Annotated in this window: 50 protein-coding genes (1 of these 50 running past the window's edge); 29 read left to right on the top strand and 21 right to left on the bottom strand. The window is 47.9% G+C overall.

Annotated features, from left to right (window positions below; genetic code table 11):
* From ABD846_RS00250 to ABD846_RS00225, 6 genes are all read left to right on the top strand, one after another.
* On the top strand, window positions 1-1,413 hold the 3' portion of the coding sequence (locus ABD846_RS00250; RefSeq protein WP_344821488.1) for a hypothetical protein. It extends 216 nt beyond the left edge of the window; the window shows 1,413 of its 1,629 coding nt (coding positions 217-1,629); its start codon lies beyond the left edge, outside the window; the stop codon is at window positions 1,411-1,413.
* Window positions 1,403-2,365: a glycosyltransferase family 2 protein gene (locus tag ABD846_RS00245; protein WP_344821486.1), complete on the top strand. Its 963-nt coding sequence runs from the start codon at window positions 1,403-1,405 to the stop codon at window positions 2,363-2,365. Before ABD846_RS00250 ends, ABD846_RS00245 begins: the two co-directional genes overlap by 11 nt.
* 10 nt (window positions 2,366-2,375) lie before the next feature.
* On the top strand, window positions 2,376-3,470 hold the full coding sequence (locus ABD846_RS00240; protein ID WP_344821484.1) for a glycosyltransferase family 4 protein: 1,095 nt from the start codon (window positions 2,376-2,378) through the stop codon (window positions 3,468-3,470).
* 16 nt (window positions 3,471-3,486) lie between these two features.
* The gene (locus tag ABD846_RS00235; protein WP_344821482.1) at window positions 3,487-4,779 is read left to right on the top strand and encodes an O-antigen ligase family protein; all 1,293 of its coding nucleotides are present in this window, start codon (window positions 3,487-3,489) and stop codon (window positions 4,777-4,779) included.
* Window positions 4,776-5,861, top strand: coding sequence for a DUF1972 domain-containing protein (locus ABD846_RS00230; protein ID WP_344821480.1), 1,086 nt, complete (start codon window positions 4,776-4,778; stop codon window positions 5,859-5,861). Before ABD846_RS00235 ends, ABD846_RS00230 begins: the two co-directional genes overlap by 4 nt.
* A 178-nt stretch (window positions 5,862-6,039) precedes the next feature.
* Entirely contained in the window at window positions 6,040-6,765 is a 726-nt protein-coding gene (locus ABD846_RS00225) for a sugar transferase (RefSeq protein ID WP_344821478.1), read from the top strand.
* A 1-nt stretch (window position 6,766) separates the two neighbouring features.
* Here the strand turns inward: ABD846_RS00225 and pafA are convergent, their stop codons facing one another.
* The 5 genes from pafA to ABD846_RS00200 all read right to left on the bottom strand — a co-directional run bounded on the left by pafA (window position 6,767) and on the right by ABD846_RS00200 (window position 10,890).
* Entirely contained in the window at window positions 6,767-8,383 is a 1,617-nt protein-coding gene (gene pafA, locus ABD846_RS00220; protein ID WP_344821476.1) for an alkaline phosphatase PafA, read from the bottom strand.
* Window positions 8,380-9,222 (bottom strand): hypothetical protein, encoded by an 843-nt coding sequence (locus ABD846_RS00215; RefSeq protein ID WP_344821474.1) that lies wholly within the window; start codon window positions 9,220-9,222, stop codon window positions 8,380-8,382. The genes pafA and ABD846_RS00215 overlap by 4 nt, the downstream gene beginning before the upstream one ends.
* A 36-nt stretch (window positions 9,223-9,258) precedes the next feature.
* Entirely contained in the window at window positions 9,259-9,483 is a 225-nt protein-coding gene (locus tag ABD846_RS00210) for a putative signal transducing protein (protein WP_344821472.1), read from the bottom strand.
* Between the two features lie 87 nt (window positions 9,484-9,570).
* Window positions 9,571-9,819, bottom strand: coding sequence for a hypothetical protein (locus ABD846_RS00205; RefSeq protein WP_344821470.1), 249 nt, complete (start codon window positions 9,817-9,819; stop codon window positions 9,571-9,573).
* Between the two features lie 45 nt (window positions 9,820-9,864).
* Window positions 9,865-10,890, bottom strand: coding sequence for a PhoH family protein (locus tag ABD846_RS00200; RefSeq protein WP_344821468.1), 1,026 nt, complete (start codon window positions 10,888-10,890; stop codon window positions 9,865-9,867).
* A 133-nt stretch (window positions 10,891-11,023) separates the two neighbouring features.
* Here ABD846_RS00200 and ABD846_RS00195 point away from each other — a divergent pair, with 133 nt between their 5' ends.
* From ABD846_RS00195 to ABD846_RS00160, 8 genes are all read left to right on the top strand, one after another.
* On the top strand, window positions 11,024-11,848 hold the full coding sequence (locus ABD846_RS00195; RefSeq protein WP_344821467.1) for an SDR family oxidoreductase: 825 nt from the start codon (window positions 11,024-11,026) through the stop codon (window positions 11,846-11,848).
* Window positions 11,849-11,867: 19 nt separating this feature from the next.
* The gene (locus tag ABD846_RS00190; protein WP_344821465.1) at window positions 11,868-14,147 is read left to right on the top strand and encodes a T9SS type A sorting domain-containing protein; all 2,280 of its coding nucleotides are present in this window, start codon (window positions 11,868-11,870) and stop codon (window positions 14,145-14,147) included.
* A 150-nt stretch (window positions 14,148-14,297) separates the two neighbouring features.
* On the top strand, window positions 14,298-17,549 hold the full coding sequence (locus tag ABD846_RS00185) for an Ig-like domain-containing protein (RefSeq protein ID WP_344821463.1): 3,252 nt from the start codon (window positions 14,298-14,300) through the stop codon (window positions 17,547-17,549).
* A 94-nt stretch (window positions 17,550-17,643) separates the two neighbouring features.
* A complete protein-coding gene (locus ABD846_RS00180) occupies window positions 17,644-18,573 on the top strand; it encodes a lytic transglycosylase domain-containing protein (RefSeq protein WP_344821461.1) in 930 nt (309 codons plus the stop codon).
* A gap of 16 nt (window positions 18,574-18,589) precedes the next feature.
* Complete coding sequence (locus tag ABD846_RS00175; protein ID WP_344821459.1) at window positions 18,590-19,342, top strand: MBL fold metallo-hydrolase; 753 nt, start codon at window positions 18,590-18,592, stop codon at window positions 19,340-19,342.
* 26 nt (window positions 19,343-19,368) lie between these two features.
* Entirely contained in the window at window positions 19,369-20,619 is a 1,251-nt protein-coding gene (locus ABD846_RS00170; protein WP_344821457.1) for a nucleoside recognition domain-containing protein, read from the top strand.
* An 84-nt stretch (window positions 20,620-20,703) separates the two neighbouring features.
* The gene (gene fsa, locus ABD846_RS00165; RefSeq protein WP_344821455.1) at window positions 20,704-21,354 is read left to right on the top strand and encodes a fructose-6-phosphate aldolase; all 651 of its coding nucleotides are present in this window, start codon (window positions 20,704-20,706) and stop codon (window positions 21,352-21,354) included.
* 69 nt (window positions 21,355-21,423) lie between these two features.
* On the top strand, window positions 21,424-22,053 hold the full coding sequence (locus ABD846_RS00160; protein WP_344821453.1) for a hypothetical protein: 630 nt from the start codon (window positions 21,424-21,426) through the stop codon (window positions 22,051-22,053).
* On the opposite strand, the gene ABD846_RS00155 is transcribed toward ABD846_RS00160, so the two are convergent.
* The gene (locus tag ABD846_RS00155; RefSeq protein WP_344821451.1) at window positions 22,050-22,868 is read right to left on the bottom strand and encodes an energy transducer TonB; all 819 of its coding nucleotides are present in this window, start codon (window positions 22,866-22,868) and stop codon (window positions 22,050-22,052) included. The genes ABD846_RS00160 and ABD846_RS00155 overlap by 4 nt on opposite strands.
* A 194-nt stretch (window positions 22,869-23,062) precedes the next feature.
* Between ABD846_RS00155 and ABD846_RS00150 the strand changes: the two genes are divergently transcribed.
* Window positions 23,063-23,431 carry a glyoxalase superfamily protein gene (locus ABD846_RS00150; RefSeq protein WP_344821449.1) on the top strand — a complete coding sequence of 123 codons (369 nt, stop codon included), beginning with the start codon at window positions 23,063-23,065 and terminating at the stop codon, window positions 23,429-23,431.
* Between the two features lie 9 nt (window positions 23,432-23,440).
* Here ABD846_RS00150 and tsaB read toward each other — a convergent pair whose 3' ends face one another.
* Window positions 23,441-24,109 carry a tRNA (adenosine(37)-N6)-threonylcarbamoyltransferase complex dimerization subunit type 1 TsaB gene (gene tsaB / locus ABD846_RS00145; RefSeq protein WP_344821447.1) on the bottom strand — a complete coding sequence of 223 codons (669 nt, stop codon included), beginning with the start codon at window positions 24,107-24,109 and terminating at the stop codon, window positions 23,441-23,443.
* Window positions 24,110-24,149: 40 nt separating this feature from the next.
* Between tsaB and ABD846_RS00140 the strand changes: the two genes are divergently transcribed.
* The 3 genes from ABD846_RS00140 (at window position 24,150) to ABD846_RS00130 (ending at window position 26,205) form a co-directional block, all read left to right on the top strand.
* Window positions 24,150-24,530 carry a RidA family protein gene (locus tag ABD846_RS00140; RefSeq protein ID WP_344821445.1) on the top strand — a complete coding sequence of 127 codons (381 nt, stop codon included), beginning with the start codon at window positions 24,150-24,152 and terminating at the stop codon, window positions 24,528-24,530.
* 98 nt (window positions 24,531-24,628) lie between these two features.
* A complete protein-coding gene (eno, locus tag ABD846_RS00135; RefSeq protein WP_344821443.1) occupies window positions 24,629-25,918 on the top strand; it encodes a phosphopyruvate hydratase in 1,290 nt (429 codons plus the stop codon).
* Window positions 25,918-26,205, top strand: a complete 288-nt coding sequence (locus ABD846_RS00130) for an FtsB family cell division protein (protein ID WP_344821441.1) — start codon at window positions 25,918-25,920, stop codon at window positions 26,203-26,205. Before eno ends, ABD846_RS00130 begins: the two co-directional genes overlap by 1 nt.
* A 64-nt stretch (window positions 26,206-26,269) precedes the next feature.
* Here the strand turns inward: ABD846_RS00130 and ABD846_RS00125 are convergent, their stop codons facing one another.
* Both ABD846_RS00125 and ABD846_RS00120 read right to left on the bottom strand, forming a co-directional pair.
* Entirely contained in the window at window positions 26,270-26,959 is a 690-nt protein-coding gene (locus ABD846_RS00125; RefSeq protein ID WP_344821439.1) for a hypothetical protein, read from the bottom strand.
* An 11-nt stretch (window positions 26,960-26,970) separates the two neighbouring features.
* Window positions 26,971-27,369, bottom strand: coding sequence for a hypothetical protein (locus ABD846_RS00120; protein WP_344821437.1), 399 nt, complete (start codon window positions 27,367-27,369; stop codon window positions 26,971-26,973).
* 212 nt (window positions 27,370-27,581) lie between these two features.
* On the opposite strand from ABD846_RS00120, the gene ABD846_RS00115 reads away from it, so the two are divergent.
* The gene (locus ABD846_RS00115; RefSeq protein WP_344821435.1) at window positions 27,582-29,960 is read left to right on the top strand and encodes a TonB-dependent receptor; all 2,379 of its coding nucleotides are present in this window, start codon (window positions 27,582-27,584) and stop codon (window positions 29,958-29,960) included.
* 26 nt (window positions 29,961-29,986) lie between these two features.
* Here ABD846_RS00115 and ABD846_RS00110 read toward each other — a convergent pair whose 3' ends face one another.
* Window positions 29,987-30,631 carry a DUF1579 domain-containing protein gene (locus ABD846_RS00110; protein ID WP_344821433.1) on the bottom strand — a complete coding sequence of 215 codons (645 nt, stop codon included), beginning with the start codon at window positions 30,629-30,631 and terminating at the stop codon, window positions 29,987-29,989.
* A gap of 76 nt (window positions 30,632-30,707) precedes the next feature.
* Window positions 30,708-32,321 carry a phosphoenolpyruvate carboxykinase (ATP) gene (gene pckA, locus ABD846_RS00105; protein ID WP_344821431.1) on the bottom strand — a complete coding sequence of 538 codons (1,614 nt, stop codon included), beginning with the start codon at window positions 32,319-32,321 and terminating at the stop codon, window positions 30,708-30,710.
* A gap of 373 nt (window positions 32,322-32,694) precedes the next feature.
* Here pckA and ABD846_RS00100 point away from each other — a divergent pair, with 373 nt between their 5' ends.
* The 6 genes from ABD846_RS00100 (at window position 32,695) to ABD846_RS00075 (ending at window position 43,928) form a co-directional block, all read left to right on the top strand.
* Window positions 32,695-34,068 carry a methyltransferase RsmF C-terminal domain-like protein gene (locus tag ABD846_RS00100; RefSeq protein ID WP_344821429.1) on the top strand — a complete coding sequence of 458 codons (1,374 nt, stop codon included), beginning with the start codon at window positions 32,695-32,697 and terminating at the stop codon, window positions 34,066-34,068.
* A gap of 94 nt (window positions 34,069-34,162) precedes the next feature.
* Window positions 34,163-37,546, top strand: coding sequence for a hypothetical protein (locus ABD846_RS00095; RefSeq protein WP_344821427.1), 3,384 nt, complete (start codon window positions 34,163-34,165; stop codon window positions 37,544-37,546).
* A 92-nt stretch (window positions 37,547-37,638) separates the two neighbouring features.
* Window positions 37,639-38,691: a tRNA preQ1(34) S-adenosylmethionine ribosyltransferase-isomerase QueA gene (gene queA / locus ABD846_RS00090; protein WP_344821425.1), complete on the top strand. Its 1,053-nt coding sequence runs from the start codon at window positions 37,639-37,641 to the stop codon at window positions 38,689-38,691.
* A 227-nt stretch (window positions 38,692-38,918) separates the two neighbouring features.
* Window positions 38,919-41,693 carry a hypothetical protein gene (locus ABD846_RS00085; protein WP_344821423.1) on the top strand — a complete coding sequence of 925 codons (2,775 nt, stop codon included), beginning with the start codon at window positions 38,919-38,921 and terminating at the stop codon, window positions 41,691-41,693.
* A 2-nt stretch (window positions 41,694-41,695) separates the two neighbouring features.
* The gene (locus ABD846_RS00080) at window positions 41,696-42,505 is read left to right on the top strand and encodes a DUF5689 domain-containing protein (RefSeq protein ID WP_344821421.1); all 810 of its coding nucleotides are present in this window, start codon (window positions 41,696-41,698) and stop codon (window positions 42,503-42,505) included.
* A 7-nt stretch (window positions 42,506-42,512) separates the two neighbouring features.
* Complete coding sequence (locus ABD846_RS00075; protein WP_344821419.1) at window positions 42,513-43,928, top strand: DUF5689 domain-containing protein; 1,416 nt, start codon at window positions 42,513-42,515, stop codon at window positions 43,926-43,928.
* On the opposite strand, the gene ABD846_RS00070 is transcribed toward ABD846_RS00075, so the two are convergent.
* Window positions 43,929-44,471 carry a CopD family protein gene (locus tag ABD846_RS00070; RefSeq protein ID WP_344821417.1) on the bottom strand — a complete coding sequence of 181 codons (543 nt, stop codon included), beginning with the start codon at window positions 44,469-44,471 and terminating at the stop codon, window positions 43,929-43,931.
* A gap of 19 nt (window positions 44,472-44,490) precedes the next feature.
* On the bottom strand, window positions 44,491-45,525 hold the full coding sequence (gene hemH, locus ABD846_RS00065) for a ferrochelatase (protein ID WP_344821415.1): 1,035 nt from the start codon (window positions 45,523-45,525) through the stop codon (window positions 44,491-44,493).
* 85 nt (window positions 45,526-45,610) lie between these two features.
* Here hemH and ABD846_RS00060 point away from each other — a divergent pair, with 85 nt between their 5' ends.
* The gene (locus tag ABD846_RS00060) at window positions 45,611-46,696 is read left to right on the top strand and encodes a tetratricopeptide repeat protein (RefSeq protein WP_344821413.1); all 1,086 of its coding nucleotides are present in this window, start codon (window positions 45,611-45,613) and stop codon (window positions 46,694-46,696) included.
* Between the two features lie 88 nt (window positions 46,697-46,784).
* Window positions 46,785-48,179 carry a peptidylprolyl isomerase gene (locus ABD846_RS00055; RefSeq protein ID WP_344821411.1) on the top strand — a complete coding sequence of 465 codons (1,395 nt, stop codon included), beginning with the start codon at window positions 46,785-46,787 and terminating at the stop codon, window positions 48,177-48,179.
* 34 nt (window positions 48,180-48,213) lie between these two features.
* Here the strand turns inward: ABD846_RS00055 and ABD846_RS00050 are convergent, their stop codons facing one another.
* Window positions 48,214-48,588: an STAS domain-containing protein gene (locus ABD846_RS00050; RefSeq protein WP_344821409.1), complete on the bottom strand. Its 375-nt coding sequence runs from the start codon at window positions 48,586-48,588 to the stop codon at window positions 48,214-48,216.
* 125 nt (window positions 48,589-48,713) lie between these two features.
* Here ABD846_RS00050 and ABD846_RS00045 point away from each other — a divergent pair, with 125 nt between their 5' ends.
* Window positions 48,714-51,257, top strand: coding sequence for an ATP-dependent Clp protease ATP-binding subunit (locus ABD846_RS00045; RefSeq protein WP_344821407.1), 2,544 nt, complete (start codon window positions 48,714-48,716; stop codon window positions 51,255-51,257).
* A gap of 144 nt (window positions 51,258-51,401) precedes the next feature.
* Window positions 51,402-52,175: an ABC transporter ATP-binding protein gene (locus ABD846_RS00040; RefSeq protein ID WP_344821405.1), complete on the top strand. Its 774-nt coding sequence runs from the start codon at window positions 51,402-51,404 to the stop codon at window positions 52,173-52,175.
* Window positions 52,176-52,238: 63 nt separating this feature from the next.
* On the opposite strand, the gene ABD846_RS00035 is transcribed toward ABD846_RS00040, so the two are convergent.
* From ABD846_RS00035 to ABD846_RS00005, 7 genes are all read right to left on the bottom strand, one after another.
* Window positions 52,239-52,811, bottom strand: a complete 573-nt coding sequence (locus ABD846_RS00035; RefSeq protein WP_344821403.1) for a D-glycero-alpha-D-manno-heptose-1,7-bisphosphate 7-phosphatase — start codon at window positions 52,809-52,811, stop codon at window positions 52,239-52,241.
* An 18-nt stretch (window positions 52,812-52,829) separates the two neighbouring features.
* Window positions 52,830-53,411 carry a D-sedoheptulose-7-phosphate isomerase gene (locus ABD846_RS00030; protein ID WP_344821401.1) on the bottom strand — a complete coding sequence of 194 codons (582 nt, stop codon included), beginning with the start codon at window positions 53,409-53,411 and terminating at the stop codon, window positions 52,830-52,832.
* Between the two features lie 69 nt (window positions 53,412-53,480).
* A complete protein-coding gene (locus ABD846_RS00025) occupies window positions 53,481-53,924 on the bottom strand; it encodes a nucleoside deaminase (protein ID WP_344821399.1) in 444 nt (147 codons plus the stop codon).
* Window positions 53,925-53,928: 4 nt separating this feature from the next.
* A complete protein-coding gene (dtd, locus tag ABD846_RS00020; RefSeq protein WP_344821398.1) occupies window positions 53,929-54,381 on the bottom strand; it encodes a D-aminoacyl-tRNA deacylase in 453 nt (150 codons plus the stop codon).
* Between the two features lie 32 nt (window positions 54,382-54,413).
* Window positions 54,414-55,016 (bottom strand): hypothetical protein, encoded by a 603-nt coding sequence (locus tag ABD846_RS00015; protein ID WP_344821396.1) that lies wholly within the window; start codon window positions 55,014-55,016, stop codon window positions 54,414-54,416.
* An 88-nt stretch (window positions 55,017-55,104) separates the two neighbouring features.
* A complete protein-coding gene (locus ABD846_RS00010) occupies window positions 55,105-56,091 on the bottom strand; it encodes an SDR family oxidoreductase (protein WP_344821394.1) in 987 nt (328 codons plus the stop codon).
* 3 nt (window positions 56,092-56,094) lie between these two features.
* Window positions 56,095-57,384 carry a nucleotide sugar dehydrogenase gene (locus tag ABD846_RS00005; RefSeq protein ID WP_344821392.1) on the bottom strand — a complete coding sequence of 430 codons (1,290 nt, stop codon included), beginning with the start codon at window positions 57,382-57,384 and terminating at the stop codon, window positions 56,095-56,097.
* Between the last annotated feature and the right edge of the window lie 287 nt (window positions 57,385-57,671).

Below are 57,671 nucleotides of genomic sequence, written 5' to 3'. Positions count from 1 at the left end.
ATCTATTGCCTTACCCACTACAATACACTAACGCAAAACTACACGCTCGCCGCCCTTCTGAGCATGCTCTTCTGGATGGTCTCTTTCCTGACGGCCCATCAGCTGATGCTTTCCGTGGAACGGTCGGGAAGTGCCAGAGCAGCCAACACCATCACATTTTTTCTGTTACTGAATGCCGCAGTAAGTCTGGCAGCAATAGGAGCCATTATGCTCGAAACGCATACTATAAACCCTTTTATGTATGCGGGTATGAACTATCACTACCATGTTTCGACAGGCGACCACATATTGGGGATATTCCGGGATGTATCTACCACCAATTCCTGCATCATGCTGCTGGGGTTTGTATTTTTCTTTTTCAGGGGGAAATACGGCTATTCGATACTCAGCCTGCTGATTGTATTGATCACCACCAGTAACATCAACAACATTCTGCTGCTGGTACTATGTGCCGGAATGCTGCTGTTTGCACGCACCCGCCTCACAAGAACCCTCGTATTCTGCTTTCTGAGCATGATCCTGTTTTTCCTCGTGAAAGTCACTCCGAACAACCTGCGCTATACGCTGGAAAAATTTCATGCTACAGCGCTGATCGGAGATCTGCCAACGGAAAATTCAGAACTGGGCATCCAGCATGCAGATGAAGAAGCGGAAAACAATACTACCGCCGCCCGATACGACAGTGAACTTGCGAGGGAAAACAATATCTTCCGGGAAATCACAATTAAGGAAGCCCTTTACCGCGAAAAGAAAAAAATGGAGGATATTTCCGCCGACTCGGAATTTATCCGTCAACAACAGGCTTCGTTCAGGCATAATCTTGTTTTCTCTGAAAAAATATATGGCGACTCGCTGAGATCCTGCACAGACAATCCATCGTTGCAACATAAGCCGGGCAAGTGGATCGCATTTGATCAGACAGCCCGCTACTGGACACAAAACTTCAGTCATTTCCTGATCGGGGCAGGGCCTGGAAATTTTTCTTCTAAAGTCGCATTTAAAGCATCCGGATTCGGAATTTTCGGTAACTACCCATCCCGCTATCAGCGCATCACACCCACATTTAAGGACAACCATCTGAAGGTACTGACCTATTTCTTTATCCAGCCGCCCGATAAACATTCGGTTATGAACACGCCATTCTCGGTATATAACCAGCTTGCCGGGGAATACGGATTAGCCGGTTTGCTCGCGTTCGTCTTTCTGTATGTAGGCTATTTTTTGCGTCGCTATTCCCGGTTGTCCTACGGGAAACTGCTGATACCGGTTGTGTTGTTGATGCTCGCCACGGATTATTGGTTTGAACAACTTTCTGTTGTCGTGATATTTGAATTGCTGCTGTTTATCGACATGAAGAAAAACGAAACAGATTCCTCCACCGTAAAAAAGTTTGCCCCATCTCATGACGCCTGATATCCCCAAAGTCTCGGTAGTGATGCCGGCGTACAATGCTGCCCTGTACATCAGAGAGGCGGTGGACAGTGTACTGAACCAACATTTTACCGATTTTGAACTGATCATCGTGAATGACGGTTCGAAAGACGATACCGAAGCGATCATACGATCTTATGCCGACAGGCGCATTGTGTTGATCAATCAGGAAAACAGCGGTGTGGCAGCAGCGCTGAATACGGGCATCGCACAGGCACGCGGTGCACTGATCGCCCGCGCAGATGCAGATGACATCTGTCTTCCGGACCGACTCGGCGTGCAATACGAATTTCTTACGGCTCATCCGGATTACGTACTTGTGGCATCCGATGTGAGCTATATGGACGAACAGGGCAATTTTGTATTTCAGTTTTACAACACCCATACCGGATACAGCGATACCGAGATCCGCTCGCACTTTTATGAGTATTGTCCTTTTATTCACAGTTCCGTTATGTACCGTACCGATGTGGTACGCAAACTCGGTGGTTATGAAAAAAGAGCAGTTGCATTTGAAGATTACTTTTTATGGTCGCGGCTTATCCGTGAAGGCAAGGTGCAAAACCTGAAACAAAGCCTTATGGATATACGGCTGAATGCGTCTTCCGTCACTGTCGACGACAGGCATTATCCGCCGGTGTTCCGCGCGCTGAAAGCAAAAGCCGTACAGAACGGAACACTCACCGGTGAAGAATGGCAAACGCTGGCAGATAGCTACCGCTCCATTTCAAGGGAAAGAAAGGAATATTCCTATCACCTCTTACTGGCGAAGAAGTACCTTTGGGATAATTACCGTCCTGAGCTTGCCAGAGAAAATATAAGGCGTGTCATTGCAATGAAACCGCTTTCCCTGAACGCTTATGCGCTTTACCTGCTTACGTTCGCCGGTAGAAAAAACATAGAAAAACTATACAACAAAATAAAAAACAGATAGCGTCCGATTTATGAAGGTGTTGTTTATTTCCCGCGCCACGTTATATAAAGTCACAGGCGGCGACACGATACAGGTGATCAAGACTGCCGAAGAATTACGCAAACTTGGCGTGACGGTGGATATTGTGCTGAGCGATCAGAAAAACATAGATTATGCGCAATACGATCTGCTCCATTTTTTCAATATCATCCGGCCTTCGGATATGCTGTATCATATACAACAAAGTAAAAAGCCTTTCGTTGTCTCATCGATATACCTGCTGTATGAAGACTTTGAAAAAAATGCTCAGATCAAAAGTCCGAAAGATGTGGTTATGCGGTTGCTGAACGCATCGCAGAAAGAATACCTGAAGGTAATTGCGCGCAGGATCATCAACCGGGAAACGATCGTTTCGCCGCGGTATCTTGTCTGGGGTCATAAAAAATCGATCCGCTATATCCTGAAACATACCGCCTTGCTTCTGCCTAATTCGGAGAATGAATACAGAAGGTTGAAAAAAGATTTCCCGGAAGCGGGCGGCTATGCCGTAATACCGAATGCTGCCGATCCCGGATTTTTCAATTGCACGCAGGAAGATATTGATCGCAAGGATCCTAAAATGGTCATGTGCGTAGCGCGTATCGAAGGACGCAAAAATCAACTGAACGTGATCCGCGCCCTCAAAGACACAGACTTCCAACTGTATATTGTCGGGAAAGCCGCACCCAACCATCAGAAATACCTGGAGCAATGCAGGCAGGAGGCAGGGCCTAATGTGCACTTTATGGATTTTGTCGATAAAACAACGCTGCGGGATTTGTTCCGCAAAGCGAAAGTGCATATTCTGCCCAGCTGGTTTGAGACCACAGGTCTGTCCACGCTCGAAGCCATGTTCTGCGGATGTAATGTGGTGATCACTAAATATGGCGACACCCTGGACTACTTCAAAAGCAGGAACACCTTCGTATGTGAGCCGGACGATGCCCGGTCTATAAAAGACAGTATCACACAGGCAGCTGCATTTCCCAATAAAATGGAATACTTCGAACAGGAAATAAAAGATTATTGCTGGATGAATACCGGCATCCAGACACTAAATGCCTATAAAAAAACGCTCGGCATTTAAAAGCTAACGAGAACGAATGGACAGATTAAGCAATTACCTACCCGCAGCCGGAGACAGCAGTGAGCAAGCGATGGAAAAAATCCGCGTGATTCTGTGTGCTCTGTTTGCTGCTTTCCTGCCATTCGATATGTTCTACAGCACCTTCATGATCTTTGTCATTGCCGGTGCTTCACTGATCGACATATCTCTGAAAAAGATCCGGCAGATTCCCCCTGCATTTCCCCTGTTTGCGTTTGCAATATTGCTGAGCTTATCGGGGATCTGGTATTCCACGGACGGATGGCGCGCGCATTATCTCACAGAACGGCAGCTTGCATTTGCAATTTTCCCAATACTGCTTCCGCTGGCCATCGGGAAACCGACTGCTGAGAAAGTCAATCTGATTTTTGCGGTTTTTGCAGGCTCTTGTGTGTTTGCCATATCATTCCTGCTGATCAATGCACTTGATCTGATCTACTCTGCACAGTTGCCGCTGCGCTACCTGTTTACCTACAGCTTTTTCAACCACAATTTCAGTGCGCCTATCGGTACGCATGCCACTTATCTTTCCCTGTACGCGTCTATGTCGATGCTGTTCCTTGTTGATAAACTGGCCAGAAGCACCCGAAAAAGGTACCGTCTTTTATACCTCGCATCCGTGATGATACTCACCGTCGGATTGCTGTTTTTACAGTCGCGGAATGGAATTTTATCGCTGGTTTTTACCCTGTTGTTCGTGTTCCCGCTGTTCAGTGTAGCGAACCGGAAAAAATATTATCTCATCACCGTGCTGTCGCTGGCTTTGTTTGCGGCAATTTTAAGCCGCTCGGATTATATACGCGAACGGTTCACAACGGAGCTATCAACGGATCTCAAAACGGGTAAGCAGGTATTTACAGCACGTAACCCGGAACCCAGAAGCTGGCGCTGGGCCTGTGCCTGGAAGATCATCCGCGAAAAGCCGCTGTTCGGACATGGTACCGGCGATGAGATTCCCTTGCTGCTCGTCGAGTACAAAAAACATAACTACCAGGTATCGTTCCGGGAACAGTTCAACAGTCATAACCAATACCTTTCCGTTATGATCAAGCACGGCGTAGCGGGACTCATCGTATTCCTCGCAGCGCTGGCGTATTTTTTCAGACTGGCAGTTTCCCGTAAAAATTTCCTTTATGTGGCGTTCCTTACGCTTACCTGCCTCGGCTTTATCACAGAGGACATCATAGATGCGAACAAAGGAATTTTCTTCTTTGCCTTTTTCAATACATTACTCGGTTATCATATACTGTACATCCGTAAAACACCGGCAGAAACAAGTACCACACCATGAAGATTGCGATATTAGGAACCAGGGGAATACCCAATCATTACGGGGGCTTTGAACAATATGCAGAGCTGTTGTCGGTGTACCTGGTAAAAGAAGGTTTTGAAGTTACAGTGTATAATTCACATGATCATCCATACCGGGAAAGAACGTACAAGGGAGTGCAGATAAAACACATCTACGACCCGGAAAAAAAAATCGGTACGGCAGGACAATTCCTTTATGATCTGGGCTGTATTATGGATATCCGGAAACAAAACTTTGACATTGTGTACCAGCTCGGCTATACGAGCAGCGCGGTATTCAATTTCCTGATCCCCAATCGGGTGACCCTCGTAACAAATATGGACGGGCTGGAATGGAAGCGCAGCAAATACAGCAGCAAGGTGCAGCGATTCCTCAGATATTCGGAAAAACTGGCCGTCAAACACGCCGATCAGCTGATTGCGGACAGCTATGGCATCAAGGCTTACCTGGACGAAAAGTACGGGTGCAATTCCTTTTATTCTGCCTATACTGCAGATATACCCGGTGCGTATTCCGTATCCTACCCGGAGCGGCTGGCACTCGAGCCGGGACAATACAACCTGCTTATCGCACGTATGGAACCTGAGAACAATGTCGAGATGATCATCCGCGCCCATACAGACCTACCCGGTCAGCAGCTGATCCTCGTGGGTGGTACGGGCACTCCCTTTGGCAAAATAATGGTGGAGCGCTATGGCGCTTATCCGAATATCCGCTTTGTCCAGGGGATTTACGACAAAGACGAAATAAACAGCCTGCGGCACTTTTCCAGGCTATACTTCCATGGTCACAGCGTGGGCGGCACCAATCCTTCCCTGCTGGAAGCAATGGCCTGCGGCTGTAATATTCTGGCACACAATAATATCTTCAATAAATCCGTTCTGGAGTCAGACGCGCTGTATTTCTCCGATGAAAAAGAGTTGCAGGCGCTGATCATGGGAGACCATGATGCCTTTTTTGAAAAAAGCAGAAAAAATAATATTGTCAAAATAGAGACCCAATTTTCTGAGGATCACATGTTTTCACTTCTTAAAGAAAAACTAATTGATTGTGTGAGCTGAAGGTTTTGATCAGTTGTTGACAATTATTTTTTATTTTTGCGCCCCATGAGATTGCAGATTTAATCTTAAAATAACGCGTACTTCAACTTGATTTAATACACCCTGAAAACACTAAACATTTTATACCCCGACAGATGCCTGCCACCCAAGATCAGGTACGTCAACAAAAATGTATGAAATGAGCTATACACCCGGTCAAATATTACCCAAACAATCTATCGAATTACAGATAAAAATGACGCATTTCAAAATACATCAAATGGCTAAAAGGGCGTTTGACATTGTATTTTCTCTGCTCGTTATTGTAATCGTTTTCCCGATCGTTTTTCCCATTGTCTTCATCGCCATTAAGCTGGAAGGCAAAGGATCTATATTTTTCATCCAGAAGCGCAACGGGCTGAACAATTCTGTATTCGATTGCATCAAATTCCGTACGATGGTAAAAAATGCGCATGCCGATACCAAAGCTGCCGTTACCAACGACGATCGTATTACACGTGTCGGCAAATTCCTGCGTAACAGCAGTATAGACGAACTACCGCAGTTCATCAATGTGCTCAAAGGCGATATGAGTGTCGTGGGCCCGCGTCCGCACATGATCAGCGACAACGAGAAATTTGAGAAGATTGCCACGAATTACCAGCAACGCCATCTCGTAAAACCGGGTATCACCGGGCTCGCACAGATCAATGGCTACAAGGGCCACGTAAACACCGTACAGGATGTGAAAGCCCGTACGATTATCGATCTGAAATATGTACAGAACCAGAGTTTCTGGCTCGATATCACGATCATATGGGGAACCATCAAACTGATGGTCGGCGACACCATCCTGCATCTGCGTAACGAGCGTAAGGATCGCCGCACCCTGAATGAGCGGGGCCTTTCCGAACCAGAGGAATAGTTTATCGTTCCTGATCCGTTATCTTACCGATTACTTTTCCGGTTGCGGCATCCGGTTGCTGTATATGCAACAGCGCCGCCAGCGTAACCGCGATATCAGTAACAGCAACCGCATCGAATGTTTCCCCTTGCGGTATATGCCAGCCATACCACAGCAAAGGAATATGCCGGTCGTAGGGATTCCAGGTGCCGTGTGTGGTTCCTTTTTTACCATCCGAATACCAACCCGGTTCGTAAACGACCGCCACAGAACCGCTCCGTCCGGGATAATAGCCGTTTAAAAGCAATTCTTTCAGCGCCGCAGGCATCGTTTCCGAAGCGAGATTTTCCATATCTGCTGCATAGGCTATTCCTTCCTGTGACAAGCAGTATTGTTTCACTGCGGTTTTCAGTGCAATACGATCTATGTGCCGCGAAAGGAGCAATGGCTCATTTAAAAAAACCTGGTAATTAAAAACGCCGGAAACGAGTGAATCCGCACCAAACTGTACTTTCAGATACTTATTGAGTGCTGCCGCCAATACCGTTTCCGATAATGTCCCGGCCGGTACCCGCTGATCCTGCAGCCAGAGTGCATTGTGTGCGGCACCATGGTCCGCGCTCAGAAACAGCAGGTAATTGCCTTCACCCAGGTAACTGTCTAAAAAGCGGAGAAAAGATGCAAGTTGCCTGTCGAGCCGCAGGTACATATCTTCGGCTTCAACCGAATTAGGTGCATAGGCATGTCCTACATAGTCCGTTGCAGACAGACTGAGCGCGAGCATATCACAGGATCGTTCGCCGAGATGTTCCTGAGCGATCAGTTCTTTCGCGAACAGAAAACTAAGCTCGTTTCCGCGCGGGCTGCGACGTATCGCCTTATAATCGCCAGGTCCGAAACGATGCGGGAATACCGGTTCCGATTCTCCCTTCAGTGTATATTCGTAAGCATTATTATCACTGATACTGTTACGATAGGACGCAACAGGATACAGCGTATTCCAGGGATATGCGAGCATTGAATCGGCATAGCGCATTCCATTGAAGCGAACAACCCATTCAGGTAATGCTTTACGGTAAAAAGAGCTCGTGATGAAATTTCCGGTACTGTCGTCAAACCAGTATGCTGCGTTTGCGCTGTGGCCGGCCGGCAAAATAGCGCCGCGGTCTTTCAGGGAAATTCCAAAAACGCGTGAACGGAAATTTGTCGCGAGTCGCAATTCATCGCCTATCGTAGTTGCTTTCATCCGGTGCGGACTCATCCTGCCGGCGGCTTCACTTCCGCCAACCGGGCTGACCGATGCATCTTCACAGCAATAAACGGATGTACCTTCTTTTCTGTCCGGCCAGTCGTTTCCTGTAACTCCATGCAAAGCAGGATAAGTACCGGTGTAAATACTGGTGTGCCCCGGAGCGGTGTAAGAGGGAATATAATTGAGGAATGTCTGCTGACAGTTGAACCCTTCCTGCAACAGGCGATTGAATCCGCCGGATCCGTAACGGTCCTGAAACCGGTACAGATAGTCCCAGCGCATCTGGTCCACGACAATTCCTATGACCAGCCTGGGTCTTTTCACACCTGGCTGGGCAGAAGCCAGGAAGGGGAAAAGGCTGAACGCCGCAACCAGATACCGTTTCATCGGCTTTGCTCTTTTACTGTTTCCGGCTGGGTGTGACGACGTTTCACGGGGAAGTTCACACCGAGATTCAGAATCATCTCATAGCAACCGAATGCCTGCCTTGCCTTGCCTTCCGCGACCTGTAATCCTGAATAGCGGGCATACACGAGCTTGTTGCAATATTCCAGGTAAGCATAGCGGAAGAAGGTAAGCCTTAAGGTGGCTTCTGCACCTATATCCCAGCCCCCGAACTGAAATCCGGGATTGTTCGATCTGCCGAAGATCGTATTCTCGACATGCGGCACCATAAACCCGACGCCTGCCTTTGTAAGCAGAGAGGCATTGAAGTTGCGGTAATGCATTTTAGGTATCTGCACCCTCCGGACGATATTGAACAGAAAGAAATTGGCACCGTTGTTCAGCTGCCAGAGAATATTACCGCGGTTGATCAGGTACGTGTCCACGGCCTGATGGTTTACAGTGCCGGTAACATGCAGCAATTGTTCCTGTTCCACCTGGTATTTGGTATGATCGAAATTCAGTTCCACAGCCCAGTTATCGTCAAACCAGTATCCGAGACGGTAATTATACTGCGGAATGGAGATAGGCTGTTTGAAAATACTCTTCGTGTTCCAGCCTGGCTTGTCTTTACCCAGTATACCGTTAAACACATAGTCATTACCGAGCGACTCCTGTTTTACGTGGATATTGCTTTTGGTATACCATTCCTTGTTATATCCCCAAGAGAAATACATGTGCCCTTTGTTTTCCTGAGAGGAACCTTCCTGGGCGTAGGTGTCTGGTGTGGCGACAAGCAAGAGCATCGCAACACCGAAAATACCGGACTGTAAACGTTTCATTATTTCAAACGGAATTATATGATTATTCTATGTCGCCTATTCTATGTCGCCTGCTTCACGCAGCAGGGATAAGGCCTGATCCAGGAATTGAGCAGGCACCTGCAGTTCCACGGCACCGGGGAGCGTGGTCAGGTAAGAACTGCTTTGTTTGTTGAGGATGACGCAGGGGATGCCTGCATTTTCAATATTACCGCGTATAATTTCAGCATGTACCGAATTCGTAGAGCGAAATACGGTGATCCATTTTTCCTGACTGCTCATGCAACAAAGGTAACAGAAAACCTGCGTGAAGCACATAAAAAAAACGGGAGCTATACTCCCGTTTTCGATATTAATGCAACTATACTTTTAAAACAATTGGCAAGTTTCAGTAGTCGTAACCCCGTTCTTATCCATGGTTACGGAGTTCTCTTTACACAGCGATTGAGCTTTCTTCTTTGTGTCTTTGATGGTATATTCATTCATGGAACTATCAGGCAGACCTGCCATACCGGAATATTTGATGGTACACTGGCAACGGTACTCCTGAGTGCAGGAACTCATTCCTATCGCGATAACGGATGCAAAAAAAGTAATAGCTATAGCAGAAAATCTCATTGGATGCTTTTTGGTGCTCCGAAGGTATAGAGAAAAATGAAAAAATCAAATGGGTCGCTCATTTTTGTTCGTATTCTCGTTACGGCGGGCATCACGACGCTCTTCTTCCCATTTATCTTCCTGCTCCTGTGCCTTATCATAGGCCTTGATGATCTGCTTCACGAGACGGTGGCGCACCACATCCGATTCGTCGAGGCGGATGAACCCGATCCCGTCAATCGTGTTGAGGATACGTTCGGCCTTAGCAAGCCCGGAGCGCATGTTCTTCGGTAAGTCTATCTGCGTCATATCACCGGTGATGATCGCTTTGGCATTGGCTCCGATACGCGTAAGGAACATTTTCAGCTGAAGGTCGGTGGTATTCTGCGCTTCATCGAGGATGATGAACGCATTATCAAGCGTACGCCCGCGCATATATGCCAGCGGTGCCACTTCGATCACGCGGTTGGTCATATAATAATTCAGCTTATCCATCGGGATCATATCCTCGAGCGCATCATATAAGGGACGCAGGTACGGGTCGATTTTTTCCTTCAGATCGCCGGGCAGGAACCCGAGGTTCTCTCCTGCTTCCACCGCAGGGCGTGTCAGAATGATCTTCCGCACACCTTTGTTCTTCAAAGCACGTACCGCAAGGGCTACAGCGGTATAGGTTTTACCGGTTCCGGCCGGTCCGATTGCAAACGTAATGTCGTTTTTGTCCGACACGGAAGTCATCATTTTCTGGTTCGCCGTTTTCGCGCGTATTACTTTTCCGTTGGGACCGAAAACGAGTACGTCTCCGCTCGTCAGTTCATCTGCGGAAAGCTCGCCGAGCTCTTCATCGCCCAGTATCCGTAAAAAATAATTCTCAGAAATGTGTCCATTACGCTCCAGGTAGCCGATCAGCTGCTTCACTTTACCAACGGCAGCTTCTACCTCTTCTGCTTTTCCCGACATCTTGATCTGCGTACCTCTGGAAAGGATTTTCAGTGCGGGAAATTTTTTCTTCAGGATGTCAAATTTGTTGTTGTTAACACCGACAAATTCAAGCGGGTTAATTGTGTCCAGGCTAATGATCGTCTCTGTCAATTGATTTCATTTTAATAGGTGAGCGTTACAAATAAAGGCCTCTAGGCCTGTGTTCAAGCGAATATACACGAGTTTATGTAGAAAAACACCAGCACAAAATTGTTATTTTTGTTGCGCTACACGTACATTCTCTATGCGATTTCAAAATAAAGTAATACTGATTTCGGGAGCATCTTCCGGAATCGGCAAAGCGCTTGCTTTGGCATTCATTGCCGAAGGGGCAAATGTTGCGCTCTGTGCGCGCGATCTTCAGAAACTGACACAGGCATTTGCTTCGGTTGATCATAATAAGATATTATTACACCAGGCCGATGTATCGGTTTACGAAGAGTGCGAACGCTTCGTACAGTCAGCCCAGACACGCTGGGGCCGCATAGATGGTGTGATCAATAATGCAGGTGTAAGCATGCGTGCACTTTTCGAGGACCTGGATCTCAGCGTACTGCACAACCTGATGAATATCAATTTCTGGGGAACGGTGCACCTCACAAAGGCCGCTTTACCGCATATCATGAAGAGCAAAGGCATCATCACCGGTGTTTCTTCCATTGCCGGATACAGGGGATTACCCGCACGCACCGGATATTCCGCATCCAAATTTGCCATGCAGGGTTTTCTCGAAGCATTGCGCACGGAATTGCTGCATACCGGTGTACATGTCATGTGGGTGAGCCCCGGCTTCACGGCTTCCAATATCCGGAACACCGCACTCAGCGCCGATGGAACAGCTCAGAAAGAGACACCTTTGAAAGAAGAGAAACTGATGAGCGCGGAAGCGTGTGCTGCACTGATCGTTGCTGCAATGGCCGGCAGAAAACGTACACTGGTAATGACCAGGCAGGGAAAATTAGCGGTCTGGCTGAATAAACTGATACCGTCTTTTGTAGACAAACAGGTGTATAATTTGTTCCTTAAGGAGCCGGATTCACCATTACGTAAATATGAATCCGTAATTTAGTAGTAGAAATCTCCATACCATGAAACGATTATTGAGTCTCACAGCCTTGATGCTGGGCAGCTATGGCATTGCAAACGCCCAGTTTGAAGGCAACGTATATGTGGAAGACAGTTCTGTCACCATAACAGAAAGCGGGGACAAAAAAGAACTTGCCTGGTGCGGGGGCTTCAACAATCCGCAATTTTCACTCGCCGACCTCAATAACGACGGCTTATCCGACCTGGTGGTTTACTTTCCGGATCAGCCTTATATCAAGACCTTCCTCAATTTTGGGACCGCGTCCCACCCGAATTACCGGTACCGGCCACAATACGCGAAAAACTTCCCTATCTGCAACAACTACCTGATCATGCGGGATTATAACCGCGACGGCATCATGGACCTGTTCCATTCCGGGGGTGTGGGATTTACCGCTTACAAAGGGTATTATAATGGCTCAAACGAGCTTTGCTTCAGCCTGTATAAGGGACTTTACTACAACAATGATAAGAAGACGATCGGCTGGGTGAATGCAGAAGTAAATCCCGGGGACATCCCTTCTATAGTAGACGTAGACAATGATGGCGACCTGGATTTCCTTTCCTATTACGGCGACGGATATTATATGAACTGGTACCAGAATATGCAGGTGGAAAACGGTTACGCTACGGACTCTATTACAGTCCGCCTTGCGGACCATTGCTGGGGGAAAATGATCCAGGGGGTTTTGCGCACACATACATTAGGGATTTATTGCGACAACTCCGCTCTGTCCCGCACCACCGATGACGCAGGTACCTCAAAAATCACCGACGGTGGCAACGCGCCGTGTCTGCTGGATATGGACGGTGACGGTGACTACGATGTGCTGGACGGACACCGCGCTTTTGACTACGTTGTATACCTGGAAAACTCAAAAGCGGCAACAGGATTAAGGGATAGTATGGTGTACCAGGATACCGCCTGGACTACACTCGGCGACACCGTAAAGATCGCACAATGGGCCGCTGTATTTCATCTGGATATAGATCAGGATGGGAACCGTGACCTGCTTGTCTCCCCCAACGGAACCGGCGGATCAGAAGATTACCGCTGCGTGCGCTTTTTCCGGAATATCGCATCAGACAGCCACCCTTCCTTCAAACTCGAATCAGATTCCTTATTTACGAGTGAAATGATCGATGTCGGCTCAGGAGCTTATCCGTTTTTTTACGATTACAACCGGGACGGCAAACCAGATCTTTTTATCGGAAACAAAGGCTATTACGAGAAATCGACCGGTTTATACATCGGCAGTGTAATGTATCTTGAAAACACGAGCACTCCGGGCAATCCGTCTTTCAGCATAATAGACCGCAATTTCCTGAACCTGCAATCCAAGCGTTTCAGGGGTATTTCCGTAGGTATCGGCGATGTGGATAATGATGGCAAGGATGATTTTGTAATGGGCCATACGAACGGTTATGTAGACTATATAAAAAATACCGCTGTTTCCGCGAGTGCGCGTCCCGTATGGAGCCTGAGCAGTCTGGATACCGTACGCGATTTTGTGAAAGATCCTGTATCCTGCAATGGTACGGCCGTGCCGGTTATTTACGACATGAACGCAGACGGTGTTAAGGATATTGTACTGGGCGACCAGTCCGGATATCTGTACTATTACCAGAACGCCAGCACCACAGCGGGCAGCTCCTCTTTTGTATTTACCAACGATCAGCTGGGCTTTGCAAAGGTGGATCCGGAAAAAGTTACCGTGGGAAACAGTGCGCCGTTTATCGGGAAAATAGATAATACCGGCCGTGATTACCTGCTGGTTGGCAGCCGTTCCGGACGCCTTTTCCGATTTTCGGGCTTTGAAGGCGGAGCTATATTCGGCTATTTTACAAGATTGGATAGCGCGTACTCCAATATTCTGTCCCAGAACTACCGTACCAGCTCTTTTTTATCCGCACCGGCCGTGGCCGATATTGATGGAGACGGGAAATATGAAATGGTGGTGGGCAACACGCATGGCGGACTTTTCTTCTATAAGCAGGATAAAACCGTTTCGATTTCTGAAACAGCCGCCGGATCCAAGACAATTTCAGTATATCCTAACCCGGCCGCACAGCAATTATTTATCCATCAACAGCAAACCAAATTCCCCCAACATACGTCTGTAATAATATATAATACACTCGGGCAGGAAGTAACCCGTGAAACCAATAACGCAGAAAACTTTACGATATCGATATCTGTGGCCGGACTGATACCTGGATTTTATTACTGCCAGATCGACCAGAACGGAGTGCAGACGTCGATTCCTTTCATTAAACAGTAAATTGGCTTGCATAACCACTTAAGCAATTGATAATCAATAATAAAAAATAGTTTTATCTACCCTTTTCTTTTTTTTGAATAAAATAACTATTTTTAAGGGCTCTTTAACTATTCCGCGAGTAGAAAGGACATTTTATTAAAACACTAAAAGATGATTACAAGATTTATTAAAACCCTTGGTCGCCACTCTTCCACCGCCAGAAAACTCCTGTGTGCGGGAGCCTTGCTGGCAGGAGGCGTTCTTCCTTCTTCAGCGCAACTGAAGAAAGTGGGAACCGGTACAGATCAAAATGCTGTAAACGAGTATCCGACACCCTTTGGTAACAACAAAGCCGGCCAGAAAGCTGTTTATCTGTATACAGCATCTGAGATGACGGCATTGGGCTTCAAGCCGGGCTGGATCGATGCGATGTCGTTTTTGGTTAAGGCTACCAACTCTGCGATCGGTCATGCCGATCTGCGGTTTTATGTAGATTCTTGGTCAGCTTCTGATCTTACAGCCGCTACTGTTCCTGCATTCTCTTCGCTTACGCTTCGCTGGAACAATAAAACAGCGTCATATGTGCCGATCCTGGGATACAATACGTTCAACTTTTCTGCACCCTATTACTGGAACGGAACGGACAATATCATCGTCGGAACCTGTTTCTGGTCTGGAATTGATCTGTATAATGCCTCTGTGGAAATGACGCGGAATCTGGGCGTTAATGGAAGCCGTACATTTACTGCGAGCGCCTCTACCGGTCTGGGCAGTGGTGTCTGCGATGGTGCGCGTGCAACATCCGCGGCTACCGACTCATCAAAAAACCGTCCGAATGTGTATTTCATGATGCACTCCGACACCTGTAAGCTGAAACCGGCTGCGGGCAGCGCGAAGTCATCCACTACGGCATATTGTATTTTTGACGACAGCCTCGAATTGTCCCTCACCGGAAATACGCTGGCGTATGGCCTCTCCTTCCAATGGCAGGTGAGTACAAGCGCTACAGGCCCATGGGCCAACCTCGGCAGCTCCAGCATTTCCAGGGTGAACATCAAAACGGTTCAGTCGGTTTCATCCTACTACCGTTGTGTCGTTACCTGTGTGGCCACATCGGTTTCAGATACTTCCAAAGTAATTTATGTACCGATGGCACCGCCTTACAACTGTGACTGTGCATCTGAGGCAACCACCATCGGCAAAGAAAAAATCCTGAGTGTGAAACTGGCAGGTGTTACCAATACAACACCATGCGGACCGGCAACACTGGGCTATTCAGATTTTACAAGCGGCGCACTGGCTATCGCTCCGATAGATGTGGAACCCGGTACCGGATATACGCTGGAAACACGCCTGAGTTCCTGCGACGGTTCTAACAGTGCCCGTGCCGTTAAAGTTTATATCGATTACGATCAAAGCGCTACCTACGAGGTATCCGAAATGGTGTACGCAAATACGTACAGTGCATTGCAACCCAATCCGCAGCTTGCAACGGGAGACTTTACCATTCCTGTTACCGCTAAAAAAGGACTGACTACAATGCGTATTATTTATGCGCAAACCACTTCCCTGTCTTCAATCTCCCCTTGTGGCAAATATACCCAGGGAGAAACGCAGGACTACCCTATCAATGTCCTTCCATTCGGCAAACCTACTGTTGACGGACGTCTTACCGTATGTGAGCACGACTCGGTGGTGATGAACGCCTACAGCACAGCAGATACTCCGGTTGTGTTTACCTGGACTGGTCCCGGCGGATTTACGGGAGTTGGTCCTAAGATCACTTTTGTGGATGCAGATCCTTCCCTGAGCGGAACTTATTATGTTACGGTTACCTCTAAAGGCCGTACATCCTCCGCACGTGCAGTTGTGGTGACTGTAAATCCGAAACCGCCTGTACCTAACGTGCTGAATGCAAATATGTGTCAGTACGATGCCAGCGGCAAACTGATCACAGATGGTAAAAATGTAATCTGGTATAACGTGCCTGTGGGCGGATTCGGAGACACAAATGCTCCTGTAGTACCTACGCACACTCCGAATACAGCAACTTATTATGTTACTCAGACAGTAAATGGTTGTGTGAGCGACCGCGGTAAAGTAGTGGTAAATGTTTACCTGAAACCGCCGCCACCAGTCGTTACTTCTCCTGTTACTTACTGTCAGCTGCAGGATCCTGAGCTGGTAGCGAAAGGAGAAAACCTGAAATGGTACCTGGATTCAGCCGGCGGCGTTCCTTCTGTTATCAGTCCGATCCCTCCTACCGGTTTCCCTGATCAGGTGGACTACTATGTTTCCCAGACAATCAACGGCTGTGAGAGTGACCGTGCCCGTGTACGTGTAATCGTTTACGATCAGCCGAACGGCATTATCCTGCACACCAAACAATATGTTTGTCAGTATGACACCGCTACATTCTATTACTACGGAAATGCTCCTGTAACCGACGAATACAAATGGTTCTCCAGCGATGGTGAGCTCATCAGCGGTGGCGGACAAGGTCCTGTAGTATTCCGCTTCAACGGAGACGGCGACAAAATTGTCAATCTCTACGTAAATAACGGTAAATGTGCGACATTCAAGATCTCTGATACCATCACCGTACGTACGGCGCCTACCGCTTATGTGGATACAATTGACAACATCTGTGCAGGTCAGCCTGTATTGTTGACGATTGACTCTGCTACTCCGAACATTGAGCGTTACGACTGGAATTTCGACGGAGGAATCGTTACGAGCGAAACCCTGAACGGAGGTCCTTACTGGTTGTACTGGAACGATCCGGGACCAAAACTGCTGAGACTGACCGTATGGCATCGCAGCTGTCCTTCCCTGGAAATTCAGCAGAAAGTATTCGTACGTAAATTGCCTTATGCAAAGATCACAACCGTTGCGAAAGTGACAGATTACGGAAAAGACACTACAGTATTCTTCTCCAAGCTGTGTACAAAAGATACAATGGTATTCACCGCTTACTACGATCCGAGCTACAAATACAAATGGTATCCGGAAGTATACTTTACCCGCGATACGGTACCAACCGTTTCTGATCGCATTGAGCACGCTACTTATGTACGTGTGAATGTGGAAGATGATTTCGGATGTAAGAGCTCAGACTCTGTATATGTAAATACAGAAGTATGTTGCGAACTGAGTCTGCCGAATGCATTCACACCAAACGGCGACGGTAAAAACGACCGTTTCAGACCATTGCGTGACGGTAAGCAGACCATTATCACATTCCGTGTGGTAAACCGTTGGGGCCAGGAAGTATACGAAACAGCCAATCCTGACCTGGAAGGCTGGGACGGAACTTTCGGCGGAGCGGTTCAGGATATGGGAGTTTATCAGTACTTTATCCGCTATCGTTGTTCAGACGGTAACACCTACGAGAAAAAAGGTGACGTAACATTGATACGATAATCATACAACAGTAATCATCTTAAAAAGACCGGTAAGAAAACTTACCGGTCTTTTTTATTTGCGTAACTTCATAGCAGACAAAACAACAATCAGCATGAAGAACCGTAAAATGATCCAGATATTCGCGCTGGGCCTGTCTGTAGGTGTGGCAGCGATGGCGCTGATAGCGTTCAGTAAAGTGAATAAAAATGATGAAACGGTTGAGGTGAAGCAAAACGGACGCCTGCAATACAAATGGTATGCACCGCAGTTACCGGAAAAAGCATCGTTTGCCGGTGAACCCGTGCCGCTGGATCGCTGGGACGTGCGCGAACGCTACGACCGGGAATTACTGATCAACTACTATATGCATGGCTCGCTGATGTATATCCTCAAATTAAGCCACCGCCAGTTTCCGGTAATTGAAAAAGAGCTGAAAGCCTATGGCATTCCCGACGACTTTAAATACCTCTGTGTTGCGGAAAGCAGTCTGCAAAACCTCTCCTCCTCCGCCGGAGCACAGGGATACTGGCAATTTATGAACAGTACTGCCCCTGTTTACGGACTTGAAGTGACAAGCGAGGTTGATGAACGGTACAATCTGAAAAAAGCCACCCAGGCAGCCTGCCAGTATTTCCTGCAGGCATATCAGAAGTTCGGATCCTGGACAGCTGCTGCGGCCTCTTACAACTGTGGAATGGGTGGTTATAATAACCATGCAACTTTCCAGGGAAGCAACAATTACTATGATCTTGCCCTGCCCGAAGAAACAAACCGCTACATCTACCGCATTCTTACATTTAAGAATCTGATCGCCTCCGCGGGTACCTGGGGCTACATTCTCCAGAGCGATGACGTTTACGAACCCTTACATACCCGCAGCTTCACCGTTGATACTGCCATTTCAAATTTGGCTACCTTCGCGTCCGATCAGGGCAGCTCTTATAAGGAATTGAAATTACTGAACCCCTGGCTGCGTGCAAGAAATCTGCCGGCTAAAAAAGGGAAGGTATATGAGATATTACTGCCGTCAGACGATAATTAAAACTTCACGCTGAGCAATGTTGCAAGTCTATCCCTTATCAGAAGGGACTTTTACAGTGGGGCACGATAAAAAGTTCGTCCCCTTTATACCCGAAAATGATATCCTGGAGCAGCGTCCTACAGGTTCGCTGCTGGTGGAAATCCAGCCTTTTCTCGTAGATACGGGTAAAGACCTGATTATACTGGATACCGGACTGGGATTCAGTAATCCGGATGGAACACTGCAGATACATCACAATCTGCGGCAACACGGCTATGAACCGGAAGACGTAACGAAAGTGCTGTTCAGCCATTTGCATAAAGATCACATCGGTGGCGCAACTTACACTGATGATCATGGTCTTGTGCAACCCACTTTCCCCAATGCACTTTATTGTATCTATCAGCCCGAAGCCAGTTTCGCTGTCGAAAAAGGCGCCCCGTCTTATGTACCGCAGGATGTGGAGCAATTACTGGGACTGGAACACATCCTCTGGCTGAACGGTGAACAGGGCGATATTGACGGCTATATCCGGTTTACACACAGCGGTGGCCATTGTCCGCAGCACATCGTATTCCTGATCGATTACGATGGCCGTAAAATTTTCTACGGTGGAGACGAAGCCCCGCAATACAAACAGGTAAAAACACGCTACATAGCTAAATACGACTACGATGGGCGTAAAGCGATGGAGTTGCGCAGTTCGTATGCTGAACAGGGAAGAAGGGAAGACTGGGAGCTGCTGTTTTACCACGATGTAAAAACGCCTGTTTCAAAAATTAATTTTTAGCTTTAGGCCGCACTCAATATCCCTGCATGACGCTTAACTATATCTGGATATCCTTCTTTTTCATCGGCTTTATCGTAGCAACGTTCAAAGCCATTTTCTTCGGTCAGAGCGAGCTGTTCGGCACGATGCTGAACAATCTTTTTGATAGTTCCAAGACAGGCTTCGAGATCTCCATCGGGCTTACCGGGGTGATGTCTTTATGGCTGGGCATTATGAAGATCGGGGAACGTGCGGGTCTGATCAACCTGTTCGCAAAAGGGGTCGGTCCCTTGCTGCGCACCTTATTCAAGGGAGTACCCAAAGACCACCCTGCTTACGGGAGCATGACGATGAACTTCTCCGCCAATATGCTGGGACTCGACAATGCTGCGACGCCGCTGGGCCTTAATGCAATGAAAGATCTTCAAAGTGTGAACCCGGATAAAGAGACCGCAAGCGATGCACAGATCATGTTCCTGGTGCTGAATACGGCGGGTGTCACACTGATCCCTACTTCAGTGATTGCCATGCGCCAGTCGCTCGCAATAGAGCAGGGCGTAAAAAATTTCAATGCAGCCGACATATTCCTGCCGACACTTGTTTCCACCTTCATCGCCTTCCTTACCGGAATTATCATGGTTGCGCTGTTCCAGCGTATCAACCTGTTCAAATTGCCGGTATTGCTGTTTGTCGGTGGATTCGCAACGCTTATAGGCGGCATCTATCTCTGCGTTGCACACATGCCTCCGGCTGAAATGAGCCGTGTCATCGGTAATATCGGCAGCGCGATCATCCTGTTCATTGTGATCATGTTCCTCGCGGCGGGCGCCATTAAAAAACAAAACGTCTACGACAACTTTATTGAAGGTGCCAAAGAAGGTTTTACCACTGCGGTGCGTATCATCCCCTACCTCATTGCGATGCTGATGGCCATCAGCGTATTCCGCAGTTCGGGATGCATGGACTACCTGGTAAACGGTATTGCTGCTGTTGTGGCTGCCTGCGGACTCAATACCGACTTTGTGCCCACCATTCCGATCGGACTGATGAAGCCTTTGAGCGGGAGCGGAGCACGCGGTCTGATGGTGGATGTGATCAACCAATATGGCGTTGACTCATTCCAGGGAAAACTGGCCGCGGTATTGCAAGGCACTACAGAAACCACCTTTTATGTCCTGGCAGTGTATTTCGGAAGTGTCGACATCAAAAATTCACGGCATGCACTCGTATGCGGACTTGTTGCCGACCTTGCCGGCTTCACAGCGGCCATATTGCTGGCATATGCGCTATTCCGCTGATAATGCACCGATACAGCAAATTTTGACACAGTTGTAGTATGTGCGGACTGATAAGATTACCTTTGCAGTCGAAAATCATCTGTAATGAAATTTTTTATCGATACAGCCAATCTGGCGCAAATTAAAGAAGCAAACGATCTCGGGATTCTGGACGGAGTGACTACAAACCCGAGCCTGATGGCGAAAGAAGGCATCAGCGGAACAGAAAATATTCTGAACCATTACCGTGCTATCTGCGACATCGTAGACGGGCCTGTAAGCGCCGAAGTGCTGTCCGTTAATTACGAAGACATTATTGAAGAAGGTAAAAAACTCGCCGCGCTTCATAAAAATATCGTCGTAAAAGTACCGATGATCAAAGACGGTATCAAAGCGATTAAGTGGTTTACCGATCATGAGATCCAGACAAACTGTACGCTGGTTTTTTCCGCCGGTCAGGCAATTCTCGCTGCAAAAGCCGGTGCCACTTATGTCTCTCCTTTTATCGGCCGTATCGACGACAGCAACTGGGATGGCATTGAACTCATCGAGCAGATCGTGAATGTATATACGGCACAGGGCTATATGACTGAGGTACTGGCCGCATCCATCAGAACGCCACTGCATATCGTACGTTGCGCAGAGGCAGGTGCCGACGTTTGTACCTGTCCGCTCACCTCTATTCTTGGTCTGCTGAAGCATCCGCTCACAGACCTTGGTCTCGAGCAGTTCCTGAAAGATGCAACCAAACTTTAATTACGGTAACTGAAAAAGCAACATCCGCGTACGCCTGAGGCAGACGCGGATGTTTTATTTTTGTGCCTTATGAACCCGAAATACCGATTAGGCCATCAGAAAGATCAGGGCGCATTCAGCCCTTTGCTGGAGGATATTGCATTTATCAAAAAGCACCTGCGTTACCCTGTCAATAAATTCAACCGTTACATACTGCAGAGTGCTATAGGGATTCTGGTGCTCGTCCTGGTGTTGCTGACGTCGTTTGTAATTGGGCAGATGTATAGCCCGCGCAGTTTCCGGCCGCCTATGGTGATGCCGTTCTTCGCAATCATTTTCATGATCCGCTTCAGTATAATTTCTCTCCGCAGTATGCGTTTCAGGCGTATCGGAACTTCTATGAACACAAACGGTAACACAGAACTGATAAGAGATTTTCTGACACATTGCGGTATCGCCTATTTTCAGAGTCCCTTAGCGCCTGAAGTGTTCCAGATTTCCAGCAGGCCGCTGAATTATGAAGGGACGCAAAGGGAAATCATGGTATTTATCGCCGATGATCTGCAGATACTGCTCAACAGTCATTATACGGACGGTCCGTCGCGTTCGGTCCCCTTGAAGTTCAGCACGGAATACAGGAATATGGAACGTGCTTTGCGCGACTGGCTGGAGCAGCGGCAGATTCCCGGCATTGTGTCTGCACGCCGCTTCCGGCGCTAGTCTTCAAGCAGAAAGTTGATCGGCAGTTGCATCCAGCAGCGTACTTCCACGCCATTATTTTTACCGGGTATCCACTTCGGCATCAGGTTCAGCACACGCATGGCCTCTTCCTCGGAACCGAAACCGAAGCCGCGCTTTATACTAACCGACTCGATGCTGCCATCTTTACCCACAACAAAACGCAAAACCACCCTACCCTGCTGTCTGGCATTTTTTGCCTGCTCGGGATAGCGTATATTTTCCGCGAGAAAGCGCTGCAAAGCTTCTTCCCCGCCCGGGAAACGAGGGTCCTGCTCTACCACTTTAAATGTTTCCTCAAAGCCCTTCTTAACCCCTTCTGTAATGATTGCTTCACCTTCATTTCCGGGGCCTGAGCGTTGCGACGCTATACTGATATCGCCCTCTCCTTCACCCCTGGAAACGCCTGCGACTGCGTTGCGAAGCGATTCCTGCGATGCAAGACTTCTTGCCGGGTCCGGATCTTTTACGATATCGGGCTTGGAGAAGACTTCTGTTTTTATGTGTACGGTTTCTACTTTAGGAGGTTTTATGATCTCAGGCTGTTTTATTTTCTGCTCCTTGTAGTCGAATGTACTGACGACGAGTTCCTGTGTGTGAACGGCCGGGAGCACTTTCGAACTTGAGGAAACAAGTGTGCTGGCTGCGATCAGCGCACTGATGGCAAACAAAGCGATAGCTGCCATACGCATCCGGCGCGGGTAAGAAATCCTCAGCTGATAGGCTCCGTAAGCCTGGTTACGCCCCTGGAAGATTACATCCAGGTAAGTGTTCCGGGGAAAGACATTAGCTTCCATAGTAAGATCGTTTTCTGTATCTCAGATGAGCAGCACACGATTTTTCCACAAAACGAAAGAACAGAATTTTTGGCTGTTTACACCGTCTCCCATCCTAAAAAAAGGGTGTACACCACATTTCTATATCAGTTGAAACACTATAGACCCTTAAACCCTAAATTTGTGCGCCCAAATCAAGGGTAAACCTATAAACCATGGAGTTCAACAAGCCAGTCCCGATCGTTCGCATTTTCGATGAGCAGAAAGCGCGCGAGTTTTATGTGGAATACCTTGAGTTTATTATCGACTGGAAAGCACGCCTGGCAGCAAATACGCCGCTGTACATGCAGATCTATAAAGATGAGTGTGTACTGCACCTCTCAGAGAATCATGGAGACGCCAGTCCCGGAGCAACGATCAGAATTCCTGTCAGCGATCTTACGCTGTACCATGCATTACTCAGTGACAAACAATACCGCTATGCAAATCCCGGGATTATCAGTCAGCCCTGGGGAGCAGATGAAATGAGCGTAGCTGATCCTTTCGGTAACAGGTTGATCTTTTACCAGTCGAAACCCAGTTGATCAGCCTTATCAGGCGTCCTTACGCGGGTGGATATATACTTCCTTCATGTAAAAAGGCTCGGCAGCGGCAACGTCGGTAAAATCCTGGTTCGCGAAGCTTATCGCCGCCCATAAAGCCCATTTTGCGGGATCGATCACGGCATGCGGAATTACAGATTCCCCGAAAGTGCGGCCTGCTTCCTCATCACCTAAAAGACAATGAGAAGTTACCGAGAGCGAATCGATCAGCGCTTTGATAGCTTCGGTTGCACCGTGTAACGGGCCTTGCAGGATATTCATTTCTGCATCATAGGCCGCATAAAAGAATTCGCCGGGACGAGCTGTGAGTACCACACCATATTGCCAGAAAGCATCATTGATCTGTATCTCCTGCTGCGCCAGCAATTCCAGTTTATGATGAACGATCAGGGGTTTATTCAACGCGAACGCCAGCCCTTTTGCAGCAGCCATACCGATACGCAGCCCGGTGTAGGAACCGGGACCCGAACAGACTGCAATCGCGCTGAGGTCTGCAAGTTTGATATCCGCTTTTGCGCAGAGTTGTTCTATCAGTGGGTTAATGGCGGCAGCCTGACTTTTTTGTTCCGCATGTTCCATACCGGTCAGGTACTGACCATCACGAACCAGTCCTATCGTACAGGTAGCTCCTGACGTGTCTATCAGCAAAATGTGATCCATAAAAACGGGACAAAGGTAGCCTTTCACTTACATTTGTACCATGGAAAAGAAAATAATCAAGACAGATGCCGCGCCCGCGCCTATCGGGCCTTATAACCAGGCCGTACAATTCGGCAATATGCTTTTTGTGTCCGGGCAGATAGCGCTTGATCCGAAAGACGGAACATTGTTCCAGGGAGACATTGCAAAAGAAACGGAAATTGTCATGAATAACCTGAAAGGTATCCTCAACGAAGCCGGTATGGATTTCAGTCATGTGATCAAAACATCCATTTTCCTGATGGATATGGGTAAATTTTCTACGGTGAACGAAGTATATGCCACTTATTTTACCGGTAATTACCCAGCCCGTGAGACGGTGCAGGTGGCCGGTCTTCCACGTGGCGTACAGGTAGAAATTTCCGTTATCGCTGCGAAATAGGCCGTACACGCGCATTTTTCTGAAAATTTAATAATTGGCGCTTTTTCGTATACCGGCGAAAGGTTTTACTTTTGCACCAATAAAAAAATATCATCCTTATGAGTTTCATTACCGAAGTAAAAGCCCGCCAGATATTGGATTCCCGCGGCAATCCCACTGTAGAAGTCGACCTGCATACCAGCGATGGTTCCATGGGGCGCGCCGCTGTGCCGTCCGGAGCGTCCACCGGTAAGCACGAAGCCGTGGAATTGCGCGACGGAGACAAAAAGAAATATTTGGGTAAAGGCGTTTTGAAGGCGGTAAACCATATCAACGAAAAACTTTCCGAAGAACTTTACGGTATCGAAGTGACCAATCAGCGTCAGATCGATGAGCTGATGCTGGAAATAGACGGCACACCGAATAAAGCCAAGCTCGGAGCAAATGCCACGCTGGCTGTAAGTATGGCTGCCGCAAAAGCTGCCGCTCTGTCCACAGGCCTCTCCCTGTACCGCTACGTGGGCGGCGCGAATGCAAAAACATTGCCGGTTCCGATGATGAACATCCTGAACGGTGGTGCGCACGCTGACAATAAAATCGACTTCCAGGAATTCATGGTAGTGCCCGTAGGTGCTGCTACTTTCAGTGAAGGTCTTCGCTGGGGCGTGGAAATCTTCCACCACCTGAAAAATGTATTGAAAGATAAAGGCTATTCCACAAACGTGGGTGATGAAGGTGGTTTTGCACCGGATATCAAAAGCAATGAGGAAGCCATTGAAACGGTACTGAAAGCGATCGAAAAAGCCGGCTATAAACCCGGAGATCAGGTCGCCATCGCCATGGATGCCGCTATCAGCGAACTCTGGGACGTCAAAGCAAAAAAATACCATTTCCACAAATCCGGCGGTGCAAAAATGAGCAGCGAGGAGCTTGTTGCTTACTGGACAAAATGGTGCAAGAAATACCCGATCGTTTCCATCGAAGATGGTATGGACGAAGACGACTGGAAAGGCTGGAGCATGCTTACGCAGGCTTTGGGCAATAAAGTACAGCTTGTGGGAGACGATTTGTTTGTAACAAACGTAAAACGCCTGGAGCAGGGAATCGATCAGCATATCGCGAACGGATTGCTGGTGAAAGTGAATCAGATCGGAACGCTTTCTGAAACGATAGATGCCGTATCTATGGCACAGTGTGCAGGCTATAACACCATTATGAGTCACCGCAGCGGGGAAACCGAAGATGCAACTATCGCTGACCTGGCGGTTGCGCTTAATTGCGGCCAGATCAAAACCGGCTCCGCATCCCGCTCCGATCGTATGGCTAAATACAACCAGTTGCTCCGTATCGAGGAAGAGCTGGGTGCAAGTGCTTACTATCCCGGTAAAAAACTGAAATTCGGTAAATAATGAAAAAGGTCTTCTCGCTTCTGTTCAATAAGTACCTGATCACTTCCGTGGCATTCGTAGTCTGGATGACCTTTTTTGATCAGAACGACTGGATGACGCAACGCAGCACGCGCAGGGAGCTGGATGAGATCCAGGAAAGCATTCGCCTGATGACTGCCGAGACCGAAAGCATGGAAAAGGATCTGGCTCTGCTGCAGCATGATCCGGAGCGCCTCGAGCAATTCGCACGGGAACGTTACCGAATGAAGAGAGACAATGAAGACCTGTATATTATCGAAAGGAAATAATAAAGCCCCGCAATTGCGGGGCTTTTTCTTAAACAAACTAAACACAACAAAAAATTATTCCCGGTCAGGACTTCAACAGGTGCGCTTTTACAAATTGCACGCCGTGAGGAAGCGCTGCCTTATCAGCATTGCTGGCTAACTCAACAGAAACGCCGAGCTTACGGATTCTGTCGCCTAATGCCGCGGCATTGCCGCCGGACAGAAATGATGGTTTCAGGTATACTGATTTTAATTCTTTAATGCCACTGAGCTCAGCAGGACTGGCACCACTCAGATCAGCAACACATTTCACGTAGTTATTGGTATTATGAGTGTATGTGTACAGCAGCATTGATTCTGACCATGAGGCATTCAGGCAGACCAATGCATACGCTCCGGAACTATGCAGCGATCCGCTGTTTGCAGATAAAGCACGCAAAGCCGAAGCAATTGTTTTCTTACCATCGTTTGTTCCGTCTCCGGATACGCAGGCGATAATACAATCACCCCACAGAGCGCGAAGGCTGCTTACGGATACAGTTTGCTCATCGTTGCACAATACAATCACCACAGGCATTTTTTCGCGGAGAACAGCGGGCGTAAACACCTGAAGCTTTGCATGGCGTACATCTTCCATCCGGATATGCTGCAAGGAGCGCGCAACGGGTGCTGCAGGAGCGTACACTTCATTCTTCTTGCTGCAGGCTGCAAGGTAGGCAACACACAACCAGCAAAAAATCAAAGCGAAAACGGAATAGTGTAAACGGGATTTCATATACCGGAATTTTAAGCTTGTGAATATTGTCCGGCACCATAATGTGCCAGATAGGCGTGAGAATAAGTCAGCGGTATGAGGCTCACTCCGCGGTTCGGTCTGCGGCTGAGCTGACGGTGCATTGATGTAGTGAACCTGTTTCCCATTTTATAAGAAAAACGGATAAAGTAAACCACCAATCCAATTTTAAGTCCCATCGTGCAGGCTTTGAGTAAAGTAGCGAGTTGCAGCCATTCTGCAACGTGCTGCAGACCAAGGATCAGCAGATTCTGCAGCAGATTATCTGCTCCACCCGCAAATACTACAGGTAACAGGGAATGCAGCAACACATTTGTGATCGCCTTACTACGGTGATCTATATAGTGAATGGCATTTGCCGGTATCGTCATAAAGTCGTTTATCTTTTTCATAGAAGTACCTGTTTTCTATAATGCAAAGAAAATAATAGAAGCGTGCTCCTGCTTTACACGCATTAACACATTCCTTACATGATTTCAATCGTCATGCCTGGCGGCCCTTTTCACGCGCCTTTCACCGAGTCCTGCCAGAGCCTTACCGAAATACCACCATAATCACCCTGCTTAAACGAATGCTTTTCAATAATTTTGTCGGGCTATTTCCAATGAACCTGAAACCACTAACCGTAGTCCTGTGCCTGCTGCAATTATCCTCTTTTGCACAGTCGAAACTGTCCGTATCATTTACGGTCTCTGATGAAAAAGGAATGCCGCTTGAACTGGCCGCTCTGCAGCTGTATGCAGATTCCACAATGAAACTTTCTGCCGTCACCGACAGCGCCGGGATTGCCGTATTTTCTTTAGATACACCCGGAAGCTATACCCTGAAGGTGAATACGCTCGGATATGCACCCGTAAATAAGGTAATACAGCTCAGGGACAGTAATGCATTCTTTCGCCTGTCTTTAAGCCCTTCAGGAAAAAGCCTGAAAGAAGTGGTGATCACGCAGAAGAAGCCGCTGATGCGGCAGGAAGATGATAAGACCATTGTGGATGCAGAGCCCCTGGCAGAAGTGAGTACCAATGGCTACGAGATGCTGGAGAAAACACCGGGGCTTTTCGTGGACCAGGATGGCAATATTTATCTGAGCAGCACTACACCGGCTACAGTGTACATCAACGGAAGAGAAATGAAAATGAGTCGTAGCGACATAGCTTCCATGCTGAAAAATCTGCCGCCCAACAGTATTGAAAAAATAGAAATCCTGCGTACACCTTCAGCAAAATACGACGCGTCGGGAGGAGGAGGCATTGTAAATGTGGTGTTGAAAAAAGGAGTGAAGATCGGGCTGAACGGTAGCGTGAACGCAGGTTTCCAGCAGGGCGTGTACGGCAACCGCTATGCAGGCCTGAGCCTGAACAACAATAACGGTGCCACAAGCAGCTATCTGAATGTCAATCTAACCACTCAGAACAATTATCAGCAGCTCAATACCAATCGCGTATTAACCGGTGATACACTGCTGGAACAAAAGGCATTTACCAAGTATCCGGGACAGGTGGCATTTACCAACTACGGCATCAGCAAAGACATAAACGACCGCTGGAATCTTTCCTGGGATGGCCGCCTGAGCTATAACAGCAGCAAAAGCAATACCCATAATGACAACAACATCGTCAGAAGCAGTACTGAGGACGTATTAGGTTCTACCCTTTCGCTTGTAGACAATAAGAGCCAGGCTTTCCTGAGCGACCAGGAGATCGGTGCCAAACTGAAAATAGATACCGCGGGATCTGAATGGGTGAACCGGGCTTCCTACACGTATGCTTATAATAATCTGGACCAGGTATATAATAATACTTCCGTATTGCTCAACAGCAACGGGAACGGAAATGTGGGTACCAACCGGCATTACGGGGTAATACAGTCGGACCTCACCAGGAAGATCGGCAAGGGGTTCACGTTTGAGACCGGACTGAAGTCGACCTACCTGTATTTTACCAACGATGCGCTATACTATACCGGAGGCAGCGGTGCGATTGACCCTACCCGCACGAACAAATACAATTACCGCGAAAACCTGAACAGTCTGTATGTACAGGGAGCCAAAACATTCGGCGGATTTATCCTGAAAGCCGGACTGCGCATGGAAAACACGAATATGGACGGGCATCAGCTTACACCCGGAGACACCACATTCTCCATTCGTCGCAGCGACCTGTTTCCCTACATTTATTTCAGCCGTAAAATTATGACGATTGCGAGCTATGAAATACGGGCCTACCTGGTAGCGCGCAGAACGATCAACCGCCCTAGCTATGAGCAGCTAAATCCGTTCCCGAAATATGTAGACCAGTTTATGTCTGAGATCGGGAACCCGACCCTGAAGCCGCAGTTCACTCAGAATTATGAATTCAACGTAAGCGCGGGGGAAAAGCCTTTACTGGCTATCGGCTACAACGATACGAAAGACATGTTTACGAACGTATTTTATCAATCGGCACAAAATGTGAGTCAGGCCTACAGAAGCTATGATAATATCGGCGCCAACAAAGAATTTTACCTGCGGGGGCTGGCTGCGATACCTCCCGGTAAGGCTTATTTTGCGGTTATCGGCGGGCAGTACAACTTCAACAGGTATGAGGGTCTGTACGAAGGAAAGCCGTTGAATTTCAGCGGCCGCAACTGGCTGTTCTTCACCTATCATCAGTTAAAGCTGGACAAACGCTCCACGTTTTCGTTGCATGGCTTCTGGCGCCTGGCGGGACCGCTTCAGTTCTACCAACTGAGCGATATGGGTTCGCTCACGCTCAGCATCAACCGGAAATTCCTGAAAGACAAACTGTTCCTGAGTATGAACATGACCGACATTTTATACACCAACAACAATACCTTCACCGTTCAGCAAGGCTCGGTGAATGCAAGCGGTTACCGCGGCGGGGATACGCGCAGATTTGGTCTCACCATCCGTTACAATTTCGGATTTGTGAAAAAAGAGGAACACGGCGATATGTTCCAGGTGGATGCAGATGGCAAAAAATAGGCCCGGCAAACCGGGCCTGAACATGCTTAATGCTTCTTTCTTTCGGAACGGATCTCCATAGATTTGACCTCTTTCCCATTATCGGAGTAGTACATTTCCATTACCTGGTGATCGGGATCATCGAAACGGATGACCTCTTTTACGTCGGTCTGGGATCCGTCTCCCATATCACCCGTGACCATTTTGCCGCTTAGCGTGAGACTATGGCTGGGTTCGTCCCATTTTCCTTCAAGGATCATAATACCTGTTCCCATATTATCGATCCAGGTGCTCTGGAATACCTTTCTCGCATTGTCGTAGGCGGTGAGTCCTTTTCCTTCAAAAGCCATACCCATCATGTTTCCGGTGTGCATGCTTTCGGAATAACGGCCACCAAGGATCGTTTTATACACGGCCGTGGTCTGCGATTTCATAGGCGGAGCATCCGGGCTCATCCACATACTGCACTCCCCGGTCCATTCGCCGTCCCAGGAGCTCATCAGTTTTTGCATATCCCCGGGTGTTGCATATGCCTCCCAGTTTTTCATCGCGGTTGCAGAATCGGGTTTAACGTGGGGAGCCTCAGTAACCGAGGTATCTTTTGTTGATGCCGGTGCGGCAGTTTCAGCCTTGCGCTCGGTACAACTCAGCACCATTAACGGAGCACAAAAAAGAAGTAATGCTTTTTTCATATAGTGGAATTTTGCCACAAGTTAGCATAAAAAAAGACCACCGTATGGTGGTCTTTTCCAAATAATAAAATTTGTATTATGCGTTTACGAGACCTTTAGGCGCCGCAGATTTGATCGCGTCGCTTGCCTGATCAGCATATTTTTCAAAGTTTTTGTTGAACAGTGCACCCAGTTCCAGCGCTTTTTTATCATAAGCTTCTTTATCAGCCCATGTCTCACGCGGATTCAACAGTTCGTTGGGCACACCCGGACAAGACTGAGGTTTCAGCACTCCGAATACATCGTGCGGAACATACTCAACATTATCCAGTTCACCTTTCATCGCCGCAGTGATCATTGCGCGGGTGAGGCTCAGTTTCATACGATTACCTACGCCGTAAGCGCCGCCGCTCCAGCCGGTATTCACCAGCCATACGTTGATGTTCGGATGCGCTTCGAGTTTCTGACCCAGCAGTTCTGCATATTTCGCAGGGTGCAAGGGCAGGAACACGCGACCGAAGCAGGCAGAGAAGGTAGTCTGAGGTTCAGTTACACCTACTTCTGTTCCGGCAACTTTCGCCGTATATCCGGAAATGAAATGGTACATAGCCTGCTCTTTAGTGAGTTTGGAGATCGGAGGAAGGATACCAAAAGCGTCACAGGTCAGGAAGAAGATATTTTTAGGTTCGCCACCGTAAGATGGCTCTTTTGCATTTGCGATGTGGAAGATCGGATAAGCAGCACGGGTATTTTCGGTGATGCTTCCGTCTGCGTAGTTCACGGTGCTTGTACCGGGAAGGAATGTGATATTTTCCAGCAAAGCGCCCGGTTTCACTGCTGCAAAGATCTCCGGCTCTTTTTCTGCGCTCAGATCGATGCATTTTGCATAACAACCGCCTTCAAAGTTGAATACGGAATCATCAGACCAGCCATGCTCGTCGTCACCGATCAATGCACGGTTTGCGTCCGCACTCAGCGTAGTTTTTCCGGTACCGGACAAACCAAAGAACAATGCCACATCACCGTCTTTACCTTCATTGGCTGAACAGTGCATGGATAATACCTTATGGTCATGCGGCAATACGAAATTCAGCACACCGAAGATACCTTTCTTCATTTCGCCGGTGTAAGCAGAACCACCGATCAGGATCACACGGCGTGTGAAGTTTACGATGGTGAAGTTACCCTGACGGGTTCCGTCGATAGCAGGATCTGCCTCGAAACTAGGAGCCTGGATAATGTGCCAGTCAGGAGTCTGAGTATCTATTTCCGCATCTGTAGGACGAAGGAACAGATCATTACAGAACAGGTTGGCCCATGGTGTTTCATTGATCACACGGATATTCAGGCGGTATTTGGGATCTGCGCAGGCATATGCATCACGAACCCACACTTCCTTACCTTCCAGATGCTTGCAAACGCGATCATATAATTTATCGAATGCTTCAGGAGCGAAAGGAATATTAACATCACCCCAGTCTACAGAATGTTCCGTGATAGCGTCTTTTACCGTGAATTTGTCTTTAGGGGAACGGCCGGTAAATTTTCCGGTGCTCACACAAAGCGCACCGGTATCATTTAAAACTCCCTGACCTAGTTCAATCGTCTTTTGCGTTAACGCTTCGCTTGAAAGATTCCAGTTGGCAATAGCAACGTTCAACCCGATGCCGGCAAGGTTTGCCGAAGGGTTCTTCTTTCCGATTTCCTGCATAAAATATGAAGTTTAAATTTGGGGGACGAAGGTACGATGCAGATTTAATAATTTGATATTTTTGAACATTAAATTTTGCGCACGGCGGACACAATCAGGCTTGCAGCAAACAGTATGATTTTTATTTATACATTTTGATTTTCTTACACTAAGGTACTTTCCCCAATTTTCCGAATCCACCAAACTACCGACGTCCCTGATATAAGCAAAAGATAGTATTATGCCCGGCACGCACTGTGTGTGATACACATTCATTAAAGTTGCAGATTGAAACGCTGCGCTCATCCTATCAATCCGGCTTTGCCGCTTTTCATACAATATCATCCATGATGCACATCCATGAGCATATGGTATTATTTTTGGGCAAAAAAAATTGGAGCTCCCTATACAATTGTTGGAAGAACTGGAAAGCGTACCCGGCTTCAGCGCATCTGATTTTACAGAAGCACACCGGCAAGTTCCTCCTACCTCCATTCGTATGCATCCGCTGAAAGCACCGGTACATTACGGTGAAAACCTGGATGCGGTGCCCTGGTGCAATGCAGGCCGGTATCTTCCGGAAAGGCCATTGTTTACAGTCGATCCGCTGCTGCACGGAGGAGCCTATTATGTACAGGAAGCTTCGTCGATGTTCCTGGATTATATATTAAGATCGGTGTATCCTGAGCCTGAAGGATTAAGGGTTTTGGATCTGTGCGCGGCTCCCGGAGGTAAAAGCACGCTGCTCGCGTCGTTCCTGGATGAGCGCTCATTACTGATCAGCAATGAGGTAATACGCAATCGCGCCGGTATTCTCGGGGAGAATATGACGCGCTGGGGTTATAAAAACGCCTGGGTATGCAGCAACGACCCAAAAGACCTCGGAAAAATGCAGGGGTATTTTGATCTGATCGTCGTGGATGCACCCTGTAGCGGTTCCGGCCTGTTCCGGAAAGACGAACGTGCGATTGCTGAATGGAGTCCGGAAAATGTGCAGCTCTGCGCAGCGCGTCAGCAACGCATATTACACGATGTATTGCCCGCCCTGAAAGAAGGGGGCTGCCTTATTTATGCCACCTGCTCATACTCACCGGAGGAAGATGAGCAGATAATGGATTTTCTCGCCGCGCAATTCCCCCTGGAGTCCGTACCTGTAACCGTTCAGGATGATTGGGGCATCGTGCGTGTTACCTCTGCCATTCACGGAATAAACGGCTACCGGTTTTTCCCGCACAGGCTCCGGGGCGAAGGATTTTTCATAACCGTATTGCGTAAAGCCAGTGGTGAGACCGCCATGCCGCTTCCCAAATTCAAATCGGTGCATGCCCGGCAAATGGCCGTTCAGATCGACCGCTTCCTGGAGCAAGACTCTTATCTGCTGCTGCCTGCCGAAAACAATCAGTTTATGGCGATACCCGCAGGTATGGAAGCGGATTATCATTATCTGAAACAATTTGTCTACCTCCGCAAAACAGGGATTACCGTGGGCGGACCAGGCCCGAAAGAATGGATTCCCGAACATGACCTGGCATTGTCTGTGGATCTCCGGAAGCAGTTGCAGACCGTGGAACTGGACCTGGAGCAAGCGCTTCTGTACCTGAAAAAAGAAACATTCGCCACGCCGGCCGGCGCGGTGAAAGGCTGGAACCTGGTAACATATAAAGGTCTGGGACTCGGATGGATCAAAGTGCTGGATAACCGCATCAATAATTATCTTCCGAAAAACTGGCGTATCCGCATGGACATCGATTGGGAAACGATATTATGATACACCCTTTATAAACCGCATTTTACCCCTCCTGATAGCTCAGGCATGGGATATTTCCGTAATTTACGAACGAAACAGAACTGACATTAAACCGATGAAGTTGATTCAAAACAACAGAGCAAACTCCGGCAAAAAAAATTACCTGTTCAGCAGATATGCATTGATCGTTGCGTCGATGATATTTTCTGCACAATCGCATGCGCAGACCTATCTGGAAACTTTCGGGCAGAACAGGGTACAGCTTCGCCGGTTCGACTGGAAAGTTTTTGAAACACCTCATTTTCGTGTCCATCACTACGATCGCAGCGGGAAAGATCTCGCGCGCTATGTAGCCGAACAGGCTGAGCAGGATATGGCCCTCATAGAACAGAAGGGTAAACGTAAGGTGACCGAACGGTTCAACATTGTTCTGTACAATTCTTATGACGACTATCGCCAGACGAACTCCGGACGGCAAAACGACAACCTGATCGTGCGCTCTTCAGAGTCCGGATCTATAGATTTCCCCGAAAATAAAATTGTACTGTATTTCAGCGGTGTGCACACCGATCTGAAAAACCAGATACGCGAAGGCGTAGCGGCCGTACTCACAGATAAGAAATTACACTCCGGAAGCCTGGATAACATGGCGGTGAACAGTGCCTTGAAAAATATACCGGTATGGATACAGGATGGCTATGCAAGTTATATGGCCGAAGGATGGAGCGAACAGACAGATAAAGCCTGGAGAGCTGTAACAGAACAGTTCCCGGAAAAACGCTTTTACTTTTTTACGGACCAGAGTCCGCTGCTTGCCGGAATGGCATTCTGGAAGTATGTGGGCATACGCTACGGCAAACCCGAAATAGCAGGCCTTATGAATGGCCTCAAAGCAAAAGGCAATCTCAACAAAACCCTGAAAAGCCGCTACAAAATGAATGTGGTGGCATTCTTCGATTCCTGTCTTGCTTTTTATAAAGATGCTTTTGCGCGCGATAATGAAGGCAAAGTAGTGAACGATCCGCGGCAGGCGCAGGTGATGCTGAAAGCACCCGAAAACAATGATATATTGATCCGCAACCTGAAGGTATCTCCCAGGGGCGCAGACATCGCGTTTGTACGCTGGGATAAAGGCGTGTTCCAGGTACGGCTGAAACATACCAACAGCGAGCAGGAAGAATCGGTTATCCTGGAAGGCGGGGAAACCAATCATATGGAAACCGCCGATCCGAATTACCCGCTTATGACCTGGAGCAATACCGGTTATAAGCTTGCAATTCTGTATAAAAAAGGTAACAGCACACGCCTGCGTATCTACGATGCAACGAAAGGCAAACTGGCGACCTACGTCGTTCCGAATAACCGCTTTGACCGTGTATTGGGAATGTCTATAGACGAGGATAACGATGCGATTATTTTCTCGGCTATCCGTAAAAGCCAGACAGACCTGTATTATTTCACAATTAAGGGTTCCCGGATGCGCAATATCACCAACGACGTGTGGGATGATGTGGAACCGGCATTCGTAACCGGTGGCCGTAAACGCGGTATTGCATTTTTATCCAACCGGCCGGCAGCCAACCTCAATGTTCCTTCGGCGGTAAACGAGTTGCCTGCAGGACCGATGAATATGTTCTTCTACGACACAAAAACGAAAAGTCCTGCACTTTTAAAATGCTCAGATAATAAAGAGAACAACAACCTGTCACGTCCTACACAATACGGAACTGACAATTTCGCTTATATCTCAGATGCCAATGGCGTTAAGAATAAGTATGTCGTTATATTCGGGCGGGACGTGAACAACAGAGACTCGATGTATTGGGTACCGGCTACCAATTATGCGCACAGCCTCACCAACCACCAATACAACCCGGCAGGGAATATTGTTGCAGACATCCTGCGCGAAGGCCCAAGCTACAACGTATATTATTCAGAGATTAAGATTCCGGGCACAGACTACCCTGTTCCGCAATTGAAAAAAGCAATCCTTGTGGAAACCCCGGAAGAGGCCGCAGGCATGATCGCAAGCGATAATGGTCAGAAAAAAGACGAAACCAAAAAGCGTCGCAGAAACCGCAATCACACCACCGTGGACAATCTCCAGCAGGTGCGCCTGGATAACGGCAACACGTTCCAATCTGAATTTCCTGCAAAAGAAGAAGAACAGACAAGTACAGCCGCTGCAACCGAACCTGCCGCAGGTACTGATACCAGTGCCGCCGAAGATGTGGTAATACGCACTGCCGACAGCAGCTTCCTGAAAATGAAGCCGCAACCTTACCGTCTTGCCTTCAACCCCGCCAGTTTCTCCATAAGCCTCGACAACAATATCCTGTTCAACCGTTACCAGAGCGCCAGCCTGAACGGAAATTCATTTGCTAATCCAACCCTCGGCGGACTGGTGACTTTGAGCATGAATGACCTGATGGAAGATTACCGCGTTACCGGAGGCTTTAAGTTACCGTTCGGACTTCCGGGATCGACGTACTATATCCAGTTTGAGAATGTCCGGCGCAGGCTCGACTGGTCTGTAGCAGCAATGCGTTCCACAACCACGCGGGAATTTAACCTTCAGTTTGTGGATTCATCCGGCAACCTGCTGTTAAATACACTGGGCTTCGGTAAAATCAGCACGAACCTCATCCAGGGAAATTTTTCTTACCCTTTCGATCGCATGCGCAGTCTGAGATTCCAGACGGGTTTCCGCCAGGATGTCTCCCACATTAAAGCAATAGACACGTTCACGCTTATCTTCCCGTCCAGCAAACAATACTGGTCGATGAGCCGACTTGAATTTGTATTTGATAATTCGAAACTGATCACCACCAACATCCGCAACGGCGTACGCTATAAGCTGTTCGGAGAATATATGTATCAGTTGAACGATAAGGGGGGCGGAGTATATAATTTCGGTTTTGATTTCCGTTATTATAAAAAGATCTACAAGAATCTGATATGGGCATTCCGCGTGGCAGGCGCTCACAGCGGCGGCAAGCAGAAGATTTTGTATTTCCTCGGAGGTGTGGACAACTGGATCAATTATCAGCAAGCCAGCATGCCGGCTTCTATCCAGACAGATGCCTACGGATTCATGGCGCAATCCAACAACCTGAGAGGTTATAAGCAAGGTGCCCGTGCCGGCAACAGCTATTCACTGATGAATTCGGAATTCCGCTTTCCGTTCCTGAGCTCGCTGATACAACGTCCTATACAGTCTAAAATCCTGCGCAGCCTGCAATTGGTAGCCTTTACCGATATCGGGATGGCCTGGTTCGGATTATTCCCCAGCGAAAAAAATATGACGACAACACAGTCTTATTATACCTATCCGATCCAGGTGAACGTAAACGTTCCTCCGGCCGAAACAGTCTCGCTGGGATACGGAGCCGGATTACGGGCAGCCATTTCCGGATACCAGATAAGACTTGATGCAGCGTGGAACAGGACAGGATCGCCGAAACCTGTGATCTACCTTTCACTGGGCACGGACTTCTAAACGGCCGGCGTATATATAGAAAAAATGAATGTTCTTTTGTGTCAGGGGATTGCTTACTTTTGCAAATTCCGCAAAAATCGTCTTTTCGCTTTATGAAGTTATCCCAATTTAAGTTTGACCTACCGTTAAATCTGATTGCTCAATACCCATCAAAACAGCGCGAAGAGAGCCGTTTGATGGTCGTGCACCGCAAAACAGGCAAAATTGAGCATAAAGTATTTCATGATATCAAGAAGTACTTCCATGATAAAGACGTAATGGTAGTGAACAACACCAAAGTATTCTCTGCCCGCCTTTACGGTAAGAAAGAGAAAACGGGTGCCAAAATTGAGGTATTCCTGCTGCGCGAACTGCATAAAGTCAACCGCTTATGGGATGTGATTGTTGATCCGGCCCGTAAGATCCGTGTGGGTAATAAGTTATACTTCGGCGACAATGACGAACTCGTTGCGGAAGTAATTGACAATACTACTTCCCGTGGCCGTACGATCCGCTTCCTTTTTGACGGAGACGACAGTGAATTCCGCGCAATGCTTGACCTGCTCGGAGAAACGCCGCTGCCTAAATACATTAAGCGCAAGCCCGACGCCGAGGATAAAGAACGTTACCAGACAGTGTATGCCAAGCATGAAGGAGCCGTTGCAGCACCAACCGCCGGGATGCACTTCAGCCGTGAGCTGATCAAACGCCTCGAGATAGTCGGTGTGAAATTCGCCGAAACAACCTTGCACATCGGGTTGGGTACTTTCCGCCAGATTGAAGTGGAAGATCTTTCCAAACATAAAATGGACGCGGAATATTTCGCGATTGATGAATATTCGACCAACCTCGTGAATCGTGCAAAACAGGAAGGCCGTCAGATCTGCGCTGTGGGCACTACCACGCTCAGGGCTCTGGAAAGTTCTGTTACGGCACAAGGCTTTCTGAAACCGGCAGACGGATGGACCAATCTTTTTATCCATCCTCCTTACGATTTTTCAATCGCTAATTCCCTCGTGACCAACTTCCACCTGCCTAAAACAAGCCTGATGATCATGACCTGTGCATTTGCAGGATACGATCTTACAATGGAAGCGTACCATACTGCAATTAAAGAAAAATACCGATTCTTCAGCTATGGCGATGCAATGCTGATAGTAGACTAAGAATAAATAGTTTCCTCTAAAAATCGAAAGCCGGCCCGAACAGCCGGCTTTTTATTACACATAAATTACATTCGATAATTTAAACATAAATAATTTTAGTATCAGGTTTCAATTTCATCAAAATAAAAAATGAAAATATCGCAATAAGTTTTCCATTTTTTAAAGATGTACAATACATTCGTGGCTGTTAGACGAACCAGATGTATCAGAAGAACCTAGTACTAGGCATGCTGGCGGCGTTATTTACGCCGCCAGTTTTGTTTGCCGCTCCGGGAACACTTATGCTTTCCGGGCAGATCCGTTACCGGGATGGTAACTTACTTACGGAAAGCTGTACGCTGCGCCTTCCCCGGCTCAGGCGTATCGAAACCACCGCCAGCGACGGAAGCTTTATGCTTGGTGACCTTCCCCCGGGGAAAATAACGGTACAGGTGTGGCTTTATGAGCAGTTTGCCGACTCCTTTACGGTGGCTTTAGGAGACTCCTCTCTGCAATTGGGTCCATTGCAGCTGGTGCCCCTGTCATTGTCGCACGCGGAAACAGCGACAACTCTTAATGAGGCAGGCAGCACCGAACAGGTCACCGCTGATGACGCGATTCTTCCGCAGGCAGGGATGCTGCTGAACAGCAATGACCTGTTTATTGCCAACAGTTTCACTTTTTCCGGTTATGGCTTCCGGGCGCGGGCATATCCGGGTCAGCAACAGGAAGTATACCTGGGCGGCGTCCTGCTCAACAGTCCGGTAGACAATCAGGCAAACTTTCAGCTTTGGTCCGGCTTGAGTGAAGTCATGAAAGCCCAGCGCTCCGGCAACCGTATTGAAGCTAACGCAGACGGACCGGGTGGATTGAGCGGTAGCAGGAATTACCTTTTGCATGCGCCCTATCAGACGCCGCAACGAAAGTTCAGCTACACGTTATCAAACCGTGGCTACGATCATCGCGTGCAATTCTTTTATTGTCCGGAAAAGACAACAAGCGGAATGATGTACAGCTGCGCAATAACACGTCAGTGGGCTATAGAAAGCCGCGTGCCCGCAACCGCGTCAGACCAGTATGCGCTCTATGCATCCGCGGCAAAGTCTTTCCGCAAAACGATGCTCGCAGCGAGTCTGGTGTATCAGAACAGCTACCGCGAGCTGAAGAGTGCCGCAACCGACGAAGTATACACACTCGCCGGAACGCATTATTACAATGCTAACTGGGGCTGGCAAAACGGCGTGAAAAGAAATGCACGCGGCGCCACTGCCGGAACTCCGCTTCTCGCACTGCACTGCGAACATACTCCCTCAGAAAATACACAATGGAGCTTCGCTCTCGCAACCCAGCTGTACATGCAGGCAAACCGCGGGCTCGACTGGCAGGACGCGCCCGATCCCAGACCCGACTACTACCGCAACTTACCCTCCTTTCTGAGCAAAGACAATCCGCAGGGAGCGGTCGCGGCAGAACAACTGCTTCTGGCGAACCCTTCGCGACTGCAAATTGACTGGATGCGGCTGTATGAAACGAATCAGCTCAATTACTATACCCATCAATATGCGGAAGAAGGACTTATTAAAAACATCTACGGCAGACGTGCGCTCTATGTGCTTGCCTCAGACGTGGAGCAGCAGCATACTATGCACTTCAGAACCCATGTCAGGCACGACATTACAGCCAACACACAGTTACATGCATCGTTTTCCTGGAACAGTACGCATGCCCATCGTTACAAACAACTGGACGACCTGTTGGGCGGCGACTATTTTCTGAACCATAACACCTATGCGCAACAAAGTTATCCCGGGAATGCCGATGCAATGCGGAACGACCTGAACACACCGGATAAAGAATTGCATAAAGGTGATCATTACAAATATGATTACCACATCTCGGCGCAGCATATCCAACTCTTCGCACAATTGGAAAAAGACTTCCGTCGCTGGACTTTATTTACGTCAGTCTCCGGTGCCGTAAACAGCATGCAGCGAACAGGAACATACAGAAACGGGCTCTTCCCCGGGCAATCTTTTGGAAAAGGAAGTACTTTACTGTTACCGGCTGTGACCTTAAAAAACGGATTAACCTGGAAAATCAACGGAAGGCATTATCTGAGTGCAAGAATATATCTCCGGCAAACAGGTCCCGAAGATTTTGATCAGGCATTTGTTGCACCAGCGATGAGAGACCAGCCGGCCGCCGCGGCCGGCATGTTGCAGTCTGTCATCGTGTCCGCTGAATGCGCTTATATCGTACACGCACCCAAATGGAATATCCAATTTAACGCTTACCAGACGGAGCGTCGCAATATCACGCAGATCCTGCGCTATTACAATGACGAGCCGGAGTACCAGTGCTTCGTCAATATGGTGCAGACCCATCTTAATATCCGGCATACGGGACTCGAATTTGCCGCGTCCTACGATCTCTCGCCCCGCATTACATTGAACGGGATCGCTGCAATAGGACAATCTTACTTTTCGAATAACCCGGATGTGCGCATATTCAGCGATAACGATACGGCATTATCAGAAGGACTAAAAAAAGTCAGCATCAGAAATTATTACGCCGGAGCAGGTCCTCAAACCGTTATAGGTGCCGGTTGCCGGATCAATGCGCCGCACAGATGGTCGCTGAAATTAAATGCCGGATACACCGACAGAAATTATGTGCGCATCAATGCAGGCAGGCGTTCCGCAGCAGCGGCTGAAAATATAGATCCCTCAGGTATTTCGGGCAAAGCAATCTTCAATCAGGAACGACTGCCTGCGGCATTGTTGTCAGACATGCTGCTGTCCAAATCTTTTCGCGTAAGAAAAAGTAAGACAAGACCGCGTGAGTATTTCATTTTTTTCTGTTACCTGAGTGTAAGTAATATCCTCAACCGCACAGACATCAAGACATCGGGTTATGAACAGTTACGTTACAATTTTACCGACAATGATCCGGAAACTTTCCCCAATAAATATATCTATGCTGTCGGCAGGACGTATGCCCTCGGAATAAACTTTAAATGGTAACTATGAAGACATGGAAATGGATGATATGCTGTGTGCCGATGCTTTGGGCTGATGCTGCATGTATCAGGAAAAACTACCCGGTTCCGCAACAGTCGGCGGATACAGCGACACTATGGCACTATCAGACGATTGCAGAATTCAAAGCAAATATGGGGTCTTCCGGAAGCAAGTCCGTCAACGAAGCGGTGATTATCAGCGGAAGTGTAACAGCAAACGACAGGACAGGTAATTTCTATAAACAGATCATCATTGACGACGGCACTGCCGCAATTCCCTTATTGCTGGATGGATACAGTCTTTATACCCTGTTCCCGGAAGGACGGCATATACAGATCCGCTGCAAAGGACTCACCACACAATTCAGCAATAAGCTGCCGCAGCTCGGCTACCGGTTAAACAGTCAAGGCACATTATTACCCATTCCCTGGCAGCTTATAGATATGTACATCACCAAAGGTGTGCCCGGTTCGTCACCTCAGCCTTTGCGGGTGCGCCTGAGTGAAGTACGTAAGGCATTACCCGAATTGCTGAACCGACTTGTCCTGATCGATTCCGCAGAATTTTCAGACACGACGATGCTGCAATCTTTTGCCGTATCTCCGGACCTGAGTTCCGCGACTAATCTGACAATCAGAGATTGCGACAGCAACACTATTTTATTGCGGACCAGCGGGTATTGCAGTTTCGCAACTGCGCCGGTTCCGAAAGGAAAAGGCTCGATTACCGCTGTGTATTCGGTGTACAATAATACACCGCAATTGATCCTGCGCGACACCTCTGATATTCATTTCACTGACCAACGATGCCCCTGACCGGCTTATGAAAAAACGATACATCACCCTGCTGTGCACCCCGCTGCTATTCGCTTCCTGCCTGCGAAAACCGATCGAATTTCCTAAAAACGATCCGAAACAGTTACAGTCCAATTACCGCCTGCGTGATCTGTCCGCGCTTCAGCCGGCAGAAGGTAAACCGGTGAGCATAACGGATAGTTTTATCGTGCACTGCCTGGTGCGTGCAGACGACTCAAGCGGCAACTTCTATAACCAGCTTATATTGGAAGACAGCACAGCGGGTATCGCGATGTTGCTGAATGCAAACAGCCTGTACACGCGTTTCCCGGAAAATGCCTCTGTTTATCTGTTGCTGAACGGCCTGTATCTGGGCAATAATCACGGCACCCTGCAGTTGGGCAGTACACCGGTTGCAGACAATAAGGGCATCCTGCAGGTAAGCGATATACCTGCGGCGCAGATAGATGCACACATTGTAACGGCAGCAGATCAAATAGACATTTCTTTGCAGGAGGTGAGCATCCGACAACTGAAAGACTCACCCGGAATTTATTGTAACCGGATTGTTCAACTCAGCGATGTGGAATGGCTAAACCCATTGAAGGATGAATATTTTGCTCCCGATGGAAACCCGGGGAATACCACACTGAGCGATTGCCGGGGAGATACAATCACGGTAAGAACCAGCAACTATGCGAGTTTCCATGCGCAAAACACACCAGCCGGCCATGGCATGCTGAAAGGCATCTTCAGCGTTTATAATACGGTGGGGCAATTGATACTACGCCACGCAAGTGATCTTGATATGACAGCTGTACGCTGCGATGGTTCTTCCGGTGCAATTGCAACAGAAATCAGTATAGCCGCACTGCGGAATTTCTATAAAGGCAAGGACACCGTCCTTCCTGCGTTAAGCATCAGAGGCGTGGTTACGAGTGATGAAGCGCATCAGAATTTTGGCACGGGTAATATTGTGCTGCAACAAGACAATAAAGGAATTACCGTTTACTTCGGATCGGCTGCAGGGGACCTCCCGGATATGGGAGACTCTGTAAGCATCAATATCACCGGAGCCACGCTCACTTCTTATAACGGCCTGCTTGAAATCAAAAATATTACCACTGCCAAGGTGAAGACATGTGCACAAAACATTTCCGTGACACCTATCACCGTGACAATAAAAGAACTCAACGATCATTTTACGGAATACGAGTCGGTGCTTATAAAAACAGAGAATGCACGTGTGGCAGGCGGAGGTAAATATTCGGGAAACAAAACGCTGAGCGACGCAAGCGGAAGCATCATATTATACACGAGCAGTTCCGCCACATTTGCCAATGAAACGATCCCCTCCATATCAAAAACATTCCGGGGAATCGCTACACCTTATGGCAGTACCAAAGAACTGAAAATAAGGTATCCGGCAATAGACGTTTACTAATCAACGTTTACGCAACTGCTTATAAATGCGGATCGCGCTCATCAGCAGTACCACAAAACCGATGAGTCCTGCCAGGCCCCAAACCAGGCTGATACCCTGCTTTACCACCACGAGCAGTACCACCGACACGAGGAAAATAGTCGCCACTTCATTCCATACCCGTAATTGCTGGGACGAGTACCGGAACCGGCCGGCAAGCTGCTGTCGCAAAATGCGGTGTAATGAAAAATGATACAGGTACAGAAAAAATACAAACACCAGTTTTAGCAGCAGCCAGCGCATCGGTTGTTCAAAAAGATAAGGCGCATATCCCATCCGTATGAGCAGCCAGGGGCCGAGCACCAGTGTTATGATCGCAGACGGCCAGGTAATCCCAAACCACAGACGGCGCATCATGATCGAAAATTGTTCCTGCAATACACGTCGCTCTGCTTCCGGCCGTTCCTGCGCTTCGGTGTTGTAAATAAACAGGCGCGGGATGTAAAACATCCCGGCAAACCAGGTCACAATGAAAATAATATGGAAGGCCTTAAGGTATAGCAATGAGTATCGGTTTATCAGTTTAATTTACCCACCCTGCGAGAGCTTTCACCCATTCCGGATGCGTGTTCATACAAGGGATCATCTGGTAGGTTGTTCCTCCGGCCTCCATAAACAGCTCCCTTCCGCGCATTTCAATCTCTTCAAGCGTTTCCAGGCAATCGCTCACGAATGCAGGACATAAGATCAGCAATTTCTTAATTCCTTCTTTCGGCATCTCGGCAAGCCGGAAATCTGTGTATGGCTTCAGCCAGGGATCTCTGCCTAAACGGCTTTGAAATGCATAGCTGTATTTTTCTTTCGGTACATTCAGTTGCTGCATCACAAGATGCATTGTGTCGAGGCATTGGTGACGGTAACAGAATGCATGCGCCGGAGAACTGCACTCGCAACAGTTGGCTGTGGACAGACAATGGTTACCGGTAGGATCACTTACCCGGAGATGCCGTTCGGGAATGCCATGATAGCTGAACAGGATATGATCATATTCCTGCTCCAGATAAGGTGCAATATTAGCGCTCATCGCGTTGATATAAGCATCATTATTATAATACGGCGGCACAATCTCCATGCGGAACTTATACCCTTCTTTTTTATGAATATCCTGTGCATATACCACAGCAGTTTCGTAGCTGCTCATCGCATAATGCGGATACATAGGCACCAGCAACACTTCTTTAAGGTTCGGCATAGAAGCTGCAAGCTTATCGAAAGTTGCTTTGGGAGACGGGTTTCCGTAGCGCATTGCGATTTCCACCGGATAAGTTGTTTGCTCCTGCAATGCGGCCTGCAATTGTCTGCTAATGACGATCAGCGGAGCGCCCTCATCGGTCCAGATAGTACTGTAGGCATGTGCCGACTTCGGAGCGCGGAAAGGGACAATGATCCCTTTCACCAGCAAAAGACGTGCGAGGTAGCCATATTTGTCGATCACGCGCTCATCCATCAGAAACTCGTTCAGGTACCGGCGTACATCGGGCACTGAAGGAGAATCGGGAGAACCGAGATTCATAAGTACTATTGCCTTTTCGGCATTCCTGTTTATTGCGTTTGCCATCGGGCGCAAAATTAATCGAAACTTTTGCAATTCGCGGTTTGTGTTACAGATGGAGTCCTCCCCTATTTGCAGTAAGTTTGCAGTGATGAAAAAAGTTTTCGGATTTTTTTGTATATGGAGTGCACTAAGCCTGCAATTGAAAGCGCAGGACTGGTCGTCTCCCGAAGCAGAACAAATTTATGAGCAGGGAATGCAAAGCCTGAACAGGGGAAATGCTGCCGAAGCAGTTGCTATTTTCCAGAAGATAGCACCCTCCGAACCAGGTAACCTCCGTGTAAAAAAATCGCTTGCTCAGGCATATCAGTTGAACGGCAATAACGAAAATGCGCTGGCAGTCCTCACCCCGGTGATAAACAACGGTAACGCCGACGCAGATGTATTTCGCATTGCAGCCCAGGCACAAAGCGGACTCAAAGACACGAAAAAAGCACAAAAAACGCTTGCTGCCGGTATTGAACGCTTTCCCAATTCTGGTTTGCTGTACTATGAGCAGGGCGTGATGTATAAGAATGAAAGGAAATTTGAAGATGCGTTGAAATCCTGGCTCGATGGTATCGCACACGACCCTGAATTCAGGCTCAACTATCATGAAGCCGCTATTGCGTATGTCCAGACAGACCAGCCGGTATGGGCGATATTATATGGTGAGATATTCGTGAATAAAGAGCCGAACACGCCCAGGGGTAATGAAACACGCATCCTGCTGCTCGATGCTTACCAGAAACTTTTCTTCACTCCGTCAAAAACCGCAGGCGGCAACCCGCTTTTATCAAGAGACCCGCGCAATTTTCAGGAAGCGGTGGAAAAGACGATGCTGAACCTGTTTTTCGTTGTGAGTGACGGCATCAACACCGAAAATCTCATTATGCTGAGAAGTCGCTTTATTGTCAGCTGGACGGACAATTATGCTGCTCAATATCCTTTCGGACTATTCCGGTATCAGGAAAATCTAATGCGCAACGGCTATTTTGACGCATACAACCAATGGTTGTTCGGGAATGCAGAAAATCCACAGCAGTTTTCCGGATGGAAGGGAAGTTTCGGAAAAGAATTAAAAGAAATGGAGCAATTCCGCGTGAAAAATCCGCTGACACTCACGGCGGCCGACGCCTACAATCAGCAACGCAATTTCAAGGGCTATTTCAACTTCGATAAGAAATCCGGGAATTAAAACGTTAAAATAGGTATCGGTGTCCCCCGATCCCTTTATTATATAATACTTTTGCCCCCTTTGGAGGCTTACATTACACCAAACAACTATGTCTTTTTCTTTAAGTTCCTGGCTCAGGCAATACACGTTAACAAGCGCCCTGATCGTTGCCCTCATTCCCGCTGCCGCGCAGGCGCAACCTGCAGGACAACTGGACCGCATTATAGCGAAAGTGGGTAAAAGCCGGATCATCCTGCAGTCGGAACTGGATTACAATTTCGCGCAGTACAAAATGGAGAATCCTGAAATGAGCGACACAATGAGGTGTACGCTGTTACAGGAAATGATCTTTCAGAAACTGCTTGCCGAGCAGGCAGAGCGCGACAGCGTCATTATCTCCGACGAAGAGGTGGATGCCAATATGGATCTTCGTTTGCGCAGATTTATCGAACAGGCAGGCTCGCAGGAGCGCCTGGAGCAGATGATGGGCAAAACGGTATACCAGATGAAAGACGAATCTCGCGAAATGATCCGCGAAAGTCTGGTAGCAGACCGTATGAAGGGACAGTTGTTCCAGAATGTGAAAATCACACCCGTAGAGGTAAGACGTTATTTTGAAAAAATACCTGCAGATAGTCTGCCTTTATTCCCGGCTTCCGTAGAGATCGGCCAGATTGTGATAGATCCTCCGGTAAGTCCGGAAATGGATGCCTACGCACGTACGCGTATAGAAGAGATCCGCAATGATATTAAATCCGGTAAAAGCTTTGAATCCATGGCATCGGCCTACAGCGCAGATCCCGGCTCCCGCGACCAGGGCGGCGATCTCGGTTGGGTATCGCGCGGACAAATGGTACCTGAATTTGAAAAGGCGGCATTCCGCCTGCAGGTCGGGGAGATATCCGGCATTGTGAAAACAGAATACGGATACCATATTATTCAGAATGTGGCCCGCGAGGGAGAAAAAGCGCATCTGCGGCATATTCTCATCCGCCAGGAGCGTACGAATGCCGATTATAAAGCAGCATTAATGAAGCTGGACAGTGTACGCGCCGAACTCTTAAGCGGAAAAACTACTTTCCAACTGGCAGTAGGTAAATACAGCAACGATAAAGCAAGCAAGCAGACAGGCGGTATCCTGAGTGACCCGCGCACCGGAAGCTCTAAATTGCAGATAAAAGACCTGGATCCGGCAATGGTGCTGGCGCTGGATAGTCTTCAGGAAGGCGGCTTCTCGCAGCCTCAGGTATTCACCAATCAGCTGACCGGCGAAAAATCCTGTCGTATTATTTATCTGAAGTCCCGCTCCCAGCCTCATAAGGCAAACCTTATAGACGATTACAGCAACATACAGGAAGTTGCATTGAGGCAGAAACAAATGGATAAGCAGTCTGAATGGCTTCGCGAAAAACTACCGACCTTTTATCTTAAAATAGACAAGGAATACCAGACCTGCCCTGAACTGGCACCCTGGGTTGCCGCAATGAATAAAAAACAGTTGTAAAAGAAAATGCCCGGTGTACGCCGGGCATTTTCTTTTATTCTTCGTCAAAAAGATCCCGCTCGAGTATCTCCATGCTTATGATATCCACCGCTTCGGCGAATGTGGGCGCACAATTCAGCAGGTCAATAGCGTCCTGCTGCTTCAGCAAGGCCGTTAATTCCGAAGGCGTATTGGCCAGTACAAAAGATTTACCTGTTTCATAAACGGATGCAGACAATTCGCAGGCGGGTTCAATGAAGTCCGCACTTACTTCCTGGCATACTGCACAATCGACAATATAGTTCCGGCTGCCCTGAGCAGACAGTTTCTCACACATATCTGCCAATTCCGCAGCCGCACCGGCATCAAGACTGCCGTTTTGGACGCTAATAAGGGTATATTGATCTTTGGTCTCAGTTTTGAATTGCATAAGCAGGAAAAGTTGATGAAGTTCCGGTACAAAAATAGCTTGCCTCCGAATAAGTTAAAAATAAAAACAGGCACAGAACAACTAATCCAATTCTCTTTAACTTTAACTGCATTAAAAGCTCATAAATGGATTCTAATTTCTCACCGAAAGTAAAGGAAATCATTTCTTACAGCCGAGAAGAAGCCCTTCGACTGGGAAATGATTTTATAGGAACGGAACACCTGTTGCTGGGCCTTCTCCGCGAAGGCGAAGGCGTTGCGATGAAGGTGCTCCAGAATATGAACATCGATATTTATTCTTTGCGTCACGAGGTTGAAAACGTTATCAAAGAAAAGACCACCAAGTCGGTTGATAACCTGAGCAGCCTGCCGCTTACCAAACAGGCGGAAAAAGTGATCCGCATCACCGTTCTGGAAGCCCGTGCGCTGAAAAGCCCTTCGGTCGAAACACAGCACCTGATGTTGTCGATCCTGAAAAACAAAGAAAACCCTGCGACCACTATTCTGCAGCAAATGGATGTTACATACGACAATTTCAAAGCCGAACTGAACATTCTGCAGGGAAACACGCCTGCTGCTGATTTCGACGGCGGAACCGGAGACGATTTCGACGAAGATGAGGAACGCAAACAATTTCAGCAGAAGAAACCGGCTCCGGGTGCCTCCAAGTCAAAAACACCTGTGCTGGATAACTTTGGTCGCGACGTAACCAAACAAGCGGAAACAGGCACCCTCGATCCGATAGTAGGCCGTGAGGAAGAAATCGAACGTGTATCTCAGATCCTTTCACGCCGTAAAAAAAACAACCCCATCCTTATCGGAGAGCCTGGAGTTGGTAAAACGGCGATCATCGAAGGACTTGCGTTGCGTATAGTTCAGCGTAAAGTATCACGCGTACTTTTCGACAAACGCGTCATTTCACTCGACCTTGCATCCCTTGTAGCGGGAACCAAATACCGCGGCCAGTTTGAAGAGCGTATGAAAGCGATCATGACCGAACTCGAGAAGAACAAGGATGTGATCCTGTTCATTGATGAAATTCATACCATCGTCGGAGCAGGCGGTGCAAGCGGTTCCCTGGATGCATCCAATATATTCAAACCTGCACTTGCGCGCGGCGATCTGCAATGTATCGGTGCTTCCACACTGGATGAGTACCGCATGTACATCGAGAAAGACGGCGCGCTGGACAGGCGTTTCCAGAAAGTACTGATCGAACAGCCAAGCGTTGATGAGACGATCCAGATCCTTTCCAACATTCAGAGTAAATACGAAGAGTTCCACAATGTTTCTTACAGTAAAGATGCGATCGAAGCATGTGTGAAACTGAGCGACCGTTATATGACGGACCGCCTGTTGCCGGACAAAGCGATCGATGTGCTGGACGAAGTAGGAGCACGTGTTCACCTGAAAAATATCAATGTTCCTCAGGCAATCATTGATCTGGAAGCTCAGATCGAAGAGATCAAACAGGAGAAAAACCGTGTTGTGAAAAGCCAGCGCTTTGAGGAAGCCGCAGCTTTACGCGACAAAGAGAAACGCCTGGGCGAAGAATTGGAAAAAGCGAAACAACAGTGGGAAGAGGAAGCCAAAAGCAAACGTATTCCTATTGAGGAAGAAGACATCGCTGAAGTAGTGAGTATGATGACGGGTATACCGGTTATGCGCATGGTGGAAGCGGAGAGTGCCAAGCTGATCCGTATGAACGAAGACCTTGCCGGCGCTGTGGTAGGTCAGGACGAAGCGATTGCCAAAGTGGTGAAAGCAATCCAGCGGAACCGCGTAGGTCTGAAAGATCCGCGCAAACCGATCGGTTCGTTTATCTTCCTGGGTCCGACCGGTGTCGGAAAGACAGAGCTGGCGCGATCCCTGGCACGCTATATGTTCGACAGTGAAGATGCGCTGGTGCGTATCGACATGAGTGAGTACATGGAAAAATTCGCATTGACGCGCCTGATCGGAGCGCCTCCCGGATATGTAGGTTACGAAGAAGGTGGCCAGCTTACAGAGAAAATCCGCCGCAAACCCTATAGTGTGGTGCTGCTGGACGAGATCGAAAAAGCCCATCCGGACATTTTCAATATCCTGCTGCAGGTGCTTGATGACGGCCAGCTGACCGACGGTCTGGGACGTAAAGTGGATTTTAAAAATACGCTTATCATCATGACTTCGAATATCGGTGTTCGCCAGTTGAAAGATTTTGGTGACGGAGTAGGATTTGCCACTTCAGCCAAACAATCTACTGTAGAAGAGAGCAATAAAGGAGTTATCGAAAAGGCGCTGAAACGAACGTTCTCTCCGGAGTTCCTCAACCGTATCGACGATGTGATCATTTTTAACTCCCTGGAGCAAAAAGACATCAACAAGATCATCGACATCATTATGAAAGGCGTACTGAAACGCCTGAATACGCTTGGTTTTGAGCTGAATGTAAGTGATGAAGCCAAGAAATTCATTGCCGATAAAGGCTATGATCAGCAATTCGGAGCGCGTCCATTGCACAGGGCCATCCAGAAATACCTGGAAGACCCGCTCGCAGAGGAGATCCTGAATCACCGGATCATCAGCGGCGATGTGGTAACAGCCGATTACGACGATACAGATCACAAGATCGTATTCTCCGTGGATCGGAAGAAACCCACTGAAGAGACAAGTCAGACACAACAATAAATATAACCCCGGGCATTTTAGTCCGGGGTTTTTGTTTACAGCACTTCTTAGCGATAACTTAAAGTAACCGGTGCAGTCATTTACTGCGCATTTGAAGAATGATATGTCTTATCTTAGCCGAAGAAAGCACCACCCTTACGTATAATGATCGAAATTCAGCACATTAATAAAGGATTTGAAGAAAAAAAAGTACTGCTGGATGTAAGCGCTACCATGCTTGCAGGGAAAACCAATCTGATAATCGGAACCAGCGGAAGCGGGAAGACGGTATTGATGAAGATCATGGTGGGACTGATGTCTCCGGACAGTGGCAGCGTGCTGTATGAAGGAAGGAACATTTTTGATCTGGATGACAAGGAACTGAAGGAAATACGTACTCAGATCGGCATGCTGTTTCAGGGTTCTGCGCTGTTCGACAGCCAGACTGTAGAGCAGAATATCATGTTCCCACTGGATATGTTCACCCGTAAAACACGCCGTGAAAAACTCGCCAGAGCGAATGAGGTGCTGGAACGCGTGAACCTGCAGGGCGCCAACAAAAAATTCCCGGCCGAAATCAGCGGCGGTATGAAAAAAAGGGTCGCTCTTGCAAGGGCAATCGTGCTGAATCCCAAATATCTTTTCTGCGATGAACCGAACTCCGGGCTTGATCCGCAGACATCTATCCTGATCGACGAACTGATTTACGACCTGACGAAAGAATACAATATCACCACAGTGATCAATACCCATGATATGAATACCGTAATGGAACGCGGGGATCACATCGTGTATATGCATCAGGGCAAAAAGAAATGGGAAGGCTCGAATAAAGAGATCATCTTCAGTGATGACGAAGATCTGAACAAATTCATTTTCGCATCGGACTTCCTGCGTAAGGCTAAAGAAATCATGATGAGTGAACAGAAAGCAATCTGACACTTCGAACAAAACAAAAGCCGTCTCCTGAAGAGACGGCTTTCATTTTTCTAAAAAATCAGCTTAATTCAGCACTACGTTCTGAGCCAGACTGAGGCTGTCTGCCCATTCCTTTAAAGAAGGAAACTGCTCGTCTATCATATCGTGTGGCAACTCAAACGGTTGCTGCGTAGTGGCTATAAATACGGTGTGCATACCCATTCGCTTACCGAAAAGCATATCGCTCAGGTTATTGCCGACCATTACGCTTTTATGGAAATCAATTTGTTCAAAGTCCTCTTTCGCCTGCATCGCCATTCCTACGTTAGGCTTCCGGTTTGGGTCCTGATCGTCTACCGAAGTACACGCGTAAATACTGTCTATACGACCGCCGTTTTCGGAAACAACATGCTGCATATTGTGATGAATCAGGCGCAGATCTTCAATATCCATTATACCACGTCCTACCCCGCGCTGGTTCGTCACAACGACAATGTTACCGAAGGTATTGCCCAATGCGGCAAGTGCCGGCAACACTCCTTCACAGAAAGAGAAACCGTCCCAGCTGGTGACATACGTTCCCTGAATTTCCTGGTTGATTACTCCGTCACGATCGAGAAACAAAGACCAGTCTTTGGTATATTTTGTTTTATTCATGATTGACAGATGGGTTTTCTATTTGCGTTCACTAAATAACTGCTCTTCTACCAACTGGCAGATGATATGACCAATCATGATATGGCATTCCTGGATGCGTGGTGTATCGGTAGAAGGAACATTGAGCAGATAGCCGCAAAGATCTTTCATCTTACCGCCACCTGCCCCGGTTAGCGCTATGGTAATCATACCGCATTCTTCGGCCTGGGTCATGGCATTCAGGATATTCAGCGAATTTCCGGAAGTGCTCAGTGCCACCAGTACATCGCCGGGTTTGCCTGTACCTTTGATCATACGACTATATACGTAATCGTAGCCATAATCGTTTGCAACGGCAGTGAGATAAGAGGTATTACAATGCAAAGCCTCGGACGGCAGCGGATTACGATCGCTGTAAAAGCGTCCGCTGAATTCTGCGGCAAGGTGTTGGGCATCAGCAGCACTACCGCCGTTTCCACAGAAAAGCACTTTTCCGCCATTGTTAAAGCAGGAAACAATACACTGTACCACATCGCTGATGGTTTGCACGAGATGTTCGTCTGCCAAAAGCGCCTGCTTTGTCTCGATGGATGCGTTAATGATATCTTTAATCCTGGTCATAGAGTTGTAACTGTTCAAAAATACAAAAACCGCCTTGCAAAGCGATTACCGCTCACGCATATAAATAAATCAACCACGTCTTGCTGCAAAAAAGTCTTTCATCAGCTGAGCGCATTCCTGCCCCATAATACCATAAGATAGCGAAGCCTTCGGATGAAACGGGTTCTGATTGCCCGCAATACGCTTATAGCCGTTCTTCGGATCGGAAGCGCCGAATACGATGCGTCCTACCTTACTCCAGTAAATGGCCCCGGCACACATCAGGCATGGCTCGACGGTAACATACAAAGTTGCTTCAGGAAGATATTTCGCGCCGATCTGGTTGCAGGCTGCGGTGATCGCTATCATTTCCGCGTGGGCGGTACTATCGCTCAACTGTTCCACCTGATTGGACCCGCGTCCTATGATCTTATTATTCCAGACCACCACCGCGCCCACAGGTACTTCGCCTGCGTCGTAAGCCTGTTGCGCCATGCGCAGCGCTTCTTTCATAAAGTGTGTATCATCATACATCCGGTTATTCTTTATTTCGGGTATCAATTAAAATAGTAACGGGCCCGTCATTTGTGAGCGGCACTTTCATATCCGCACCAAACGTTCCGCTTGCAACCGGGTTTCCGGTAAGCTCTGCCAGTTGTTGCTTGCAAAATTCGTATAAGGGAATAGCCGCTTCCGGCCTTGCTGCCTCAATAAAAGACGGACGGTTGCCTTTCCGGTAAGATGCGATCAGCGTAAACTGACTAACCAGCAGGATTGCTCCCGAAGCCTGCATTACCGATTCATTCATCAGTCCCTGGCCGTCGGCAAAAATCCGGAGACCGGCTATTTTCTGACACAACCAAAGGGCGTCTTCTTCCGTATCATCTTTATGTATACCTAAAAGAATGAGCATACCCTGGCCTATCCGGCTTTTAACCACACCGTCGATACTGACGGAAGCTTCGGAAACACGTTGAATAACCGCTTTCATGAACGGCAAATGTAAAGTTCATTTTTACTTTTTCAAGTGCCGCTGCGCAATATATCCACTGCCAGCAATACACCGGAGCCAAGACAGATCACCCCCACGATATTTTTCAGCAGGTTACGCCGGATGCTGAAGCGTTCTATCAGCTTATTGCCGTAGCGTATGTACAGCAGAAAAACGATCAGGGATCCTGCGCAGTTCGCAATTGACAGCAAAAGGAAATGGCCGCTGTCGGGAAGCAGCAATTGCTTGCGTATCAGCAACAGGCCCCAGAAAAACCAGAAAGGAATTTGCTGGGGATGTATGACCACCGACCAATATCCGCGCCGGATAATATTTTCCTGCAGCGCTTCCTGTGGTTTCGAAGACTCCATTAAGGTCCATAATCCTATTGCAAACAAAAATCCGATCGAAAGATACTGGGCAATGCGTATCACAAGGGGATAATGCATCAGCCGTTCCAGCATATATAAAGTACCGAAGCAATATGCGCCTTCAAAGACAAGCGCCAGAATGCAGAAAAAAACCAGCGATGAGCGGCTACCTTTACGGTTCAGTTCCAGCAAACAAAGATTGACATTGTTTACCATGATGTACCCGACAATACCTATTATTAATCCTATGAGAATGATGATCATGAAGTCCTTTTATCAGTGTTGGAAACCTGGCACTAAATTAAAGGAGACGCGATCAGCCGGACCGCAAGATTATGTGAAAAGATAATTACTATTTGCTGTACACCTCGCGGAAATATGCGACAGTGCGTTGCAAACCGTCTGAAAAACGATATTGCGGATCGTAACCAAGCAAGGTTCTGGCACGCGAAATATCCGCAAGCGAATTACGGATGTCTCCTTCCCTTTCCTGGCGATAGGTAGCCTCATGCTCGATGCCCAGGAGATCACGGATAGCGTGGTACAGAAAGTTCACAGAAAAATTTTCGCCGACCGCAATATTGTACACTTTGCCAAAAGCTTCTTTGTTGTCGGTAAGCATCCCGCGGATATTGGCCTGCACTGCATTATCCACATAGGTGAAATCGCGTGTCTGTTCGCCGTCTCCGTTGATGAACACCGGTGTTCCGTTAATAATCCCCGACACAAACAGGGGCATAACGGCGGCATACGGGCCATTGGGGTCCTGCCGCTCGCCGAATACATTAAAGTATCTGAAACCGATTATCTGCATACCGTATAAACGGACAAATACATCTGCATACAATTCATTGGTCTTCTTGGTGACAGCATAAGGCGATAAAGGATTTCCAACCCTTTCCTCATGTTTGGGCAGATTCGGTTCGTCTCCGTAAACCGCAGAAGAAGACGCATACACAAATGTTGTGACTCCGCTGTCCTTCGCTGCGGTAAGCATGTTCAGGAAACCGTTCACATTTACAGCGTTGCTGGATACAGGATCGTTCACCGAACGCGGAACGGATCCGAGAGCGGCCTGATGAGTGACATATTGAATGCCTTCACAAGCGCGCAGACAGGTATCATAATCCCGTATATCCCCGTTCACAAATTCGTATGCCGGATGAGCAGTGTATAAATCCACATTCGACTGAAGTCCTGTTGCCAGATTATCCAGTACCCGCACTTTCGCAGCCCCGTGCTGCAGCAGATAGCCTACGATATGCGAACCGATAAAGCCGGCGCCACCGGTAACGAGGAACGTTTTATTGCTTAAGTCAGCGGAATGGAAAACGGACATGAATTAGAGACTCCAGTATTTGAGATGAGCAATCTTGTTTCGGTAAATACCCTTCAGATCAGCAAGGAATGCTCCGGGCTTGGTAATGCTTTTGAAATAATCTTCTTCAAGACCTGTGTAAGCCGCATGGTTGACCGCAACGATCACCGCATCATAATCGGATGCGAGCTGTTCCTGCAGACCAAATCCATATTCGTGCTGCAATTCCGCACTATCCGCATGAGAGTCGGTCACGTGTACAGTTACCTGGTACGCTTCAAGCTCCTTCACCACATCTGCTACTTTAGAGTTGCGGATGTCAGACACGTTTTCTTTAAACGTACAGCCCATGATCAGTACTTTGGAATGCCCGACATTGGTACCGGCTTTAATAATAGCCTGAACGGTTTTCTTGGCCACATACGCAGCCATTTCATCGTTGATCGTACGGCCGGAAAGGATCACACGAGAGTTGTAGCCCAGCTGTGCAGATTTGTAGGTGAGGTAATAAGGGTCCACACCGATACAATGCCCGCCAACCAAACCAGGTGAAAACTTCAGGAAGTTCCATTTCGTTCCCGCTGCTTCCAGCACTTCGAATGTATTGATGCCCATTTTATCAAAAATGATGGACAATTCGTTCATTAACGCAATATTCAGATCACGTTGGGTATTTTCAATGATTTTCGCGGCTTCAGCGACTTTCACGGAAGATGCGCGGTGCACGCCTGCGCTCACGACCAGTTCGTACGTTTGTGCAATTTCTTCCAGTGCTTCAGCGTCTGAACCGGAAACCACTTTTACCACATTTTCGAGGGTATGCACCTTGTCTCCCGGATTAATCCGCTCAGGAGAATAGCCATATTTAAAATCTGCTCCGGCCTTCAGTCCGGATATTTTTTCGATCACCGGCAAACAATCTTCCTCCGTGCATCCGGGGTAAACCGTCGATTCAAAGACCACATAGTCCCCTTTCTTGATCACTTTACCGAGCGTCTCCGAAGCGCGCAGGACAGGTGTCAGATCCGGCACATTATGATTATCAACAGGTGTGGGAACCGCCACTACATAAAAATTGGCTTCCTTCAGCTGTTCAATATCGCTTGTAAACGTAATATCACAATTATCGAAAGCTGCAGACTCCAGTTCGTTACTGGGGTCTATCTTATTGCGCATCATACCAACACGGCTTTCATTGATATCAAAACCAATCACTTTTACTTTCCGGGCGAATGCCAGGGCTATCGGCAAACCGACATATCCCAGTCCCACGAGCGCAATTTTTGATTCTTTTGATACTATTTTATGATACATCAGGGCGTCTTTAGTGAGAGCAAAAATAAGGTGATATTTGTCGAATTGCTAATTTTCTGACTCATTTTCACCAGTATTTCAGGAATTGACCGTTCGGCAAAAACAAAGGCCACCGTTTCCGGAGGCCTTTGCGAATAATAATTATACAGGGCGTTTTTATCTCACGAGGTTAACGTCGCCTTTAAGGGTCTGTGTGGTTCCATCCGGATACCCCACCGTTATGAGGTAGTTGTATACCCCCATATCTGCAGGTTTACCATTATAGGTACCATCCCAGCCATCATTGA

The sequence above is a fragment of the Rurimicrobium arvi genome, from assembly GCF_039540495.1.
GTDB classification, from domain to species: Bacteria; Bacteroidota; Bacteroidia; order Chitinophagales; family Chitinophagaceae; genus Rurimicrobium; species Rurimicrobium arvi.
This window is presented reverse-complemented; position numbering and strand designations above follow the sequence as displayed.

Coding starts and splice junctions, on each gene's coding strand:
- ABD846_RS00245 (WP_344821486.1), top strand. CDS start 1,403: ATGACGCCTGATATCCCCAAAGTCTCGGTAGTGATGCCGGCGTACAAT.
- ABD846_RS00240 (WP_344821484.1), top strand. CDS start 2,376: ATGAAGGTGTTGTTTATTTCCCGCGCCACGTTATATAAAGTCACAGGC.
- ABD846_RS00235 (WP_344821482.1), top strand. CDS start 3,487: ATGGACAGATTAAGCAATTACCTACCCGCAGCCGGAGACAGCAGTGAG.
- ABD846_RS00230 (WP_344821480.1), top strand. CDS start 4,776: ATGAAGATTGCGATATTAGGAACCAGGGGAATACCCAATCATTACGGG.
- ABD846_RS00225 (WP_344821478.1), top strand. CDS start 6,040: ATGAGCTATACACCCGGTCAAATATTACCCAAACAATCTATCGAATTA.
- pafA (WP_344821476.1), bottom strand. CDS start 8,383: ATGAAACGGTATCTGGTTGCGGCGTTCAGCCTTTTCCCCTTCCTGGCT.
- ABD846_RS00215 (WP_344821474.1), bottom strand. CDS start 9,222: ATGAAACGTTTACAGTCCGGTATTTTCGGTGTTGCGATGCTCTTGCTT.
- ABD846_RS00210 (WP_344821472.1), bottom strand. CDS start 9,483: ATGAGCAGTCAGGAAAAATGGATCACCGTATTTCGCTCTACGAATTCG.
- ABD846_RS00205 (WP_344821470.1), bottom strand. CDS start 9,819: ATGAGATTTTCTGCTATAGCTATTACTTTTTTTGCATCCGTTATCGCG.
- ABD846_RS00195 (WP_344821467.1), top strand. CDS start 11,024: ATGCGATTTCAAAATAAAGTAATACTGATTTCGGGAGCATCTTCCGGA.
- ABD846_RS00190 (WP_344821465.1), top strand. CDS start 11,868: ATGAAACGATTATTGAGTCTCACAGCCTTGATGCTGGGCAGCTATGGC.
- ABD846_RS00185 (WP_344821463.1), top strand. CDS start 14,298: ATGATTACAAGATTTATTAAAACCCTTGGTCGCCACTCTTCCACCGCC.
- ABD846_RS00180 (WP_344821461.1), top strand. CDS start 17,644: ATGAAGAACCGTAAAATGATCCAGATATTCGCGCTGGGCCTGTCTGTA.
- ABD846_RS00175 (WP_344821459.1), top strand. CDS start 18,590: ATGTTGCAAGTCTATCCCTTATCAGAAGGGACTTTTACAGTGGGGCAC.
- ABD846_RS00170 (WP_344821457.1), top strand. CDS start 19,369: ATGACGCTTAACTATATCTGGATATCCTTCTTTTTCATCGGCTTTATC.
- fsa (WP_344821455.1), top strand. CDS start 20,704: ATGAAATTTTTTATCGATACAGCCAATCTGGCGCAAATTAAAGAAGCA.
- ABD846_RS00160 (WP_344821453.1), top strand. CDS start 21,424: ATGAACCCGAAATACCGATTAGGCCATCAGAAAGATCAGGGCGCATTC.
- ABD846_RS00155 (WP_344821451.1), bottom strand. CDS start 22,868: ATGGAAGCTAATGTCTTTCCCCGGAACACTTACCTGGATGTAATCTTC.
- ABD846_RS00150 (WP_344821449.1), top strand. CDS start 23,063: ATGGAGTTCAACAAGCCAGTCCCGATCGTTCGCATTTTCGATGAGCAG.
- tsaB (WP_344821447.1), bottom strand. CDS start 24,109: ATGGATCACATTTTGCTGATAGACACGTCAGGAGCTACCTGTACGATA.
- ABD846_RS00140 (WP_344821445.1), top strand. CDS start 24,150: ATGGAAAAGAAAATAATCAAGACAGATGCCGCGCCCGCGCCTATCGGG.
- eno (WP_344821443.1), top strand. CDS start 24,629: ATGAGTTTCATTACCGAAGTAAAAGCCCGCCAGATATTGGATTCCCGC.
- ABD846_RS00130 (WP_344821441.1), top strand. CDS start 25,918: ATGAAAAAGGTCTTCTCGCTTCTGTTCAATAAGTACCTGATCACTTCC.
- ABD846_RS00125 (WP_344821439.1), bottom strand. CDS start 26,959: ATGAAATCCCGTTTACACTATTCCGTTTTCGCTTTGATTTTTTGCTGG.
- ABD846_RS00120 (WP_344821437.1), bottom strand. CDS start 27,369: ATGAAAAAGATAAACGACTTTATGACGATACCGGCAAATGCCATTCAC.
- ABD846_RS00115 (WP_344821435.1), top strand. CDS start 27,582: ATGAACCTGAAACCACTAACCGTAGTCCTGTGCCTGCTGCAATTATCC.
- ABD846_RS00110 (WP_344821433.1), bottom strand. CDS start 30,631: ATGAAAAAAGCATTACTTCTTTTTTGTGCTCCGTTAATGGTGCTGAGT.
- pckA (WP_344821431.1), bottom strand. CDS start 32,321: ATGCAGGAAATCGGAAAGAAGAACCCTTCGGCAAACCTTGCCGGCATC.
- ABD846_RS00095 (WP_344821427.1), top strand. CDS start 34,163: ATGAAGTTGATTCAAAACAACAGAGCAAACTCCGGCAAAAAAAATTAC.
- queA (WP_344821425.1), top strand. CDS start 37,639: ATGAAGTTATCCCAATTTAAGTTTGACCTACCGTTAAATCTGATTGCT.
- ABD846_RS00085 (WP_344821423.1), top strand. CDS start 38,919: ATGCTGGCGGCGTTATTTACGCCGCCAGTTTTGTTTGCCGCTCCGGGA.
- ABD846_RS00080 (WP_344821421.1), top strand. CDS start 41,696: ATGAAGACATGGAAATGGATGATATGCTGTGTGCCGATGCTTTGGGCT.
- ABD846_RS00075 (WP_344821419.1), top strand. CDS start 42,513: ATGAAAAAACGATACATCACCCTGCTGTGCACCCCGCTGCTATTCGCT.
- hemH (WP_344821415.1), bottom strand. CDS start 45,525: ATGGCAAACGCAATAAACAGGAATGCCGAAAAGGCAATAGTACTTATG.
- ABD846_RS00060 (WP_344821413.1), top strand. CDS start 45,611: ATGAAAAAAGTTTTCGGATTTTTTTGTATATGGAGTGCACTAAGCCTG.
- ABD846_RS00055 (WP_344821411.1), top strand. CDS start 46,785: ATGTCTTTTTCTTTAAGTTCCTGGCTCAGGCAATACACGTTAACAAGC.
- ABD846_RS00050 (WP_344821409.1), bottom strand. CDS start 48,588: ATGCAATTCAAAACTGAGACCAAAGATCAATATACCCTTATTAGCGTC.
- ABD846_RS00045 (WP_344821407.1), top strand. CDS start 48,714: ATGGATTCTAATTTCTCACCGAAAGTAAAGGAAATCATTTCTTACAGC.
- ABD846_RS00040 (WP_344821405.1), top strand. CDS start 51,402: ATGATCGAAATTCAGCACATTAATAAAGGATTTGAAGAAAAAAAAGTA.
- ABD846_RS00035 (WP_344821403.1), bottom strand. CDS start 52,811: ATGAATAAAACAAAATATACCAAAGACTGGTCTTTGTTTCTCGATCGT.
- ABD846_RS00030 (WP_344821401.1), bottom strand. CDS start 53,411: ATGACCAGGATTAAAGATATCATTAACGCATCCATCGAGACAAAGCAG.
- ABD846_RS00025 (WP_344821399.1), bottom strand. CDS start 53,924: ATGTATGATGATACACACTTTATGAAAGAAGCGCTGCGCATGGCGCAA.
- dtd (WP_344821398.1), bottom strand. CDS start 54,381: ATGAAAGCGGTTATTCAACGTGTTTCCGAAGCTTCCGTCAGTATCGAC.
- ABD846_RS00015 (WP_344821396.1), bottom strand. CDS start 55,016: ATGATCATCATTCTCATAGGATTAATAATAGGTATTGTCGGGTACATC.
- ABD846_RS00010 (WP_344821394.1), bottom strand. CDS start 56,091: ATGTCCGTTTTCCATTCCGCTGACTTAAGCAATAAAACGTTCCTCGTT.
- ABD846_RS00005 (WP_344821392.1), bottom strand. CDS start 57,384: ATGTATCATAAAATAGTATCAAAAGAATCAAAAATTGCGCTCGTGGGA.